The following is a 56,737-nucleotide window of genomic DNA, read 5'->3' on the forward strand; positions in this document are numbered from 1 at the left end:
GCGGTGAGATAGTCGCGCATCGCCGACGGCTCGTCGTACCCGACCCGGCTGTTGTCACCCGAGACCAGCAGGGCGTGGACCTTGCCCGAGCGGTAGAGCCGGACGCCGATGTCGAGCCGGGTGCGGAGCATCGGCGTCGGGGCGGCGCGCGCGGTGAGCCCGGCCCCGAGCACGAGGGCGACGGGCATCGTAGGCACCGAGGACAGCCACGCGTCCGAGGGACCGGCGGTGACACGGCGCCCCGAGCTGTCCAGCCAGGCCCAGGTCATCGGGGCGAGGGCGAGCACGCTCAGCGCGGCCAGGATCTGGAATCCGCGCCGCAGGCCCGCGCGGGACCAGGTCCAGGGGAGGAGGCGACTCAGGAGGGCGTCGGTGTAGGAGCTCAACGAGAGTCCTCTCGGACGAGGCGATCGGCGGTGAAGCAGGAAGACCGGCCGGTGACGGTTGGGATCCCCCTCGTTTGCGAGGGGGAGGATGTCAAGGGGGCACCAAGTGTAGATCCGGACGCCGGGCGGCCGGACGGTGCGGCGAGACCGGCCTCCGCGTGGAGGTCCGGTCGGACGCGGGCGGCTGATCCGGGCCGCCGAGGCGTTCCTGTCGGCTTCCGGGGCGCCGGTGGCCCCTGGAGCGCTCCTTCGCCGCCGTCGCCCGCCGGCCGCATGAGCCCCCCACGTAGGGCGTCCGGGGTGACGACTCCACGTGAGGACGTCCGGCTCGTCGTCTCTCCGTCAGGAGGCGCGGCTCGCGGCCTGCGCGTCGTGGACGATCAGCGCGATCTGGACCCGGTTGTTCAGGCCCAGCTTGGTGAGGATGCGCGAGACGTGGGCCTTGACCGTGGGCACGCTCATGTACAGCTCGGCGCCGATCTCGGCGTTGGACCTGCCCTCGCCGACCGCGACCGCGACCTCCCGCTCACGCGCGCTGAGCAGGTCGAGCCGGGCACGGGCCCGGTCACGGCGGGCTCCCGCGCCGCCGTCGGCGTGACGAGCTGCCGCCGCGCCCGCACGACGGTCCCCCACGCGAAGACCAGCAGGGTCAGCGCGGCCGCCAGCAGGAACGATCCCCAGACGCCGAGGAGCGGATCGGGCCGCAGATGCACGTACGGGAGCGTGGTCAGGAGGGCGAAGCCGACGACCGGCCCCGCGATCCTGAACGGGCGGTGCACGGCCACGGTGAACAGCGCCACGACGCACGCGCCGCCCACCAGCGCGAGCACCGAGGTGAGCAGGGACGTCACCAGGGCCAGGGCGACCGGCCGGCGGCGACGCAGCCAGACGGCCGCGCAGGACAGCGCGCCGAGCACCTGCTCGACGGCGATGTACGCCCCGGCCTCGCCGGCGATGTCCGGCGCCGAGGCCAGGGTCAGACCGCAGGCGACCAGGAACAGGGCTGTGTCCACGACCCAGTCGCGCGTGGTGCGCCGCGTGGGGCGCTCTCCCTCGCCCTCGCCGAGGAGGACCGAGGGCAGCAGCCACCGGTACTCCAACCTCGACGTCATGTGCACCGAGGTTACGGCGTGATCGCGGCTTCGCGACACCGACCAAAGTAGGCATCACCCGCTACCCCTGGCGGACGCGGGCGGCCGTCTCACCGCGTGAGGCTTGCCCCATGAAGACGTTGCTCGAAGTCGTGGGCTGGGTGGCGCTGGTCCAGGGGGTCGGCGGGACCGTCAACACCCTGCTCGGCTGGTGGAGGTGGGCGCACGATCTCCTGATCGTCCACCATGTCGGCGCGCTGGCGGGATATGAGGTGTTCGCGTCGATCACGCTCGCGGTGCTCGGCCTCGCGCTGCTCGGGACGGCCGGCACCCTCAAGAAGGGGCGCTCCTCGTGACGCCCTCCACGCGGCTGCGGCCGCCGCGCAACCAGGCCGATCCGCGCGCTGCTCCGGCTGGCCTCGCGCGCCGTGCCGGGCCTGCTGGAGCCGTTCGTCGAGAGGGCCCGGTGACCGCTCAGGCGGGTGTCTCGCCCGGCGTGGCCGGGGCCAGGGCTCGCTCGCCCGCCTCCTCGCCGGCGGGGCCGTCGGCGGGGAGCGGGTCGCGGGTGCGCATCAGGAAGACCACGCGCAGCGTGCCGATCCACACCAGGGTCGAGCCGAGCACGTGCAGCAGCACGAGCACGGCGGGGATGGCCAGGAAGTACTGCACGTAGCCGATGACGCCCTGCGCCAGCTCGATGCCGAACAGCGCGATCGCGGCCCGGCGGACCCGGGTGGGGGCGTCGGTCAGATGCAGCGCGAACACCAGCGCGAAGGTGAGCCCGACGACGATCCACACGACGTCGGCGTGCAGCCGGGCCACGGTCTCGATGTCGAAACCGAACCGTGAGGCGGCCTCGTCGCCCGAGTGCGGCCCCGTCCCGGTGACGACGACGCCCGCGACGAGCAGCACGGCGACCGCGCCCAGCAGGACGAGACCGAGGGTGCGGATGTGCCGGTGGACCACAGGGCGCGCCGGCCCGTCACCCTCGCCGGCCCGGGCGAACAACGCGTACGCGGCGGCGGTCATGGCGACCGACAGCAGGAAATGGACGCTCACCGTGACCGGGTGGAGCATGGTCCGCACGACCAGGCCGCCCCAGAGCCCCTGGGCGACCACGCCGATCGGCTGGAGCCAGGCGAGCCGCACCAGGACGCGCCGGCCCCTGCCCTCGGGGTCCTCGCGGACTAGCCGGACGGCGGCCAGGACACAGGCGACGCCGACGGCGAGGACGAGGAAGGTCAGCAGCCGGTTGCCGAACTCGATCGCCATGTTGAGCGGGGAGTGCGCGGCGTGCTGGGCCGGGACGAAGCTGTCCGGCGTGCACTTGGGCCACGTCGGGCAGCCCAGCCCCGACTTGGACACCCGGACACCGGCGCCGGTGACGGTGATACCCGCGTTGACGACGATGCTGGCGACCGCCCATCCGCGCATCGAGGCGGTCGTCGGCAGCCAGTACGACCGGTGGAACCCGGCGGCGCGATCACGGATCTGGGCGGAGAGGCTGGTCACGCTCAAATGGTAGGCGGCGGTGGGGGTGGTCCCGCCTTCGCCCCGTTTGGAGGAGCCCGAGGGGTATTGCCAGCCTCCAGTGAAATATGACACATTACTGACCTCCGAGGGAGGTGGGCGGGCGTGCCGGATGTCGTGGTGATCGGTGCCGGAATGGTCGGCGCGGCCTGCGCGTACTACGCCGCCCGGGAGGGACTGAGCGTCACCGTCGTGGACCGCGCGGCCGTCGCCGGCGGCACCACGGGATCGGGGGAGGGCAACGTCCTCGTCTCGGACAAGGAGCCGGGCCCCGAGCTGGACCTCGCCGTCCTGTCCTGCCGCCTCTGGACCGAACTGGCCTCGGAGGCCCGCGAGGCGGGCGGCTTCGAGCACGAGCCCAAGGGCGGCCTGGTGGTCGCGGAGAGCGACGAGGTGCTGCGCGCCCTCACCCAGCTGGCCGGCCGGCAGGGGAAGAGCGGCGTCGTGACCCGTCAGGTGGCCACCGCCGAGCTGGCCGGCTACGAGCCGCACCTCGCCCCCGGGTTCGCGGGCGGGGTCTTCTACCCCCAGGACGCCCAGGTGCAGCCGATGCTCGCCGCCGCGCGGCTGATCCGCCGGTGGCCGCGCGTCGCCCTGCGCACCGGGACCGAGGTCACCGGCCTCCTCATGGAGCGCGGCCGGGTCACCGGGGTGCGCACCCGCGACGGCGACATCCCGGCCGGCGCGGTCGTCAACGCCGGAGGCGTCTGGGGCGACCGGATCGCCGCGTTCGCGGGCGTCGAACTCCCGATCATGCCGCGCCGCGGCTTCATCCTGGTCACCGAGCCGCTCGCCCCGGCGTACGGCGCCTCGCCGGCGGGGCCGCCCGCGCCGCTGGTCCGGCACAAGGTCTACACGGCGGCCTACGTGACGAACGTGGCCAGCGACTCCGAGGGCCTGGAGACCTCCGCCGTCGTGGAGGCCACCCGGGCGGGCACCGTGCTCATCGGCGCGAGCCGCGAGCGCGTCGGCTTCGACCGAACCGTCTCCCTGCCCGTGCTCGCGCGGCTGGCCCGGCAGGCGGTGGACCTGTTCCCGGCGCTCGCGGACGTCCGGGCGATCAGGGCCTACTGCGGGTTCCGGCCGTACTGTCCGGACCACCTGCCCGTCATCGGGGCCGACCCGCGGGTTCCCGGGCTCTACCACGCGTGCGGCCACGAGGGCGCGGGCATAGGGCTCGCCCCGGTGACCGGACTCCTCACCGCGCGGCTCCTCACCGGAGCGGAGCCGGAGATCGATCCCGCGCCCTTCCGCCCGGATCGCTTCGCCGGGACCCCGGGATGACCGGCCGCCGCGACGCGCGCGCGGGCGGCCCGGGTGACCCGACGGCCGAGCGCGGCGGTGGAGGCGGGGCGGAGGCCGTGAGAGGCGGGCACGGGCGCGGACACGGCGCGGGCGGTGCCGTGACACATCTGGACGAGGGAGGCGGCATGACCGGGGCTTCGCCGTACCGGCTGGTGGGGGCGCGACCCGAGCCGGAGTTCGAGGTGCGCGTGGACGGGCGGCCGGTGCCCGTCGTGCCGGGCCAGACCGTGGGCGCGGCGCTGCACGCCGCCGGCGTCCGGACCTGGCGTACGACCCGGTTCGGCGGGCGGCGGCGCGGCCTGTTCTGCGGGATCGGCGTCTGCTTCGACTGCCTGGTCACCGTCAACGGCGTGGAGAACCTGCGGGCCTGCCTGACCGAGGCCCGCCCCGGAGACGAGGTGACGACCTCATGACGGCGGACGCGGCGACGTACGACCTGGTGGTGGTCGGCGCTGGGCCGGCGGGCCTGGCGGCGGCGGGCGTGGCGGCGCGGGCGGGCCTGCGCGTGGCGGTGCTCGACTCGGGGGCGCGCGTCGGCGGCCAGTACTTCCGCGCGCTTCCCGACGGCTTCCGCGCCGCCCGGCCGTGGGCGCTCCATCATGGGTTCTCCCGGTTCGTACGGCTCCGCGACGGACTCGACGGCGCCGACGTCCTGCTGAACCACCGGGTCTGGGCGGCCGGGCCCGCGCCCGGCGGAGGTTTCGCCGTCCACTGCCTGGCGGGCCGGGAGGAGCGGGCCGGGACCGTCACCGGTGCGCGGCTGCTCATCGCGACCGGCGCGCACGACCGCGTCCTGCCGTTCCCCGGCTGGGACCTGCCCGGGGTGATGACGGCGGGCGGCGCGCAGGCGCTACTCAAGGGCAACCTCGTCGTCGCCGGGCGCCGCGTCGTGGTGGCCGGGACCGGTCCGTTCCTGCTTCCCGTCGCCACCTCGCTGGCCGCCGCCGGGGCGAAGGTCGCCGGGGTCTTCGAGGCGGGCGGCAGGTTCGCGCTCGCGCCCCGCGCCCTCACCCGGCCCGGCAAGGCCGCCGAGGCCCTCGCGTACGGCTGGGGCCTGGCCCGGCACCGCGTGCCGTACAAGGGGGGCCGGGCGGTGGTCGCCGCGCACGGCGACGGCGAGCTGACCCACGTGACGGTCGCCAGGGTGGACGCCGAGTGGCGGCCGTACAGGGGCGGTCACGAGACGGTCGAGTGCGACGTCCTCGCCGTCGGCTACGGGTTCACGCCCCAGCTCGACCTCGCGGCGCAGCTCGGCTGCGCGATCGGCGCGGACGCGGCGGGCGGCCCGGCCGTGCGGGTGGACCGGCACATGCGGACCGGCGTCCCCGGCGTGTACGCGGCGGGGGAGACCACGGGCGTGGGCGGCGCCGACTTGGCCGAGCTCGAAGGGCTGATCGCGGGCCGCGCCGTCGTGGCCGACGCACTCGGCGTTCCGGCGGGCACCGGCGTGGGAGCCCGGCCCGAGCCCGGAACGGGTTTCGGACCCGGGATCCGGTCCGAGGCCCGTGTCGGCGCGCGCCTCGAAGCGCGTCGGCGGCGCCTGACCGGGTTCGCGCGGGCGCTGCTGCGCGCCTACCCCGTGAAGGACGGCTGGACCTCCTGGCTGCGTGACGACACCCTGATCTGCCGCTGCGAGGAGGTGCCGTACGGCCGGGTCAAGGAGGCCCGGGACCTGGGCGCCGCCGACGCGCGCTCCATCAAGCTGCTGGCCCGGCCCGGGATGGGCTGGTGCCAGGGACGGATCTGCGGCGAGGCCGTGGCCCGCCTCGCCGGTGAGGAGCCGGGACCGCCCCGGCGGCCGGTCGCCCAGCCCGTACGGCTCGGCGACCTCGCCGCCATGGATGAGAGGACATCTGATGACGACTCGTGAGAAACCGTGGCGCGGAGTGATGGTGGCGACCGCGCTGCCGCTGCGGGACGACCTGGCCGTCGACCACGACGCGTACGCCGAACACTGCCGGTGGCTGGTCGCCGAAGGCTGCGACGGCGTGGTGCCCAACGGCTCCCTGGGGGAGTACCAGACGCTGACGCCCGAGGAGCGGGCGAAGGTCGTGGAGACCGCGGTCGCGGCGGTCGGGGGCGACCGCGTCATGCCGGGGATCGCCGCCTACGGGGCCCTGGAGGCCCGCCGCTGGGCCGAGCAGGCGCGTGACGCGGGGTGCGGGGCCGTGATGCTGCTGCCGCCGAACGCCTACCGGGCCGACGAGCGGGCGGTCCTGGCGCACTACCGCGAGGTGGCCGCGGCCGGGGTGCCCGTCGTGGCCTACAACAACCCCATCGACACCAAGGCGGACCTCACGCCCCGGCTGCTCGCGGCGCTGCACGCCGAGGGGCTCATCGTGGGAGTGAAGGAGTTCACCGGGGACGTGCGGCGGGCGTACGAGATCGCCGAGCTCGCCCCCGGGCTCGACGTGCTCATCGGCTCCGACGACGTGCTGCTGGAGGTGGCCCTCGCCGGGGCGGTCGGCTGGGTCGCGGGCTACCCGAACGCGCTCCCGGCCGCGACCGTCGCGCTCTACCGCGCGGCCGTGGCCGGCGACCTGGAGACGGCGCTCCCGCTCTACCGGTCCCTGCACGCGCTGCTGCGCTGGGACTCCAAGACGGAGTTCGTCCAGGCGATCAAGCTGTCGATGGACGTCGCCGGGCGGTACGGCGGCCCGTGCCGCCCGCCGAGGCAGCCGTTGACGGCCGAGCAGGAGGCCGCCGTACGCGCCGCGACCGAGAAAGCGCTCGCCGAGGGGCTCCGCTAGTGCGGGGGCGCGACCGGGACGACCCCGTCGCTCCACGAAAGGTGACCGGGAGGGCCGCCGCCGCACGGTCGGCGGACGCGCGGGCCGTCGGGGAGGGGTGAGATGAGGACGAAGCGGGTCTTCCACGCGGTGGACTCCCATACCGAGGGCATGCCCACCCGTGTGATCACCGGCGGTGTCGGGGTGATCCCGGGCGCGACCATGGCCGAGCGCCGCGAGCACTTCGTGAAGAACCTCGACCACGTCCGAACGCTGCTGATGTACGAGCCGCGCGGGCACTCGGCGATGAGCGGGGCGATCCTGCAACCGCCCACCAGGGCCGACGCCGACTTCGGCGTGCTCTACATCGAGGTGTCCGGCTGCCTGCCGATGTGCGGCCACGGGACCATCGGCGTCGCCACGGTGCTGGTGGAGACCGGGATGGTCGAGGTGACCGAGCCGGTGACGGTGATCCGGCTGGACACCCCGGCCGGCCTGGTCACGGCCGAGGTGCGGGTCGAGGACGGCGCGGCGACCGCGGTCACCATCACCAACGTGCCGTCGTTCAGCGTCGCGCTCGACTGTACGGTGACGGTCCCGGGGCTCGGGGAGGTCGGCTACGACCTCGCGTACGGCGGCAACTTCTACGCGATCCTCCCCGTCGAGTCGGTCGGGCTGCCGTTCGACCGGTCGCGCAAGCAGGAGATCCTCGACGCCGGCCTCGCCGTGATGGCCGCGATCAACGAGCGGGACGAGCCGGTGCATCCGGAGGATCCCGGGATCCGCGGCTGCCACCACGTCCAGTTCGTCGCCCCGGGGTCGGACGCCCGGCACTCCCGGCACGCGATGGCGATCCACCCCGGCTGGTTCGACCGCTCGCCGTGCGGCACGGGAACGAGCGCGCGGATGGCCCAGTTGCACGCGCGGGGCGAGCTGCCGCTGGACGCGGACTTCGTCAACGAGTCGTTCATCGGCACCCGGTTCGTCGGCCGCCTGGTCGCGGAGACGACGGCCGGGGACCTGCCAGCGGTGGTCCCCACGATCACCGGGCGGGCCTGGGTGACCGGTACCGCCCAGTATTTCCTCGACCCCCGCGACCCCTTCCCGGCCGGCTTCCTGCTGTAGCCGCGCCGGACGGACCGGCCGGTCCGGCGGGGCACGGGACGAGCGACCGCGCCCGTGTCCCGCCGGGGCTCGCGCACGCCTCCGGCGGGTCCGTACAGAGGGCTCCGCCCGGCTCCTCACAGCCCGCTAACGGTCCGGTATCAGACCTTGACCCGATCTTCCGGGACGTGCAATGTCACATTCCACATTCGGAAGAGGAGGCGCGGATGCGCAAGCTCTATGGGACGGCTCTCACGGCCGTCATGGCGTCGGCGGCCCTGCTGACCGCGGGGTGCGGACAGGGGCTGCTCGGCGGCGGCGACGACGCCGGCTCCGGCGAGAAGAAGGACCAGCCGATCATGCTCGGCATGCTGATCCCGCAGTCGGGCAGCGAGGCGGCGATCGGCCCCTACATGAGCAACGCCGCCCAGATGGCCGTGGACGAGATCAACGCCAAGGGCGGCGTGCTCGGCCGCAAGCTGGAGCTGAAGACCGCCGACGACGCCTGCGACCCGCAGACCGCCGCCGCGGGCGCGAACAAGCTGGTGACCGCGGGCGTCGACGTCTCGGTCGGCGGATACTGCTCCGGCGCCACCCTCCCCACTCTGCCGATCTTCGACAAGGCCGGCGTCCCGATGATCATCCCGGTCGCGAACTCGCAGGAGCTCGTCGACCAGAAGCTCAAGAACGTCTTCCTCATCAACGGCACCGGCGGGCAGCAGGCCGCGGCGGCGGCCGCCTGGATGACCAAGGAGGGTGCCGCCAAGGTCGCCCTCATGCACGACAACACCAGCTATTCCAAGGACCTCGCGGTGCGCACCCAGAAGCTGCTCGACGAGCCGGGTGGCCCGGAGACCGCGATCCTGGAGGCGGTCACGCCCAAGGAGAGCGACTACAGCGCCAACATCAACAACGTGCTGGCCAAGAAGCCCGACTACGTCTACTGGACCGGCTACTTCCAGGAGGCCGGCCTGCTCGCCCGGCAGTTCCGCCAGGCGGGCTACAAGGGCAAGATCATGGTCGGCGACGGCTCGGTCTCGCCCAAGCTGATCGAGATCGCCGGCGCCGAGGCGGCCGCCGGTGTGTACGCCACGATGACGCAGACGCCGGAGACGCTCCAGGGCGCCGAGACGTGGATCGCCGACTACAAGAAGAAGTTCGGCTCCGACCCCGGCCCGTACTCCAACCAGTCCTACGACGCGGTGCGGCTCGCCGCCGAGGCGATCACCAAGGCGGGCGGCACGGACGGGCAGAAGATCGTCGCCGCGCTCGAGGCGATCGACGGGTTCCCGATGTTCTCCGGACCGCTCAAGTTCACCCCCGAGCACACCCTGAGCACCGGCGGCTTCCAGATCCTGGTCGTCAAGGACGGCGCGTTCGCCCTCCAGGACGCCCTCCAGTGACGTTCGGGGAATCGTGACATGTCGCAGTTGGTCTGGAACGGACTCTTCGTCGGGTCGTTCTACGCGCTCGTGGCGCTGGGCTACAGCATGGTCTACGGGATCATCAAGCTGCTCAACTTCGCCCACGGCGACCTCTACATGCTCGGCGCGTTCATCGGCTTCGCCGTACTCGGCGCGGCCGGCGGCGTGTCCGCCGCGATGGCGCTGCCCCTCCTGCTGCTCGTGCTCGTCCTCACCATGGGCGTCACCGGCCTCGCCGGGGTCGTGCTCGAACGCGTCGCCTACCGGCGGCTGCGCGGCGCCCCCCGGCTCTCGCTGCTGATCACCGCGGTCGGCGCGTCCTTCGCCCTGGAGTACGGCATGCGCGCCGCCGCGGGAGCGGACCCGCGGGTGTACCCGGTGCGGCTGGGCGGCACCTCCCTGGAGGTGCTCGGCGCCCGGGTCACCCTCCAGCAGCTCGCCCTGGTCGCTGTGGCCGTCCTCCTCATGATCGGCCTCAACCTGCTCGTCACCCGCTCACGCGAGGGGCGCGCCATGCGGGCCGTCGCCCTCGACCCCAGGGCCGCCGCGCTCATGGGCATCGACGTGGACGCCGTCATCTCCCGGACCTTCTTCCTCGGCTCCGCCCTCGCGGGCGCCGCCGGGGTCATGGCCGGGGCGCACTACGGGAAGATCGACTTCATGATGGGCTTCCTGATCGGCCTCAAGGCGTTCACGGCGGCCGTCATCGGCGGCATCGGCAACATCCCCGGCACGATGCTCGGCGGTCTGCTCCTCGGCCTGCTCGAGTCGTTCGGCACCTTCTGGCTCGGCGGCGAGTGGCGGGACGTCTTCGCCTTCGGCGTGCTCATCCTCTTCCTGACCGTGCGGCCGACCGGCCTGCTCGGCGAACGCGTCACGGAGCGGGTGTGACCGGGCCGGGCGAGGGCACGCCGCCCGCCGCCCCCGCCTCCGCCGCGTCCTCCACGGCCGCCCCAACGGCCGATCCGGCGGCCCCGCCCCGCCGCACCGGCCGGCGCGGCGCCGGGCCCCGCTCGATCGCCTCCCGGCTGATGGAGAACCGGTGGGCCGGGCTGGCCGGGCTCGCGGTCGCGCTGCTCGCGCCGTTCGTCGACGCCACGCCGTACGCGTTGTCGGTGATGACCAACGCCGCCATCTTCGTGATGCTCGCGGCCGGGCTCAACATCGTCGTCGGATACTGCGGCCTGCTCGACCTCGGCTACGCCGCCTTCTTCGCGGTCGGCGCGTACACGAGCGGGGTGTTGTCCACCCGGTTCGATCTGCCGCTGGTCGCCACGCTGCCCGCCGTGCTGGTGGTCACCGTGATCGCCGGCCTGGTCATCGGAGCGCCGACGCTGCGGCTGCGCAGCGACTACCTGGCGATCGTCACGCTGGGCTTCGGCGAGATCATCCGGGTGACCGCGAACAACCTCGACGTGACCGGAGGGCCGTCCGGGATCTACGGCATCCCCGGGCTGACCGGGGGCCCGGTCTCCTTCTACTACCTGACCGTGCTCATCGTCGCGCTCGCCGTGGTCGGCGCCGCCCGGCTGGGCCGGTCGCGCCTGGGCCGGGCGTGGCGGTTCGTGCGCGAGGACGAGGACGCCGCCGAGGCCATGGGCGTGCACACGTACAAGGTCAAGATGGCGGCGTACGTCGCCGGGGCGATCTGGGGCGGGCTGGCCGGGGTCCTGTTCGGCGCGCACCTGTCGGCGATCTCCCCGACGAGCTTCACGTTCCTGCAGTCCGCGCTGGTGCTGATGGCCGTCGTGCTCGGCGGCATGGGCTCGATCAGGGGCGTCGTCGTCGGCGCCGTGGTCATCAGCGTGCTGCCCGAGCTGCTGCGCGACCTGGCCGACTACCGCTACCTCGCCTTCGGCGTGCTGCTGATCATCGTGATGCTGGTCCGGCCCCAGGGGCTGTGGCCGGCCAGGTCCAGGGAGGTCGCCAAGTGAACGGCCCGCTGCTCTCCGTCGAGGACCTGCGGCTCGCCTTCGGCGGCGTGCTCGCCATCGACGGGCTGACCTTCGCCGTCGGCGAGGCCGAGATCGTCTCGGTGATCGGCCCGAACGGCGCGGGGAAGACGTCGGCGTTCAACTGCGTGACCGGCTTCTACCGGCCCACCGCGGGAGCCGTACGGCTGCGCGGGCGGGACATCACCGGCCTGCGGCCGTCTGCGGTGGCCGCGCTCGGCGTCGCGCGCACCTTCCAGAACCTGCGGCTGTTCGGCGAGATGTCCGTCCTCGACAACGTCCGCGCGGGCACCCACCTGCGTATCAGGCAGAACGTCCTCGACGCGCTGCTGCACACCCCGCGCTACCGCAGGAGCGAACGCGAGAGCACCGAGCGGGCCCACCACTGGCTCGATTTCACCGGGCTGCGCGGCGACCGGTACGGCCCCGCCCGTGCCCTGCCGTACGGCGAGCAGCGGCGGGTGGAGATCGCCAGGGCGCTCGCCCGCGAACCCGACCTGCTGCTGCTCGACGAGCCCGCCGCCGGGCTCAACCACGGCGAGAAGGCCGAGATGCTCGACCTCATCCGCCGCATCCGCGAGCTGGGCGTCGCGATCGTACTGATCGAGCACGACATGGGGCTGGTGATGGACGTCTCGGAGCGTGTGGTCGTGCTCAACTTCGGGAGGGAGATCGCCGACGGGCCCCCCGACGAGGTGCGGCGCGACCCCGAGGTCGTCGAGGCGTACCTCGGGCGGGACGCCGACGAGGACGAGATCGAGCAGGCCAGGGCGAGCGTGGCGGGAGGGCGCGATGGCGGCGCTTGACATCGACGGGCTGGACGTCCACTACGGCGGCGTCCACGCCCTGCGCGGGCTGTCCCTGACGGTCGGGGAGGGGGAGGTCGTCGCCCTGCTCGGCAACAACGGCGCGGGCAAGACGACCACGTTGTCGGCGGTGTCGGGACTGGTGCGGCCCAGCGGGGGACGCGTCGTGTACGAGGGCCGCGACATCACCGGCGCCAAGCCGAGCGGGATCGTCCGGCTCGGCCTGGTCCACGTCCCCGAGGGGCGGCGCGTGTTCAGCACGCTCAGCGTCCACGACAACCTCCTGCTCGGCGGGTACGCGGTGGGCGACCAGGCGGAGGTCAGGCGGCGGATCGACCGCGTGTACGCCCTGCTGCCCCGCCTGGCCGAGCGCAGCGGGCAGCAGGGCGGCACGCTGTCCGGCGGCGAGCAGCAGATGCTCGCCATCGGCCGGGCGCTGGTCACCGGCCCCCGCCTGCTGCTGCTCGACGAGCCGTCCATGGGCCTCGCCCCGCTCGTGGTCGCCGCCGTCATGGACGTGATCAGGGAGATCAACGCCGAGGGCACGGCGGTGCTGCTGGTCGAGCAGAACGCCAGGGCCGCCCTGAAGATCGCGCACCGCGGATACGTCATCGAGAACGGCGCGTGCGTCCTGTCGGGGACGGCCGCCGACCTGCGGGACGACACCCGGGTCGCCGAGGCGTATCTGGGGGGAGCGTGACCGGCGCCGGCGGCGCGCCCGTGGAGCGCCCCACCGGGGCGCGAGCCGCGGAGGCCCACGAGGTGCGCACGGTCGACTACCACACCGCGGGCGAGCCGTTCCGGATCGTGGTCTCGGGCGTGCCGGAGATCCCCGGCGCGACCGTGCTCGACCGCAGGACGGCCGCCTCCGCTCCCGAGGTGGACGTCGTGCGGCGGCTGCTCTGCCACGAGCCGCGCGGCCACGCCGACATGTACGGCTGCTTCCCGGTCCCGCCCGACGGCCCTCCCGCGCGGTCTCCCGACGAGCCGCCCGGCGAGCGGCGTGGCGGCCTCACGGACGCCGGGCCCGTCGAGCCACCTCCCGGCTGGACCGCGGCCGACCTCGGCGTGCTCTTCTGGCACAAGGACGGCTACTCCACCGCCTGCGGCCACGGCACCATCGCGCTCGGCGCGTACGCCGTGGAGTACGGCCTGGTCGCGGCGGACCCCGACGGCGAGACCACCGTCGAGATCGACGTGCCGTCCGGCCGGGTGCGGGCGCGGGTGCGCTGCGCGGGCGGCCGGGTCGAGGCGGTGACGTTCCGGAACGTGCCCTCGTACGTGATCGCCCGGAACGTGCCCGCCCGGGGCGTCGCGGTGGACGTGGCGTACGGCGGCGCGATCTACGCCTGCGTGCCCGCCGCCGCCTTCGGCCGGTCCACGGCGGCCGGGGACCTGACCGAGCTGATCGCCCTCGGCCGGCAGGTCAAGGCCGCGCTCGCGGACCATCCGTCCGCCCGGCACCCGCGCGACGACCGGCTCTCCGGGATCTACGGCGTGATCTTCTACGACGACCTCGGGTCGGACGGCGACCGGCACCACCAGCGCAACGTCACCGTCTTCGCGGACGGCGAGGTCGACCGCTCGCCCTGCGGATCCGGCACGGCCGCCCGGCTGGCGCTGCTCGCCGACGGCCGCCCCGACCCCCGCGCGGTCACGCTGCGGCACGAGGGCGTCGCGGGCGGCGTGTTCCTGGCGAGCGTGGCCGGCGTGACCGAGGAGGCGGGACGCCCGGCGATCGTCCCGGAGATCGAGGGCACGGCGTTCCGCACCGGAGAGCACCGGTTCCTCCTGGATCCCCGCGACCCCCTCGGTCCCGGGTTCACCCTCCGGTGAGGCCGTCACCGGCGCGCGGCGCGATGGCCGCCACCCCGGCGGAACGGGGCCGGGGACGACCGTGTGGGAGGAAGGGAACGCCCCGGCGAGGCCGGGAAAGACGGGACCGGGAGACGAGACCGAGGAGCACGGGGCAGAAGGAGACGGGCCGCACGAGACGGGACCGACCGGGACGGGGAGCGAGATGAGGAGGACGCGCGGATGAACGGACCGCCCCACCTGGACGGCGACACGGTGTGCGCGCTCGTGCCGCCGGGCCGGGCCGTACAGGTCCTGGAGGACGCCCTGCGCGGCGGCCTCGACCCCGAGCAGGCCTCGCCGCGCCCGGTGGTCGACGTCCCCGCGGGGCAGTTCCTCCTCATGCCCGCGTCCTGGGGCGCGTACGCGGGGGTGAAGGTCGCGACCGTCGCGCCCGGGAACCCCGCGCGCGGGCTGCCCCGGATCCAGGCCCTCTACCTGCTGCTCGACGCCGCCACGCTCAGCCCGGTCGCCACGATGGACGGCACCGCGCTGACCTCGCTGCGCACCCCCGCCGTGTCGGCGCTCGCCGTACGGCATCTCGCGCCGCCGGACGCCCGCGCTCTCGTGGTCTTCGGCAGCGGCCCGCAGGCGTGGGGGCACGTGGCGGCGCTGCGCGGGGTGCGCCCGGTCGAGGAGGTCACCGTGGTGGCCCGCGACCAGGACCGCGCGGCCCGGCTGGCTGAGCGGTGCGCCGCCGTGGGCCTGGCCGCGCGCTCCCATCCGGCGTCCGGCCGGGACTGGCGGCGCGCCGTCGAGGAGGCCGACCTGGTCGCCTGCTGCACCACCGCCCGTACGCCGCTGTTCCCCGGCGGCCTGGTCCGCGACCGCGCCGTGGTCGTCGCCGTCGGGTCGCACGAACCGGACGCCCGCGAGCTGGACGACGGCCTCGTCGCCCGCTCCACGGTCGTCGTGGAGTCCCGGGCGGCGGCCCTGGCGGAGGCCGGCGACCTGGTCGTCCCCCTGCGGGCCGGTAGGATCACGGCTGACCACCTCGCCGGGAACCTCGCCGAACTCGTCGCCGGCCGGGTGGCCCCCGGCCCCGGCCCCCGCGTTTTCAAGAGCGTGGGCATGGCCTGGCAGGACCTGGTGGTGGCCTCCGCGGCGTACGAGGCGTGGACCGCCCGGCGGGGGGATCTCCGGTGAGCACGAAAGAGGGTAGTGACATGGCGCCTACGGCCGCGGACGGGCTCGGCCTGCCGTTGGTGGGCGAGCGGCAGAGCCTGCGCGAGCAGGTGGCGCAGGCGCTGCGGGACGCCCTCGTCGCGGGCGAGATGCGGCCGGGTGTGGTCTACTCCGCGCCGGTGCTCGCCGCGCAGTTCGGCGTCTCCGCGACCCCCGTACGCGAGGCGATGCTCGACCTGGCCAAGGAGGGCCTGGTCGAGGCGGTGCGCAACAAGGGCTTCCGGGTCACCGAGATGACCGACCGCGACCTGGACGAGATCACCGAGATCCGCCAGCTCATCGAGGTCCCGACGGTGGCCAGGCTGGCCGGCAGCCGCCCCGTCGCCGACTTCGAGGAGCTGCGGCCGGTCGCCGAGGAGATCGTCTCGGCCGCGCGGCGCGGCGACCTGATCGCCTACGTCAACGCCGACCTGCGCTTCCACCTGGGGCTGCTGAGCCTCTCCGGCAACACCCACCTCGTCGAGGTGATCCGCGACCTGCGCGGCCGGGCCCGCCTGTACGGCCTGCGCGGCCTGGCCGAGCGCGGCATACTGATCGACTCGGCCGGCGAGCACGTCGGCATCGTGGACGCCCTGGTACGCGGCGACGCCGGGGCGGCCGAGCAGATCATGAGCCACCACATCCAGCACGTACGCGGCATCTGGGCCGACAAGCCCGAGGCCCGGCGCGCCACGCGGGAGTAGCCCCGGCCCCGCACGGGAAGTGAGGCCCGGACGGCTCAGCCGGACCTGGTCGCGCCGATCGACGCGACGACGACGCAGCCGATCGCCGCCCATTCGCGCATCTCCAGGAACTCCCCGAGCACGAAGAGGCCGACCAGCGCGGCGACGGCGGGTTCGAGGCTCATGAGGATGCCGAAGACCCGCTTCGGCATCCGCCGCAGCGCCTCCAGCTCGATCGAGTACGGGATGACCGAGGAGAGCAGCCCGACCCCGGCCCCCAGGAGCAGGATCTCGGGGCGCAGCAGGTCGGCGCCGCCGGAGGCCACCCCGACGGGGGCCACGGCGATCGTGGCGACCACCATGGCGAGGGCGAGGCCGCTCGACCCGGGGAACCGGGCACCGGTGGCGGCCGACAGCAGGATGTACGCCGCCCACATCGCGCCCGCGAGCGCGGCGAACCCGATGCCGACCCAGTTGGCGCCGCCCGCCTGGCCCCACGGGGCGAGCAGGACCACCCCGGCGGCGGCCAGCCCGACCCACACCAGGTCGAGCCGCCGCCGGGACGCGACGACGGCCACGGTGAGCGGCCCGATGAACTCGATCGTGACCGCGATGCCCATCGGAAGCCGGGCCAGCGCCTCGTAGAAGGAGAGGTTCATCAGGCCGAGGCTGAGCCCGAACGCCATGCCCACGGCGAGGTCGCGCCGGGTGAGCCCCCTCAGGCGGGGACGGGCGACGGGCACGAGGATGACCGCGCCGATCGCGATCCGCAGGAACACCACGGCGGACGGCGGCAGCTCGGCGAAGAGGTTCTTGGCCAGACCGGCCCCCACCTGCACGGACAGGACCGCGAGCAGCACCAGCCCCGGCGGGGGGATCGAGTCCGACGCCGCCCGCAACAGCGCGCCCGGGCGCATCCCGCCCCGCCGCCCCCGGAACGGCCCGATCCGGTACGGCTCCGCCGCCCCCCCAACGGGTTCAGCCGTCATCCGGCCGCCACCTCCCCATACATCCGCACATATCCGCCGGCCGCCGCGGGAACGGCGGCCGGACACACGACCCGAGCGTCAGAACCTATCGCCCCGGTCGTCGCCGGCCCGCACCGAGGTGGGCCCCCGGCCCCATGCCCGGTGGCGGGTGCGGATTCCGGGCGGGCCTACTCCCAGCGGAAGGTGCGTCCGGCCACGCCGAGCGTGACCACCGCCCACACGAGCAGCACGAGGACCGGGCCGGCGGGGAACCCGCCGCCGGAGGCGAGCACCGAGCGCATGCCGTTCGTCAGCGCGGTGATCGGCAGCAGCTCCAGGATCGGCTGGATCCCCTCCGGGAACCTGGCGATCGGGAACACGACGCCGCCGAGCCCCAGCAGGACGAGGTAGACGAGGTTGGCCGCGGCCAGCGTGGCCTCCGCCCGGAGCGTCCCCGCGATCAGCAGGCCGAGCCCGCTGAACGCGGCGGTGCCGAGCACGATCAGCAGCGCGATCCACAGCGGGTCGCCGTGCGGGGACCAGCCCATGGCCAGCGCCACCGCGCAGATCACCGCGACCTGGATCACCTCGACGCCGAGGACGGCGGCCGTCTTGGCGAGCATCAGCCCCGGCCGCGACAGCGGGCTGGCCCCCAGGCGCTTGAGCACGCCGTACCGCCGCTCGAAGCCGGTGGCGATGGCCTGGCCGGTGAACGCCGTCGACATGACGGCGAGCGCCAGGACGCCGGGGGCGACGAAGTCGACGCGGGGCCCGGTCACGCTGATCAGCGGAGCCCGTGAGAAGCCGACGAGCAGCAGCACGGGGATGATCAGGGTGAGCAGGAGCTGCTCGCCGTTGCGGAGCATCGCGCGCATCTCCGCGCCCGCCTGCGCCAGCACCATCCGGGGCAGCGGGGCCGCCCCCGGCCGGGGGGCGAAGTCGAGCGTCGAGGTCATCGCGTGGTCCGTTCGGAGTGGGCCGGCCGGGCCGGGACCCGGGTGTGAGGGGTCATCGCAGCTCCCGGCCGGTGAGTTCGAGGAAGACGTCTTCGAGGGTGCGCCGTTCGATGCTGAGGTCCTCGGCGGTGACGCCCTCGCTGGCGCACCACGCGGTGACCGTCGCGAGCAGGCCGGGAGCGACCTGCCCCTCGATGATGTAGTGCCCGGCGGGAGACTCCTTGGCGGCGCTTCCCTGTGGCAGGGCGCTGAGCAGCTCGTCGAGGTTCAGCCCCGGACGGGCGCGGAAGCGGAGCTGGCGCTCGGCTCCGGTCAGCGTCGCGGGGGTGCCCGCGGCGACGACCCGCCCGTGGTCGATGATGATCACCTGGTCGGCGATCTTCTCCGCCTCGTCCATGTAGTGGGTCGTGAGCACGACCGAGACCCCGGCCTCGCGCAGGCCGGTGACCACGTCCCAGCAGGCGTACCTGGCCTGCGGGTCGAGCCCGGCGGTGGGCTCGTCGAGGAAGACCAGCTCGGGCCGCCCGACGATGGCCCCGGCCAGGGACAACCGCTGCTGCTGCCCGCCCGACAGCCGCCGGTACGGCGTGCGCGCGTGCTCGGCGAGGCCGAGCCGGTCGAGGAGCGCGGCGGGGTCGAGCGGGTGCGCGTGGAAGCGGGCCATCAGGCGCAGCCACTCCCCGGCGCGCATCGCGGGCGGCACGCCGCCGGCCTGGAGCATCACGCCGACGCGGGCCTTGAGCGACCGGTCGGACGGGGCGAGGCCCAGCACGCGCACCTCGCCGCCGTCGGCCTGGCGGAAGCCCTCGCAGATCTCGATCGTGGACGTCTTCCCCGCGCCGTTGGGGCCGAGGATCGCCGTGACGCGGCCGCGCGCGCACGACAGCGTCAGCCCGTCGACCGCGGTGGTGCGGCCGTAACGCTTGACGAGGTCGCGCACCTCGACCGCGGGCGCGCCGTCGGCGCCCTCCGCGAGTCGCGTGTTCGCGGCGTCCGGCATCATGGTTCTCCCGCCTGCCGTCCGCACCGTGGCAGATCTCGGGGCACACCGTGGACAGCAGTCCCCACGCTCCCGGCCTCCCCCCAGCCAGATGGGACACACTTCTTGACGAAACGAGTCTAGGGAGGCGGCGGCGTGCCCCGGCCGCCGGAGCCCTCTCCGCGCGAGGCGCGGTCTCCGCCCGCGACCCGGGCGACTGTGTTAGGTAAGGCTACCCTGCGTGACAAATTACATTCCGGACGGCCTCGGCTTCCGTTTGTGGCGCGGGAAGGAATTACGGCACACTGATGTTGTGAAATACGTGCCCGGGAAGACGAACGTCGAGAAGGCCGCCATGGCGCGGCGTTCCGGCACGTCCGAGAGCACGACCGAGAACACGACCGGGAACAGGGTCGAGAGCAGGGCCGAGATCGCCGTCGGCGGCGCGTTGTCCGCCGAGCGCGGCACGCGGGCGCGGGTCGCGCGTCTCATCCTCGAACACGGCCCCGTGACGGCCGCCGACCTGGGCGAGCGGCTGGGACTCACCCCCGCCGCCGTCCGCCGCCACCTGGACACGCTGCTCGCCGACGGGATGATCGAGCCCCGGAAGGCGCGGCCGCGCGGCCAGCGGGGCAGGGGGCGACCGGCGAAGCTGTTCGCGATCACCGACGCGGGCCGCAGCGCCTTCGTCCACGCCTACGACGACCTGGCGGGCAGCGCGCTGCGCTTCCTGGCTGATCGGCTCGGGGGCGAGGCGGTGTCCGACTTCGCGCGGGCGCAGGTCTCCCACCTGGTCGACAGGCTGGAGTCGGTAATGCGCGAGGTCCCCGCCGACCAGCGGATCCGCGTGCTGGCCGAGGCACTGTCCGCCGAGGGCTACGCCGCGTCCGCGACGGAGACCGCCGTCGGGGGAGAGCAGCTCTGCCAGCACCACTGCCCGGTCGCGCACGTCGCCGCGGCGTTCCCGCAGCTCTGCGAGGCCGAGACCGAGGCGTTCGGGCAGCTTCTCGGCACACCGGTGCAACGCCTGGCCACGATCGCCAACGGCGACGGGGTCTGCACCACACACGTGAGTCCTCACGCGCTGGCCGTACGGCACGCGCGCAGTCCTGAAACCACGAGCAAGGAGTCCGGAAGGTGACTGTCACCGACCGCCCGGAGCTGGAAGGCCTCGGGAATTACAAGTTCGGCTGGGCCGACTCGGACGTGGCCGGCGCCGCGGCCCGCCGTGGCCTGTCCGAGGAGGTCGTCCGCAACATCTCCGAGCTCAAGAACGAGCCGGAGTGGATGCTGGACCTGCGCCTCAAGGGCCTGCGGCTGTTCGGGAAGAAGCCCCTGCCGACGTGGGGGTCGGACCTGACCGGCATCGATTTCGAGAACATCAAGTACTTCGTCCGCTCCACCGAGAAGCAGGCCGCCTCTTGGGACGAGCTGCCCGCCGACATCAAGAACACCTACGACAAGCTCGGCATCCCCGAGGCGGAGAAGCAGCGCCTCATCGCCGGTGTCGCCGCTCAGTACGAGTCGGAGGTCGTCTACCACAAGATCCGTGAGGACCTTGAGGAGAAGGGCGTCATCTTCGTCGACACCGACACCGGCCTGCGCGAGCACGAGGAGCTCTTCAAGGAGTACTTCGGCTCGGTGATCCCGGTCGGCGACAACAAGTTCGCCTCGCTGAACACCGCGGTCTGGTCGGGCGGCTCCTTCATCTACGTGCCGCCGAACGTGAACGTCGAGATCCCGCTGCAGGCCTACTTCCGGATCAACACCGAGAACATGGGCCAGTTCGAGCGGACCCTGATCATCGTGGACGAGAACTCCTACGTCCACTACGTCGAGGGCTGCACCGCGCCGATCTACTCGTCCGACTCGCTGCACTCGGCGGTCGTCGAGATCATCGTGAAGAAGAACGCCCGCTGCCGGTACACGACCATCCAGAACTGGTCGAACAACGTCTACAACCTGGTCACCAAGCGCGCCGTGGCGTACGAGGGCGCGACCATGGAGTGGATCGACGGCAACATCGGCTCCAAGGTCACGATGAAGTACCCGGCCGTCTACCTGATGGGCGAGCACGCCAAGGGCGAGACGCTGTCGGTCGCCTTCGCCGGCGAGGGCCAGCACCAGGACGCCGGCGCCAAGATGGTGCACCTCGCGCCCAAGACGTCGAGCACGATCGTGTCCAAGTCCGTCGCCCGCGGCGGCGGCCGCACCTCCTACCGCGGCCTCGTCCAGATCGAGGAGGGCGCGGCCGGGTCGGCGTCCACGGTCAAGTGCGACGCGCTGCTCGTCGACCAGATCAGCCGCTCCGACACCTACCCGTACGTGGACGTCCGCGAGGACGACGTGTCGATGGGGCACGAGGCCACGGTCTCCAAGGTCTCCGAGGACCAGCTCTTCTACCTGATGAGCCGCGGCCTGAACGAGGACGAGGCGATGGCGATGATCGTGCGCGGCTTCGTCGAGCCGATCGCCAGGGAGCTCCCGATGGAGTACGCCCTGGAGCTGAACCGCCTGATCGAGCTGCAGATGGAAGGGGCCGTCGGCTGATGGGTCTGGAAACGATGCCGGTGTCCAAGCTCCACGCGGAGTCGTCGTACGACCCGGCCGACTTCCCGGTGCCGACCGGCCGCGAGGAGGAGTGGCGGTTCACGCCGCTGTCCCGTCTCAAGGGTCTCCACGACGGCACGGCCGCGCCCACGGGCAACGTCGTGATCGACGTGGACGCGGCGCCCGAGGTGACCGTGGAGACGGTCGGCCGCGACGACGCCAGGATCGGCGCCGCCTACGTTCCGTCCGACCGGGTCAGCGCCCAGGCGTACGCGTCGTTCGAGAAGGCGACCGTCATCACGGTGCCCCGGGAGGCCGTCGCCTCCCGGCCGACCGTGGTCAGCCTGCGCGGCCTCGGCGAGGGCGCGGGCCACGGCGCCGCCTTCGGCCACATCGTGGTCAGGGTCGAGCCGATGGCGCAGGCGGTGCTGGTCCTCGACCACACCGGCAGCGCGGTCTATGCCGACAACGTCGAGTTCGCGGTCGGCGAGGGCGCCACCCTCAAGGTGGTCAGCCTGCAGGACTGGTCCGACGGCGCCGTCCACGTCTCCCACCACCACGCCCAGCTCGGCAAGGACGCGACGTTCCGGTCCTTCGTGGTGACGCTCGGCGGCGACCTCGTACGGCTCTCGCCGTCCGTGTCGTACACCGCGCCGGGCGGCGACGCCGACCTGACCGGGCTCTACTTCGTGGACGCCGGGCAGCACCTGGAGCACCGGCTCTGGGTGGACCACGCCGTGCCGAACTGCCGCAGCAACGTGACCTACAAGGGCGCGCTGCAGGGCGACGGGGCGCACGCCGTGTGGATCGGCGACGTGATCATCCGGGCCGAGGCCGAGGGCACCGACACCTACGAGCTCAACCGGAACCTCCTGCTCACCGACGGCGCCCGCGCCGACTCGGTGCCCAACCTGGAGATCCTCACCGGCGAGGTCGCCGGGGCGGGCCACGCCTCCGCCTCCGGCCGTCTCGACGACGAGCACCTCTTCTATCTGCAGGCTCGCGGCATCCCGTACGAGGAGGCCAGGCGCCTTGTGGTGCACGGCTTCTTCGCCCAGCTCCTGGACAAGATCGAGGTCGAGGAGATCCGCGAGCGCGTCCTGTCCGCGGTGGAGGCTGAGCTCGCACGATGAGTTTCGAGAAGGTCTGCAAAGTCAGTGACATCCCCGACGACGGCGCCCTGGGCGTCGAGGTGGGGGACGTCCCGGTCGCGCTCGTGCGCACCGGCGACGAGGTCTTCGCGCTGCACGACGTGTGCTCGCACGCCGAGGTCAAGCTGAGCGAGGGCGAGGTCTACGACCACACCCTGGAGTGCTGGCTGCACGGCTCCTGCTTCGACCTGCGAACGGGCAAGCCCACCGGCCCGCCCGCGACCAAGCCCGTGAACGTCTACCGAGTCAAGATCGACGGCGATGACGTGTACGTCTCGCTCTCGAAGGAGTAATACGTGTCAACCCTTGAGATTCGTGACCTGCACGTCGCCGTCGGCGACAAGGAGATCCTGCGCGGGGTCAACCTGACCGTAAGCGCGGGCGAGACGCACGCGATCATGGGGCCGAACGGCTCCGGCAAGTCGACCCTCGCCTACGCGGTCGCCGGCCACCCGAAGTACACCATCACCTCCGGCAGCGTGCTGCTCGACGGCGAGGACCTGCTCGCGATGTCCGTGGACGAGCGGGCCCGGGCCGGCCTGTTCCTCGCGATGCAGTACCCCGTCGAGGTGCCCGGCGTCAGCGTCTCCAACTTCCTGCGCTCCGCGGTCACCGCGGTGCGCGGCGAGGCCCCGAAGCTGCGCGACTTCGCCAGGGACCTGAAGAACGGCATGGACGCGCTCTCCATCGACCCGGCGTTCGCCCAGCGCAACACCAACGAGGGCTTCTCCGGCGGTGAGAAGAAGCGGCACGAGATCCTCCAGCTCGAACTGCTCAAGCCGAAGATCGCCGTCCTGGACGAGACCGACTCCGGCCTCGACGTCGACGCGCTGCGCGTCGTCTCCGAGGGCATCAACCGGTTCCGCGCCACCGGCGACACCGGTGTGCTGCTGATCACCCACTACACCCGCATCCTCCGCTACGTGAAGCCCGACTTCGTGCACGTCTTCGCCGGCGGCCGGATCGTCGAGGAGGGCGGCCCCGAGCTGGCCGACAAGCTGGAGGACGAGGGTTACGAGTCCTACGTGAAGGCGTCCGCGTAATGAGCGTTCCGAGCTTCGACGTGGAGAGGGTCAGGAAGGACTTCCCGATCCTCTCCCGCGAGCTGCCCGGCGGCCGGCCGCTGGTCTATCTCGACTCGGGCAACTCCTCCCAGAAGCCCGCCCAGGTGATCGACACGATGCGCGACCACCTGGCGCAGCACTACAGCAACGTCGGCCGGGCGCTGCACGCGCTCGGCAGCGAGTCCACCGAGGCGTACGAGGCGGCCCGCGACAAGATCGCCCAGTTCGTGGGCGCGTCCTCGCGGGACGAGATCGTCTTCACCAAGAACGCCTCCGAGGCGATCAACCTGGTCGCCTACGGCTTCGGCAACCCCGTGAACACCGACGACAGGTTCCGGGTCGGCCCCGGCGACGAGATCGTCATCACGGAGATGGAGCACCACTCCAACATCGTGCCGTGGCAGCTCCTCGCCCAGCGCACCGGCGCGACCCTGCGCTGGTTCTCCGTCACCGACGAGGGCCGTCTCTCCCTCGACGACCTCGACGAGCTGGTCAACGAGCGCACCAAGATCGTCTCGATCGTGCACCAGTCGAACGTGCTCGGCACGGTCAACTCGATCTCGCCCATCCTGGCGCGGGCCCGCGAGGTCGGCGCGCTGATGATGATCGACGCGTCGCAGTCGGTGCCCCACCAGCGGGTGGACGTGACCGACCTCGACGTCGACTTCGTCGCGTTCACCGGGCACAAGATGCTCGGCCCGTCCGGGATCGGCGTGTTGTGGGGCCGCCGCGAGCTGCTCGACGCCATGCCGCCGTTCCTCGGCGGCGGCGAGATGATCGAGGCGGTCTGGATGGACCACTCGACGTACGCCCCGGTGCCGCACAAGTTCGAGGCGGGGACGCCGCCGATCGTCGAGGCCGTCGGCCTCGGCGCGGCCGCCGACTACCTCACCTCGATCGGCATGGACGCGATCAAGCAGCACGAGCGGGAGCTCACCGCCTACGCCCTCGACGCGCTGGCGGAACTCCCCGGGCTGCGGATCGTCGGACCCCGCACGGTCATCGCGCGGGGCGGCACCGTCTCGTTCACCCTCGACGGCATCCACCCGCACGACGTCGGCCAGATCCTGGACGACGTGTTCGGCGTGGCCGTACGGGTAGGACACCACTGCGCCCGGCCTCTTCACCTGCGGTTCGGAATTCCCGCGACAACTCGGGCGTCGTTCTACCTGTACAACACGACGGCGGAGATCGACGCCCTGGTTCGCGGCCTCCACCATGTCCAGAAGGTGTTCGGCTGAGCCATGATCGCTGAATCCATGTACCAGGAGCTCATCCTGGAGCACTACAAGCATCCGCAGGGCCGCGGGCTGCGCGAGCCGTACGACGCCGAGGTGCACCACGTGAACCCGACCTGCGGGGACGAGGTCACGCTGCGGGTGAAGCTCGACGACGGCAAGGTCCTGGACGTCTCCTACGACGGCCAGGGCTGCTCGATCAGCCAGGCGGCGGCCTCCGTCCTGCACGAGCTCGCCACCGGCTCCACCGTCGAGGAGACCCTCTCCGTCGTGGACGAGTTCACCAGACTGATGCAGGGCAGGGGCCAGATCGAGGCCGACGAGGACGTGCTCGGCGACGCCGTCGCCTTCGCGGGCGTGGCCAAGTTCCCCGCCCGGGTCAAGTGCGCGCTGCTGTCCTGGATGGCGTTCAAGGACGCCGTCCTGCGGAGCCAGGCGTGACCGCTCGAACGAACGTAAGGAGGATGGCGTGAGCAAGCCGACCGAGACCCCCACGGCGACGTTCGACGGAGAGACCTCCCTCGACGACGTCCTGGAGGCGCTCAAGGACGTCGTGGACCCCGAGCTGGGGATCAACGTGGTCGACCTCGGCCTGGTCTACGGGGTCAACCTCGACCCCGCCGGCGAGGGCGAGCGGCCCATCGCCACGATCGACATGACGCTGACCAGCGCGGCCTGCCCGCTGACCGATGTCATCGAGGACCAGGCCAACTCGGCCCTCGCCGACCTCGCGTCCAGCGTCGTGATCAACTGGGTGTGGCTCCCGCCGTGGGGCCCGGACAAGATCACCGACGAGGGCCGCGACCAGCTCCGCATGCTGGGCTTCAACGTCTGAGTCTCCCCACCGGACCTCGTCGTCCGGACGGACCTCTCGGGCCGCCCCCGGCTTCCGCGCCGGGGACGGCCCGTTCCCGTGCCGAGCCCCGAGGGCACACACGGCGCCCCGTCCCCGATCCACGCCGACGTGCCGAGCGGGGCGGCCGCGCCGGGTCGCCGCCACCGTCCGTGTCGCCTCCGGGCCCGGCTCCGGCGCACCGACGGGAGCCCGTGCGGCCGGGCCCGGGGGCGATCGACGTGATGTTGGTCGCTCCGGGAATGGTGTAAGGTTGCATCTCGTTATGCCCGAAGCGACTTGAATGACGGTGTCCGTGACAAGGCCGCTCGTATCCATGCGGGTGCCGTGCACGTCTGCGGGAACACCGAGGTCGCCGGATTGACCGCAGTGCCGCATCGCGCGTCGCGCGCACAGCGCGGCACCGCCGCTTGACGCAGGGGCCTGCCCGCCGGACGGCCCGGCGGCGCCGGACTTCCTGACCCCCAGGGGCGCGAGACTCCCTGGACGCCCCACGCACCACCCCTGCGTCCGATTGATGTACGGCAAGGGCCGTACCCGTCCTGGCTCGTCCTTTCGCAGAAGTGACGTGCCCATCCGTGTTCCGACACGCTGTCCTCTACGAAAGGCACGAACCCCGTGACCATGCTCGACGCCGGCCACATCGCTTCCACGCCTGACGCCGACGCGCGCACTCCGGCCGCCGATCCCGCGCCGGACGCCCAGACGCCCTCCACGGAACTCACCGTGGACGCGCCGCAGGAGTCGGGAGCACCCGTTCCTTCCGGCGACTTCGCCGAGCTCGGCCTGCCCAGGCCGCTCGTGTCCGCCCTGGCCCGCGAGGGCATCACCGCGCCGTTCCCGATCCAGCGGGCCGCCATCCCGGACATTCTCGCGGGCCGCGACGTCCTCGGCCGGGGCCAGACCGGCTCCGGCAAGACGCTCGCCTTCGGCCTGCCCACCATGGCGCGCATCGCGGGCGAGCGCGCGCTGCCCAAGCGTCCGCTCGCCGTCATCCTTGTCCCCACGCGTGAGCTGGCCCTCCAGGTCGCCGACGCCCTGGAGCCCCTCGGCCGGGGGCTGTCCCTGCGGACCAAGACCGTCGTCGGCGGCATGTCCATGGGACGGCAGATCGAGGCGCTCCGCCGGGGCGTCGAGGTCGTCGTCGCCACCCCGGGACGGCTGACCGACCTCATGGAGCAGGGCGAGTGCTCGCTGGAGGACGTTCAGGTCACCGTGCTCGACGAGGCCGACCACATGTGCGACCTCGGCTTCTTCCCCGTGGTGAGCGCGATCCTGGAGGCCACCCCCTCCGACGGCCAGCGGCTGCTCTTCTCCGCCACCCTCGACGGTGACGTGGACAAGCTCGTCCAGCGCTTCCTCACCGACCCCGTGACGCACTCGCTCGCTCCGGAGACCTCGCCGGTCGAGACCATGGAGCACCACCTCTTCCAGGTCCACCGCGACGACAAGGTGGACGTGACCGCCGAGATCGCCAACCGCGAGGGCCGTACGATCCTGTTCGTCCGCACCCAGCACGGTGTGGACCGTGTGGTCAAGCAGCTCGCCCGCGTCGGGGTACGCGCCGGCGGCCTGCACGGCGGCAAGCGGCAGAACCAGCGCACCCGCATCCTCGGGGAGTTCCGCGAGGGCACCGTGAGCGTGCTCGTCTGCACGGACGTCGCCGCCCGCGGCATCCACGTCGACGACGTCAGCCTCGTGCTCCACGTCGACCCCCCGATGGACCACAAGAGCTACCTGCACCGGGGCGGCCGTACGGCCCGCGCGGGGGAGAGCGGCAGCGTCGTGACCCTCGTCATGCCGAACGAGCGCCGCTCCACCGACGCGATGACCCGCCGCGCCGGCATCACCCCGTCGAAGCACCGGGTGCGCCCGGGCGACGCGGTGCTCGCCGAGGTCGCCGGCGCGCGGCAGCCCAGCGGCGAGGCGATCCCCGTGTGGGAGCCCGACGTCCGCAAGCCGCTGCGCCAGCGCCGCGAGGGGCCGGGCGGAGAGGGCCGCTCCCGCCGCTTCGGCGACCGCCGCGAGCGCCGGTTCGACCGTGACGGCCGTCCGGGCCGGGACGGCGGGCGCCCCTTCGAGGCGCGGGGGAACGGTGAGGGCGGCACCTGGCAGGGCAACGCCGAGCGCGCCGGTGCCGAGGGCCGCGGAGACCGTCCGTACCGGGAGGACCGCCCGTTCCGCGGGGACCGCGGCGACCGTCCGTTCCGTGGGGACCGTGAGGGCGGGTCGTTCCGCGGTGAGCGCCGGGGCTCCTACCAGGGGGACCGCGCGTCGCAGCAGGACCGTCCGTTCCGCGGGGACCGCGACGGCGGTTCCTACCGCGGCGACCGTCCGTTCCGCGGGGACCGTGAGGGCGGATCGTTCCGGGAGGGGCGCGGTGAGCGCTCGTTCCGTGAGGACCGTCCGTTCCGCGGCGACCGTGAGGGCGGGTCGTTCCGGGATGAGCGCCGGGGCTCCTACCAGGGGGACCGCGCGTCGCAGCAGGACCGTCCGTTCCGCGGGGACCGCGACGGCGGCTCCTCCCGCGGCGAGCGGGACGGCCGCCCCTTCCGGGGCGACCGCGACGGCGACCGCCGCTACCAGGGCGACCGGTCGCGCGGCTCCTTCGGCGAGGGCCGGGGCTCGTACGGCGGCCACCGCGGCCAGAACGGGGAGGGCCGCTCCGAGCAGCGCGGCGGACACCGGGACGGTGAGCGCGCCGGGCACCGGGACGGCTACCGCGGCGAGCGCCGCCCGGACAGCCGCGGTGACTTCCGCGCGCCGCGCGGCGGGGGCTTCCGGCAGGGCGGCCGCCCCGGGGGCCGCGCCGGCGGTCCGTCGGGCAAGCGTTACGGCCGGTGACGTCGGAGCCGAGTCCCGCTCTCCTGCCGCACCGTGAGGTAGGCCACGCCGCTCGACGGCGTGGTCCGGCGGACGGCCGCTGAGCCGTCACCCATCCATCTGACAGGCGCCGGTGTCCCGCGCGGGGACACCGGCGCCTGCCGTTTCCCGCGACCGGTTCCCGTGACCCGGTGTCTCCACGCGCCGGGTGCTCCCCGGCCGGTCTCCCACAACCCGGTGTCGCCATGCGCCCGGTGCTCCCCGGCCGGTCTCCCACGACCCGGTGTCTCCACGCGCCGGGTGCTCCCCGGCCCGTCTCCCGCGACCCGTGTCCCCTGGGGCGGTGAGGGACCGGTTTCGCGGGCCGGCGGAGCGGCCTCACCGGGCGAGCCGGTCCTCCGGTACGGTTCCACCTCACCGGGATCGCGCCGAGCGCCTCCCGGCGCCGTCCCCCTCCGGCGGGATCCCCCTCCCGCGCGCCTGCCGTTAGGAGCAGTCCCCCGTGTTCGTCGACCTGCCGCTCGACCAGCTCCGCGCCTACCTGCCCGCACGGGACGAGCCCGCCGACTTCGACGAGTTCTGGGCGCGGACCCTGCGCGAGGCGCGCGCGTACGACCTGGCGGCCGTCTTCGCGCCCCACGACGCCCATCTCGCCCGGGTCGACGTGTACGACGTGACGTTCGCCGGGTTCGGCGGGCACCCGATCAAGGGGTGGCTGCTCACGCCCGCGTCCCCGGACGCGCCGCTGCCCTGCGTCGTCGAGTTCGTCGGCTACAACGGCGGGCGGGGACTGCCGCACGACTGGCTGCTGTGGCCGTCCGCCGGATACGCGGCCTTCGTGATGGACACCCGGGGCCAGGGCGGCGGATGGCGGCAGGGGGACACGCCGGACCCCGCCCCCGGCACCGGCCCCGAGACCGCCGGGAAGTTGACGCGGGGCGTGCTCGACCGGGAGGACTACTACTACCGGCGCCTGTACACCGATGTCGTGCGCGCCGTCGAGGCCGCCGCGACGCATCCGGCCGTGGACGCGGAGCGGATCGCGGTCGCGGGCGGCAGCCAGGGCGGCGGCATGGCGCTGGCCGCCGCCGCGCTCGCCCCCGGCGTCCGCTACGCCTTCGTCGACGTGCCGTTCATGTGCCACATCCGCTACGCCGCGCAGATCACCGAGGCCCTGCCGTACGGCGAGCTGGGCCGGTTCTGCGCGGTCAACCGGGACCGGGTCGAGGACGTCTTCGCCACCCTCGCCTACTTCGACGGGACGAACTTCGCGGCCAGGGCGTCGGTGCCCGCGCGGTTCTCCGTCGGGCTGCGCGACGAGATCACCCCGGCCTCGACCGTGTTCGCAGCCTACAATCACTACGCCGGTCCCAAGGAGATCTCGGTGTGGCCGTTCAACGGGCACGAGGGCGGCCAGTCGTCCCAGTCCCTGGAACACCTGAAGACCGCCCGGAAGATCTTCGGCTGACCCGGCACGCGGCCACCCGCCCGTGCGGACGCCGGCGCCCGGCGGTCGGCGCGTACGGAGGGGGAGTGGCGGGACGCGCCCGGTCACGCGGACCGACTACGCTGGTTCCGCATCGCCCGACGACCCTGAAAGAGATCATGAAGACCTTCGAAGAGCTGTACGCCGAGCTGTCGGAGAAGGCGCGCACCCGGCCCCCGGGCTCGGGCACCGTGGCCGCGCTGGACGCCGGGGTCCATGCCATCGGGAAGAAGGTCGTCGAGGAGGCCGCGGAGAGCTGGATGGCGGCCGAGCACGAGTCCACCGAGCGGGCGGCGGAGGAGATCTCCCAGCTCCTCTACCACGTGCAGGTCCTCATGCTGGCGCGCGGCATCGGGCTCGACGAGGTCTACAAGCATCTCTAGGCCGCCACCCGGCGGCCGAAACGCGTCCAATGACCTCGTCATCCGCGTCCCGAAGGGTTTCCGTCACACCATGCTGCGTCTCGCCGTACCGAACAAGGGCGCGCTCGCCGAAGCCGCGCAGACCATCCTGAAAGAAGCCGGGTACCGCCCGCGCACCGACAGCAAGGAGCTCGTGGTCGTCGACCCCGAGAACTCCTGCGAACTGTTCTTCCTGCGTCCCCGCGACATCGCCGTCTACGTGGGCGAGGGGACGCTCGACGCGGGCATCACCGGCCGCGACATGCTGTTCGACTCCGGCGCCCCGGCCGAGGAGGTCGTGCCGCTGGGCTTCGGCCGGTCCACGTTCCGCTTCGCCGCGCCCGCCGGGCGGTACGGCAGCGTCACCGACCTGGCCGGCCTGCGGATCGCCACCTCCTACGCCGGTCTCCTCAGCAAGTACCTCGCCGAGGAGGGCATCGACGCCCGGGTCATCAAGCTCGACGGCGCCGTGGAGACGGCGATACGGCTCGGCGTCGCGGACGCCGTCGCCGACGTCGTGGAGACCGGCACCACGCTGCGCAACGTCGGGCTGGACGTGTTCGGGGAGCCCATCGCCCACTCCGAGGCCGTGGTCATCAAGCGGACCGGCGCCGCGGAGACCAACGGCTTCCAGCAGCTCATCCGGCGGCTGCAGGGCGTCCTCGTCGCCCGCGACTACGTGATGATGGACTACGACATCCGCGTGGAGCGGATCGACGAGGCCATCGCGATCACGCCGGGCGTCGAGGGGCCGACCGTTTCCCCGCTGCACCGCGAGGGCTGGGTGGCCGTCCGGGCGATGGTGCCGCGCAAGGGCCACCAGCAGATCATGGACCAGCTCTGGGAGATCGGCGCGAAGGCCATCCTGATCACCGCGATCTACGCCTGCCGCCTCTGACGCCCACCGGGTGATCTTTCGGAGCCCACTGCGGCGGTGCGGGTGGCAGTCTGGGAGGGGACGGCCACCCGCGGGCCGTTCCCCCGCGGTCTCCCCTGAGAAATCGGTGACTCCATGGCGAGAACGGACATCCACCACCCTCTCTTCGCGCGGCTCTATCCCCGCATAAGCCAGACCCAGGAACGTCACGGCATGACCGCCCACCGCCGGACCCTGCTGGAGGGGCTTTCCGGCCGGGTCGTCGAGGTGGGGGCGGGCAACGGGCTGAACTTCGCCCACTACCCGCCCGCCGTCACCCGTGTGATCGCGATCGAGCCCGAACGCACGCTGCGCGAGCTGGCCGTACGCGCCGCCGCGAAGGCCCCCGTCCCCGTCGAGGTGCTGGACGGCGTGGCCGAGGCGCTCCCCGTCGCCGACGAAAGCGTCGACGCGGTGGTGGTCTCGCTCGTGCTGTGCTCGTTCTCGGATCCGGACGCGGCGCTGCGGGAGGCGCGGCGGGTGCTCGTCCCCGGAGGGCGGCTGTGCTTCCTGGAGCACGTACGCGCCGACACCCCCGGCATGGTCCGCTTCCAACGGCTGCTGGACGCCACCGTTTGGCCGCGCCTGGCGGGCGGCTGCCACACCGCCCGCGACAGCGCGGCGGCGATCGAGCGGGCCGGGTTCGCCGTCGAACGGATGCGACGTTTCCACTTCGCCGGGATCCGCGGCCCCGCCACGTATTTCATCCTCGGCGCCGCCCGCCGCCCGTGACCGGCCCCGGCGGAGCCGTCGCGAGGTGGGGCGGGGTCGCCGGACGAACGCCCCGCCGCGTCCCCGGGCGTCGGGGCCGGGACGCGCCGCGCGGGCCGGAGCCGGGTCAGTGGCGGCGGCCGGACAGCAGGCCGGACCGGCTCAGATAGTCGATCAGCGGCCCGCTGGAGGCCAGCCGGCCCTTCCGCTGCGCCTTGCTCAGCGTCCTGCCGAGGTCGCGCAGCTTCTTCTGCGCCTTCCCGTTGTCGCCGTCCGCGAGCTTCTCCCGGATCTCCTCGATCTCCTCGCGCACCTTCTCGGCCGTGTCGGAGTCGATGCCGCGCTGCCGCTCCTGAGCGGTCACCGCGCTCTCCAGCCCGGCCAGCCACGCCTGCGGCCCGGTCGCCGTCCTGGACACGGCCGGTGACGGAGCCGCCGACGGCGTGACGGACGGGACGGCGGTCGGCGTGGGCGTCGCGGACCGGCTCTGCCGGGCGGGCGCGGGTGTCGTGGCCGCCGCCGTGGCGGAGGCGTCCGGCGGAGGCGGCGAGGACGGGGAGGCCAGCCACACCACGGCCAGGACGGGAAGGACCGCCGCCGCCGCGATCATCACCCCCTTGCGCCGCGACATCCCGCCGCGCTTCCCCCGTACTGGCGCGCTCATGGTGGGCCCGCCCGGGGGCCACAAGCCCGAGGCGGCGGAGGTCCCCGCCATAGGGGAGGTGAACCCGTCCGGGCCGCCATGGGTCGGGCCCGCGTACCCCGGGACGGCGGGGCCGCCGGCGGCGTGGCCGGACGGAGGCCACCCGGGAGCCTGTCCGCCCCCGCCGAGGACGGCGGTGCCGCCCATGTCGAGCAACGCCGTGTCGCCCGCCCGCGCGGGGGGAGGAGGCGGGGCGGCCATCGTCCGGGCGATCACCTCGCCGGCGGTCGGCCGGGCGCGCGGCTCCTTCTCCAGCAGCGCCAGCACCAGCGCCTCCAGGTCGGCCGGGAGATCGGGCCGGTAGCGGCGCGGCGGCGGGGGCGGCTGCTGGACGTGCTGGAAGACCAGCTCGGCCGACGACCCGGCGAACGGCGGGTGACCGCACAGCAACTCGTAGCACACGCAGCCCAGCGCGTACATGTCGCTGGCCGCGTCACCGGGGCGTCCCATGATCTGCTCAGGCGACAGGTACGCCGCGGTTCCGACGATCATGCCGACCGCGGTCAGCCGTCCCGCCGCCTCGTCCGCCAGCCGGGCGATCCCGAAGTCGACCACCTTGACCTGGCCGCCGTCGGTCAGGTGCAGGTTGGCGGGCTTGATGTCGCGGTGCACGACCCCGGCCCGGTGCGCGGCGTCCAGGCCGACGGCCACCTGCCCGACGAGGTGGCGGACCTCGTCCACCCCCAGCGGCCCCCGCGCCGCCAGCTCCTCGGCCAGGCTGCGGCCCGAGAGCAGCTCCATCACGAGGTACGGCCGCCCGGTGTGCTCGCCCACGTCGTACACGCTGACCACGTTGGGGTGGACCACGCGCGCGGCGGTGCGGGCCTCCTGGGCGAACCGGGCCCGCATGGACGGGTCGGACGCCTCGGCCGCGAAGAGCTTGACCGCCACCGGCCAGTCGCGGACCAGGTCATGGCCGCGCCACACCTCGGCCATGCCGCCCCGGCCGATCGGCGTGTCCAGCCGGTAGCGGTCGCCGAGCACGGAGGAGACCCCCACCCAGCCGTTCACCGCGACCAGCTCCCTACACATAGCCGTCAAAGGATGACGAACACCATAACGGAGCGATCAATGGTTCCGGTCCGATCTCCTCCCGGCCTCACGCCCCGGCCGGAGGGCGCGACGTGCCCGCCGCGGCCCCCTCCCCGGCGGCGTGGTCAGCGGGAGGGAGCGGCGCCGGCGACGTGGCGGATCAGGTCGCCGACGCGGACGATGCCCATGCAACGGCCCACCTCGTCGACCACCACCAGATCGTCGTAGACCCGGGACGCGTCCCGGCCCGCGAGCTGCATCGCGGCGATCGCGGGCGTCGTCCTGGGCACCGTCCGCGCCGCGTCCGCGATGCGACTGGCCGGCTTCTTCGCGTGCAGGGCGTGGCCGTACGCGCCGGCCATGAAGAGCAGGAAGCGGCTCCGGTCGGCGCTCCCCACCGGCCGCTGGTACTCGTCCACGAGGACGACGCTGGTGATCGACGGCTCGGAGCCGAACGCCGCGACCACGTCCTCGGCGGTCGCCTCGGAGGACAGCGTCACACCGGGGAGCAGGAGTTCCTGGACCCGCGGCCCGAGCAGCACCGCCGCGGGAGTGGCGTCCGGTACGGGCAGCGGGACGCGCACCCGGACCCGGCCACCGGACGGCTTCCAGTCGATCGGCGCGAGCAGCGGACCCTGCGCCAGCCGGATGCCCCATCCGCGCGTCGCCGCGAGCTGGGCCTCCTCCCGCAACGCGGGGGCGAGCACGTGCGCGCCGAGGGCGCGCGCCACCCCGACGAGCGACTCGGCGAGCGCGCTCCCGCGCGGGTCGCGCGGCACCCGCGCCACCAGGTCGCGGCCCAGCACGACCACGTACGGCGAGGCGTCGGCGAGCAGGTCGAGGGGCAGCGGCGCGCTGCCGAGCCCGCCGAAGGCGATGAGATATCCGGCGGCCCGAAGGCCGTCGATCCCGGCGAGGAGGGCGCGGCGGCCGGTCTCGGGGATCTCCCCCTCGACCACCAGGATCAGCTCGCGCGGCCTGCGGCCGGAGGCGCGCACCGCCTCGTGCAGCGGGGCGAGGCCGCCGGAGCCGCCGATCACCGCGCGGGCGGGGACCGGCAGCATGAGCGGGAGGAGGGCCGCCGCCCGGGACGCGGCGAGCAGGCCCCGCACGGTGTCGGAGACGTCGGAGGGCACGCGCCCGGAGACCTCGCCCGCCGCCACCTCGACCGCGACGACCCCGCCGGTGTCGAGGTCCACGACCGGCAGGAAGACCGGTGCGGCCCCCTGACCAGCCCCCTGACCATGAACACCGGGGTTCGCCCCCGTGGAACCGTACGGGGGACCGGAAGCACCTGGCCCTGACGTGCCGGTCGACCTGACCAGGTGGCCGGAAGCACCCGGGCCCGCGCCGGCCGATCCGGCCAGGTGACCGGGAGCCTCGAAGCCTGCCGCAGCGGAGCCGGGCGCGTGGCCGGGAGCCTCGAAGCCTGCCGCAGCGGAGCCGGGAGCACCCGGGCCCGCGACGGCGGAGGTGTAGGGGCGGTCTGAGGACGCCGGGGCCGCCGGGGCCGATGGGGAAGCCCCCGACGGGTGGCCCGGACCACGGAGGCCCGGGGCCGGGTACCCGAGCGTGTGACCCGGAGCGCTCGGATCCGCAGCGGAGGAGCCGGACACGGCGTCCGGGGCGGCCTGGGCGGGCGCCGCGTAGGGAAGGGGGACCGACACGGGTTGAATTGTGCTGCCCCTCTACCGGTGACCGGAGGGGCGGGAAGTGAAGTTCACCCACATTTCCCCTCCCGTTCTGTCGGGATATATCACCGCAGGTCTGGCACGTCATCGGGAGGCTCCGGCGGCCCTTCCAGCCCCGGCGTCACCGTCGCGCCCGCCTCGTCTCGCGTGCTCGTTCCCTGGGATCACCCGCCGCGCTCGTCTCGCGTGCTCGTTCCCGGCAGCGCGTCAGTGGCAAGCTCCGGCGGCCCTTCCGGCTCCGGAATCACCCGCCACGCCCGCCCCATCTGATGCAGGGCCGCGCTCGGTCCCCGGCGCGTCCCGGCAATGCGCGGCGCGGGATAACCTCGGGTCCCATGACGGCACGACCGGCCGCGGGCGGAGGCAGATGGGTGACGGTCGCCCCCGAGCGCGTCGAGCGCTGGGCCGACGGCTTCACGGCCCGGCACGGCGCCGCGGAGGCGACGGCGACCCCCGATCTCGTACGGCTGACCGCGGCGGACGGCGCGGTGGCGGAGTTCCACGTGCCCTTCCCACCCCTGACCGAGGAAGAAGCAGCGGACGCCGCCGGACGGGCGCCCGGCCGCGGGGCGGGCGACGACCCGGTGGCGGCGCTCGCCGCGCACGCGCGGCGAGACCGGCTGGTCGGCGTCCTTCTCGTACGGCTCGGCGGCCACGCGGCGGGCGTGTTCGACGGGGAGCGGCTCGTGGCGTCCAAGGTCGGCTCCCGGCAGGTCCACGGCCGCAGCGCGGCGGGAGGGTGGTCGCAGCAGCGGTTCGCGCGGCGCAGGGAGAAGCAGTCCGCCGAGGCGCTGGAGGCCGCGGCCGACGTTGCCGTCCGCGTGCTGCTGCCGTACGCGGGGGAGCTGGAGGCGGTCGTGCTCGGCGGGGACCGGCGCGCGGTCGAGGGCGCGCTTCGCGACCGGCGGCTGGCGCCGCTGCGCGCTCTGGAACGCCCGCCGTTCCTCATGGTGCCCGACCCCCGGCTGGCCGTGCTGAAGGAGACCCCGGCGACGTTCCGAGCGGTCCGCGTCCGCGTCGTCGACCACCCCGGCACGCCGGAGGGTGCCGATCCCGTCGAGGGGCCGGCGCCGGGCCTCGATCGGGGCTGAACCGGTACACGCGCGGCGGCGACGGCGGAAGCGCCGCGATCCCGGCGTCTCGATCTCGCGCACACCCTGACACCCGTCTCGTCAACACAAGGCGCGTCTCGGCGAAGACCGTGACACCCGGCTCGTGAACACGAGGCGCCCCTCCCGGGAATCCTGGGATGTGATCTCACGGACCCGGGACGAACGCTGGACAGGCCGTACACTGGGCGGTATGCGCGCTCCCGATTGATCGATTCCCCGAGCTCGCGCGGACCCGCTCTCTTCTCCGTTCCGGTGTCCGTGCGACCACGCGCCGGTCCTGACCCCACCACACGGGATTCCCCTTAATCATGATCATTGCTACTGATGTCGAGCTGCGCGCCGGGTCCCGGCTGCTCATCGAGGGCGCCTCGTTCCGGGTGAACCCGGGCGACAAGATCGGCCTGGTCGGCCGCAACGGCGCGGGCAAGACCACCCTGACGAAGGTGCTCGCGGGCGAGGGCATCCCCGCCTCCGGCTCGGTCACCGCCGCCGGCAGCATCGGCTATCTGCCGCAGGACCCGCGCTCGGGCGACCTGAGCACCCTCGCCCGCGACCGGATCCTCTCCGCGCGCGGGCTGGACGAGGTGCTGCGCGAGCTGCGCGCCGCCGAGCAGGGCATGGCCGCCGACGACCCGCGCGTCCGCGACCGCGCCGTGCGCGCGTACGGCCGTCTGGAGGACCGCCTGCACGTCCTGGGCGGCTACGCGGCCGAGTCGGAGGCCGCCTCGATCGCCTCCAGCCTCGGCCTGCCCGACAGGGTGCTCACCCAGCCGCTGGAGACCCTGTCCGGAGGGCAGCGCCGCCGGGTCGAGCTGGCCCGGATCCTCTTCAGCGGAGCGGAGACTCTCCTGCTTGACGAGCCGACAAACCACCTCGATGCAGACTCGATCGGGTGGCTTCGTGATTTTTTACGATCCCACCAGGGCGGCTTGGTGATCATCAGCCATGACGTCAACCTACTTGAAGCGACGGTAAACCGGGTTCTGCACCTCGACGCCAACCGCTGCGTGATCGACACCTACAACGTCGGCTGGAAGGCGTACCTCGCCCAGCGGGAGACCGACGAGAAGCGCCGCAAGCGCGAGCGGGCCAACGCCGAGAAGCAGGCGTCGGTGCTGCTGGCCCAGGCCGACCGGATGCGGGCCAAGGCCACCAAGGCCAAGGCCGCGCAGGACATGGAGCGCCGCGCCCGCCGGATGCTGGCCGGCGTGGAGGGCGAGCGGCGCAGCGACCGGGTCGCCAAGCTGCGCTTCCCCGAGCCCGCCCCCTGCGGCAAGACCCCGCTGACCGCCGCCGGGCTGTCCAAGTCGTACGGCTCGCTGGAGGTGTTCACGGACGTGGACGCCGCCGTGGACCGGGGCTCGCGGGTGGTCATCCTCGGCCTCAACGGCGCGGGGAAGACCACGCTGCTGCGCCTGCTCGGCGGCATCGAGGAGCCCGACACCGGCGAGATCCGGCCCGGGCACGGCCTCAAGCTGGGCTACTACGCGCAGGAGCACGAGACCCTCGACTCCGGCCGCACCGTCCTGGAGAACATGCGCTCGGCCGGTCCCGACCTGGCCGACGTGGAGCTGCGCAAGGTGCTCGGCTCGTTCCTCTTCAGCGGCGACGACGTGGACAAGCCGGCCGGCGTCCTGTCCGGCGGGGAGAAGACGCGGCTCGCCCTGGCGACGCTGGTGTTGTCGAGCGCCAACGTACTGCTGCTCGACGAGCCCACCAACAACCTCGACCCCGCTTCGCGTGAGCAGGTCCTGTCGGCGCTGCGTTCGTACGCCGGGGCGATCGTGCTCGTCACACACGACGAAGGGGCCGTCGACGCACTTCAGCCCGACCGAGTGATCCTTTTGCCGGACGGGGTAGAGGACGCCTGGAGCGACGAATTTTCCGATCTTGTGGCCCTCGCCTGATCTTAATTTGAGCGGGTAGGGATCTTTTCCGGCTGAGTAGGTAGCCGATCCCGCCGAAATGACTGATCATGGCCTGAGTAACGCTGCGGAAGTCTGGCACTACAGGAGGTACTCGTGGCCGAGACTCTGAAGAAGGGCACCCGGGTGACCGGGGCCGACCGTGAAAAGCTGGCCAGCGATCTCAAGAAGCGGTACGCCGCGGGTGAGAGCATCCGCGCGCTGGCCGCTTCGACCGGCCGGTCCTACGGGTTCATCCACCGCATCCTGAGCGAGTCCGGCGTGGCTCTGCGCGGGCGCGGCGGGGCGACCCGAGGGAAGTCCAAGCGCTAGATCCGCCTCGCGGGCGCGCGACCGCAGCCGCACGTTCCCAGACGCCGTGCGGTCCCGCCAGGAGCCATCAGAACGATATTCGGTAGGCTCGGGCGGGACCGCGGAAACGACGGACGCAGGAGCTGTGGATGACGGACGCGACACTTGGGGGGAGCACGGAGACGATCTCGGCGAGCGAGCTCGCGGAGATCGGACTGCGCTGTGAGGTGGACGGCGAGATCGCGACCATCACCCTGGACCGGCCGGAACGGCGAAACGCCCAGACGTTCGCCACCTGGTCGGCACTGGCCCGGATCGGGGACACCCTCCCCGGCCAGGTACGGGTGGTCGTGGTCCGTGGTGAGGGGCCGTCCTTCTCAGCGGGCATCGACCTGCGCATGTTCACGCCCGAGGGGGTGCCCGGGCAGGGATCGTTCGGCACGGTCGCCACGCTCGACGACACGGCCTTCGAGCAGGCGGTCGCCGAGGCCCAGCGCGGTTTCCTGTGGCTCCGCCGGCCCGACATCGTCTCCATCGCCGCCGTCCAGGGCCACGCGATCGGAGCCGGATTCCAACTGGCGCTCTCCTGCGACCTGCGGATCGTCGCCGAGGACGTCAAGTTCTGCATGAAGGAGCCGGCGCTCGGGCTCGTTCCCGATCTCACCGGCACCAAGCCGCTGGTCGACATCGTCGGGGTGTCCCGGGCCGTCGAGATCTGCCTGACCGCCCGCACCGTGGGCGCCGAGGAGGCGTTCCGGCTCGGCCTGGCGGAGCTGGTGGTTCCGGGTGAGGAGCTGCCGGCGGCCGTACGGGACCTCGCGGCGGCGCTGCTCGGCACGAACAGGGACGCCGCGACCGCGACCAAGCGCCTGCTCCAGGCCGCCCCCGGGCGGACCCTGGAGGAACAGGCCGCGGCCGAACGCTCCGAGCAGGCGGCGCGCATCCGTGCCATGTTCGCCGCGAGCTGACGCCGGAATGGGCGGTATCCTCCCCGGTGCTTCACAAGCGGGAGGATGAGCGTGGCGATGATGGGCGGGGGCTACGGCCCCCAGGTGATGCGGTCGCTCCGGCGTGACAGCTCGGTGACCAAGGAACGGCTGGCGCCGGGCACAGTGCGGCGCATCGCGGGGTATGCCCGGCCCTTCAAGGGCCAGATCGTCGGCTTCCTCGCGCTGGTGGTGGTCGGCGCCCTGATCGTGGTCGCCAACCCCCTCCTGATGAGGTCCGTCATCAACGACGGCATCATCCCCAAGCGTGTCGACGTCGTGGTCTGGCTGGCGGTCGCCATCGCGGCGCTCGCCGTGGTCGACGCCGGCATCGGCCTGGTCCAGCGGTGGTTCTCCGCCCGCATCGGCGAAGGGCTGATCTACAACCTCCGCACCGAGGTCTTCGACCACGTCCAGCGCATGCCCGTGGCGTTCTTCATGCGGGCGCAGACCGGCGCGCTGGTGTCCCGGCTGAACAGCGACGTCATCGGCGCGCAGCGGGCCCTCACGAGCACGCTGTCGTCCGTGGTCTCCAACGTCGTCAGCCTGGTCGTCGTGCTCGGCGCGATGCTCGTGCTGTCCTGGCAGATCACCCTGGTCGCCCTGGTCCTGCTGCCGATCTTCATCCTCCCGGCGAAGTGGGTCGGGCGGCGCATGTCGGCGCTCACCCGCGAGCAGATGCAGCTCGACGCCGAGATGAGCTCGATGATGACCGAGCGGTTCAACGTCGCCGGCGCCATGGTCGCCAAGCTGTACGGCAGGCCGGAGGACGAGGCGGTCCACTTCGCCGGGCGGGCCGGGCGGGTGCGCGACGTCGGCGTCATCGTGGCGATGTACGGCGCGGTCTTCCGGATCGCGCTCGGCCTGGTCGCCGCGCTCGCCACCGCGCTCGTCTACGGCATGGGCGGCGCGCTGGCCGTGAACGGCGTCTTCGAGCTGGGCACGCTGGTCGCGCTCGCCGCCCTGCTGATGCGCCTGTACGGCCCGCTCACCAGCCTGTCGAACGTGCACGTCGACGTGATGACCGCGCTGGTCAGCTTCGACCGGGTGTTCGAGGTGCTCGACCTGAAGCCCATGGTCGCGCAGGCGCCGGACGCCCGCCCCATCCCCGGCGGTCCGGTGACGATCGAGTTCGACGACGTGCACTTCCGCTATCCCGCGGCGTCCGAGGTGTCGCTGGCCTCGCTCGAGTCCGTCGCCCGGCCGGACACCGGCCCCTCGCAGCCGGTGCTCAACGGGGTGTCGTTCACCGCGCGGCCCGGCGAGCTGGTCGCGCTGGTCGGCCACTCCGGCGCGGGCAAGACCACCCTCACCTCACTGGTGTCCCGCCTCTACGACGTGAACGAGGGCGCCGTCCGCCTCAACGGGCTCGACGTCAGGGACGCCACCATGGACAGCATCAGGGACACGGTCGGCGTCGTCATGCAGGACTCGCACCTGTTCCACGACACGATCGGCAACAACCTGCGCTACGCCCGGCCGGAGGCGACCGACGAGGAGATCTGGGAGGCGCTGCGGGCCGCGCAGATCGGCGACCTCGTGAGCGCCCTTCCCGAGGGGCTGGACACGGTGGTCGGCGACCGCGGGTACCGGCTGTCCGGCGGCGAGAAGCAGCGGGTGGCGCTGGCCCGGCTGCTGCTGAAGGCCCCCGACGTGGTCGTGCTCGACGAGGCCACCGCCCACCTCGACTCCGAGTCCGAGGCGGCCGTGCAGAAGGCGCTCAAGATCGCGCTGGCCGGGCGCACCTCCCTGGTGATCGCGCACCGGCTCTCCACGATCAGGGAGGCCGACACGATCCTGGTGATCCAGGACGGCCAGGTCGTGGAGCGGGGCGGCCACGACGAGCTGCTCGCCCGCGACGGCGCCTACGCCGAGCTCTACCGGACCCAGTTCACAGGTAGCCCAGACGCGTGAGCTCCTCGCGCGCCACCTTCTCCACCAGTGCGAGGTCGGTGGCCGACAGCCGCGCCCGCCACGACCCCGCCTGCGGGGGCGCCGTGCCGTACAGCGCGACCGACGACAGCGAGGCCCCGAGGAACGCCGACACCGCCTCGACGGCCTCGGCCGGGTCGGCGACCACGTCCTCGTAGCGGAGCGTCAGCAACTGCTCGCGGGGCAGCTCCCTGCGCAGCGCCGCGCTGAGCCGTACGGCGGAGCGCCAGCGCAGGGCGCACTTGCCCGCGGCGGGCATCGCCAGCCAGCGGTCCCGGTGGTCGGCGGACCGCACCCCGAGGAAGGGGCTGGGGAACTCCGCGTCCTCGCTGAGCATGTGGGGGCGGAACCACGCCATGCAGGCGGGGTCGGCCAGCATGTCGGCGACCACGTCCCTGCCGTCCCTGATGACCTGGACGAACCGGGCGTCGGGGAACGCCTGCAGCAGCACCGGCGCGCTGTAGAGCAGGTCGGGGCCGGCGTCGCCGTACGTGTCCGGGGCGGCGGCCTCCCGCACGCAGGGGCCCTCGCCGACCGCGCCGCCCGCCTCCCGGCAGGCGGCGGGGCATCCGGCGCAGGCGTCCGGTCCGATCCGCCACGCCTCGGCCAGGGCGTCCCTGATCACGCTCGGCGCGCCGCCGCTGCGGGCGATCGACGGCCGCCGCGCGAACGCGTAGACGACGCGGGTCACGGCGGGCCGGCCCATCGTCACATGGAAGCCGGCGGAACGTTTCAACGCGCGGGCCAGGAGCTCCGCGCCGGAATGCGGAGCGCCGAGCACGAACACCGGACGGCGGACCTTGACGCCGTTGACAACCAGGATGTGTGTCGGAGGTCGCATAGGTACGGCTAGTCTGACAGCCTTTGCGAGGTGAACGAACGCAGCGACACCGGGTTGTGCCGTGGCTGAATTTCCGCGCCGGCTCCGTCCCGGCGACACCGTCGCGATCGTCGCCCCTTCGGGGCCGGTCGACCCGGCGCTGCTGGAGCGCGGCGCGGACGTCCTCAAGGGGCTCGGCCTCGACGTGGTCGTCGGCTCGCGCGCGCTCGGCAGGCGCGGCTTCCTCGCCGGACCCGACTCCGCCCGCGTCGTCGACCTCCAGGCCGCCTGGTGCGATCCGGAGGTGTCCGCGGTGATCTGCGCCAGGGGCGGCTACGGCGCCACCCGGCTGCTCGAACCGCTCGACTGGGACGCGTTGCGCGCGGCCGGGCCCAAGATCCTGCTCGGGTCGAGCGACGTCACCGCGCTCCACGTCGCGTTCGCCCGCGCGCTGGGCGTGGCGACGCTCTTCGGCCCCATGCCCGCCTGCTCCCTCCTCGGCGGACCCGACGGCCCCGAGCCGGAGACCCTGGCCCGCCTGCGGGCGGCCCTGTTCGAGGGCGAGCCGGCCGCCCCGGTCCACGGCGACCGGGTCCTCCTGCCCGGCCGGGCCGAGGGGCCGTTCGGCGGCGGCAACCTCAGCCTGCTCGCCGCCCTCTGCGGCACGCCGTACGGCTTCCGCGCGGACGGGCACATCGTGGTCCTGGAGGACGTGGGCGAGGCGCCGTACCGGATCGACCGGATGCTCACGCAGCTTCTCCAGGCCGGGAGCCTCGACGGCGCGGCCGGGTTCGCGCTCGGCTCCTGGGAGGGCTGCGGCGACCCGGACGAGGTGCTGGACGTGCTGGCCGAGCGGCTCGCGCCGCTCGCCGTGCCGATCGTCGCCGGTCTCCCGATCGGCCACGGCTCACCACAGTTCAGTGTGTGGATGGAGGCGGATGGGGTTATCGATACAGAATCGTGCTCTGTGACGGGCCTCTTCCGCGATCCGGACGAGGCACCCTGAAACCCGCCCGGAAAATTCCTGGCGCGGCGGAGGGATGGTGCTTTGGGACTCTTGCGGCGACTGCGCGGCCGGAAGCGGCCTGACCTTCCCGCACCGAGATCCGTCGAGGACGTCGACCTCGACTCCCTGCTCGCCCTGGTCGCCGAGACCATGGGCTTCACCTGCTCGTTCGCCCCGGACGGGGCGTCCCTGACGATGGGCTCCCCGCCGCCCGGCGACGGCCGGCCGGCCCAGGTCCGGGTGGTCAACCTGGTCGGCCTGCGGCGCGAGGCCGTCCGCCGGTCGCGCGAGGACTGGCCGATGCTGGTCTCCGAGCACCTCGCCCACGCCGTGTCCGGCGAGCCGTTCGACGCGTGCAACCTGGCGCCGATCCGGCCGCTGCTGCGCACCCGGGTGCGCGCCGCCGACGACCCGGCGATCCCCGACCCGTCCAGGATCATCGGCCGCCACCTCAGCGCCGACCTGATCGAGGTGCTCACGATCGGGGCCCGGCCGGTCCGCCCCGAGGAGGCGTTCTGCTGGCCCATCCCCCCGGCCGAGGCGCTCGACGTCGCCGTGGCGAACGCCCTGGCCGACGAGCGGCCCGCGGTGTCGCGGATCGACCTCGGCGGGGTGCGGGCGGGGCTGCTGGCCGCCCCCAGCGCGGCCGCGCACCTGCGCAGCCTGGAGCGGTACGTCCCGGTGCCCGACGACGGCATGCTGGTCGCGCTGCCCCACCCCGGGGTGGTCGCCCTCCACCCGGTCGACGGCATCGGCGTGGTGCGCGCGATCGAGCGGCTGCGGATCTTCGCCCAGCGGGAGTACGACGAGCGGCGCGACGGGCTCAGCCCGCACGTCTACTGGTGGCACATCGACGCCGGCCACGGGTGGCGGCTCACCCGCATCCAGGCCGACGTGGTCGCCCAGGACGGCCAGACCCGCCTCGTCATCGCGCCGCCGCCGGAGTTCGCCCGGCTCCTCGCCAGGATCGCCGGCCGGACCAGGCCCTGATCACGGCGCCGTGAGCGCCGGGCGGGGAGGACGGGCCGTCAGCGGCTGAGCGCCTGCCCGGTGTGGATCAGCGGCACGTGGCTGAACGCCTGCGGGAAGTTGCCCGCCAGCCGGCCGCGGCGCGGGTCGTACTCCTCGGCGAGCAGGCCGACGTCGTTGCGCAGGGACAGCAGCCGCTCGAACAGCTCGACCGCCTCCTCCCTGCGGCCCACCATCGCCCTGGCCTCGGCCAGCCAGAAACTGCAGGCGAGGAACGCGCCCTCGGCGCCCGGCAGGCCGTCCACCGCGTTGTCATCCGCGACCGGATAGCGCAGCACGAAGCCGTCCGTCATCAGCTCGCGCTCGACCGCCTCGATCGTGGAGCGCACCCGCGGGTCCTGGGCCGGCAGGAAGCCGACGATCGGGATCATCAGCAGCGCCGCGTCCAGCTCGCGGGAGCCGTACGACTGGGTGAACGTGCCGCGCTCGGCGTCGTAGCCCTTGTGACAGACCTCCGCGTGGATGCGGTCGCGCAGAGCCGCCCAGCGCTCGACCGGGCCGGTGCGCTCCAGCTCGCGGACCAGCCGGACGGCCCGGTCGGCGGCCACCCACGCCATGACCTTGGAGTGGACGAAGTGCCTGCGGGGGCCGCGGACCTCCCACAGGCCCTCGTCCGGCTGCTCCCAGCCGGTCTCCAGGAAGTCCATCAGCTTGCGCACCAGCGACCAGGCGTGGCTGTTGGGCGGCAGCCCCTCGCGGCGCGCGACGTACAGCGTGTTGACGACCTCGCCGTAGACGTCGAGCTGGAGCTGGGTCGCCGCGCCGTTGCCGACGCGGACGGGGCGGGACTCCTCGTAACCCGGGAGCCAGTCGAGCGTCAGCTCGGGCAGCCGCCGCTCGCCGGCCACGCCGTACATGATCTGGATGTCCTCGGGGCGGCCGGCGACGGCGCGCAGCAGCCACTCGCGCCAGGCGCGCGCCTCGTCGAGATAGCCGGAGCCGACGAAGGCGTCGAGCGTCATGGTGGCGTCCCGCAGCCAGCAGAAGCGGTAGTCCCAGTTGCGCACGCCGCCGAAGTCCTCCGGCAGCGACGTGGTGGGGGCGGCGACGATCCCGCCGGTCGGCGAGTATGTCAGCGCCTTCAGAGTGATCAGCGAGCGGACCACCGCCTCCCGCCAGCGCCCCGTGTAGTCGCAGGCGGCGACCCACTCCTTCCAGAGCTGCTCGGTCTCGGCGAGCTGGTCGAACGGGTCGATGCGCTCGGGGGCGGGCCGATGGGAGGGGTGCCAGGTGAACACGAACGGCACCCGGTCGCCGGCCGAGACGGTGAACGACCCGGTGTGGCGGTAGTCCCCGCCCCTCAGCGGCACGGGGGAGTGCAGCCACACCGCGTCGGGGCCGCCCACGGCCAGGATGTGGCCGTCCACGCGGCGCACCCACGGCACGATGCGGCCGTAGTCGAACCGCACGCGGATCTCGGTGGCCATCTCGACGGTTCCCGACAGCCCCTCGACGATCCGGACCAGGTCGGGGTTGGCCTGCCGGGGCGGCATGAAGTCCGTCACCTTGACCGCGCCGGTCGGCGTCTCCCAGACGGTCTCCAGGATCAGCGTCTCGTCCCGGTAGGACCGCCGGGTTGCCATGCTCTCCGGCCCGTCCCCGCCGGATCCGGCGGCGAACGCGGCCGCCGGGGCGATCCTCCAGCAGCCGTTGGAGGCGTCGCCGAGCAGGGCGGCGAAGCAGGCGGGGGAGTCGAACCGGGGGAGGCAGAGCCAGTCGATCGAGCCGTTCCGCCCGACGAGGGCGGCGGACTGCATGTCTCCGATGAGGGCGTAGTCCTCGATCCGCATGCGGATCACGCTAATACGTTCGGGCGGGTACGGCGCGCAGAGCTCTCATGAAGAACTGGGTCGTCGGCCCGATCGCGAGGGCGAAGACGATCGTCCCGACGCCGACGGTGCCGCCGAGGAGCCAGCCCACGGCGAGCACGGTCAGCTCCACCAGGGTCCTGGCCGCGCGGATCGACAGGCCGAGGCGGTTCAGCCCCACCATCAGCCCGTCACGCGGCCCGGCGCCGAACCCCGCGCCGATGTAGAGGCCGGACGCGGCGGCGATGCACACGATGCCGCCGAGCAGGAACGCCCACTCCACGAGCCAGAAGGACGCCGGGGGGACCAGCGCCATGGTGACGTCGGCGCAGGTCCCGACCACCAGGACGTTGCTGATCGTGCCGAGACCGGGACGCTGGCGCAACGGGATCCACAGCAGCAGCACGAGGGCGCCCACGAGGTTGATGCACAGGCCGATCGACCAGCCGGTGCGGAAGGACATCCCCTGGTGGAAGACCTCCCAGGGGTCGAGACCGAGCCCGGAGTGGACCAGCAGGCCGATGCCGGCGCCGTAGCCGGCCAGCCCGACGTACAGCCGCAGGAGCCGGGCGGGCAGGGAGCCGGCGCGGGGCAGTGAGAGTTCGCTCATAGTGGTTCCATGGTCCGGGCCATTGGCTTGCATATAAAGGTCCAATCCGGAAAATTGGACTTATGGACCGATATCTTAGTGCGCGGCAACTGGCCCGGCTCGTGGAGGTGCCGCCCGAGACGAGGCCCTACTACAGGGCCCTCGCCGAGGCCGTGCGGTCGCTCATCCTCGACGGCCGCCTCGCCGTACGCGTGCGGCTGCCGGCGGAGCGGCACCTCGCCGAGGAGCTGGGCGTCAGCCGCACCACGGTCACCACGGCCTACGACCGGCTGCGGGAGCAGGGCTACCTGCGGAGTCGCCAGGGGGCCGGAAGCTGGACCGCGCTGCCCGACGCCACCGCGCTCGGCGTCGAGGGCCCGTGGGTCGTCACCGACGACGAAGGACGGCTCCCGCTGCACTGCGCCGCCCCGCCCGCCACGCCGTACCTGGGGGACGCCGTCGCGGCGGCGGCCGAGGCCTACCCCCGGTACGCGCTGGGCATGGGGTACGACCCCGTCGGCGTCGCGCCGCTGCGCGAGGCGGTCGCCCGCAGGTACCGCGAGCGCGGCGTCGCCACCCGGCCCGACCAGATCATGATCACCGCCGGGGCCCAGCACGCCATCCACCTCGTCATGTCGCTGCTGGTCGGTGCGGGAGACCCGGTGCTGGTGGAGTCGCCCACCTTCTCGCACGCGATCGACGTCGCGCGGCAGCGCGGGGCACGCCTGGTCCCGGTCGGCATCCAGGAGGACGGCTGGCACATGGACCTGCTCGCGGGCGCGATCCGGCAGTCCGCCGCCCGCCTCGCGTACGTCATCCCGGACTTCCAGAACCCCACCGGCCACCTGATGGGGGACGAGGACCGGGCCGTGCTCGTGGCCGCCGCCCGCCGCCACGACACCGTCCTGCTGGCCGACGAGACCTGGGCCGAGCTGGCGCTCGACGACGTCGGCGCCCGCAGGCCGCTGGCCTCCTTCGACACCGACGGCCGGGTGATCAGCGTCGGCTCGGCGTCCAAGCTTTGGTGGGGCGGCCTGCGCGTGGGCTGGATCCGCGCCACCGCCGCGCTGATCAGGAGGCTCGCCCTGTACCGGGCGTCCGTGGACATCTCCGGCGCGATCGTCGAGCAGCTCGCGGTGGCCCACCTGTTCGAGCGGCTGGAGGAGACCCGCGCCGACCGGTGCCGCTCGCTGCGCGCCTCGCGGGCCGCGCTCGTCGCGGCCCTGCGCGACGAGCTGCCCGCGTGGTCCTTCACCCCGCCCCCGGGAGGCGGCTCTCTCTGGATCAGGCTGGACGCGCCCGTCGCGACCCCGCTCGCCGACGCGGCGGCGGCCAGGGGCGTGCGGATCGCGCCCGGCCCGTGGTTCGGCGTGGACGGGACGCTCGAACGCTACGTCAGGATCCCGTTCACCCAGCCGCCCCACGTCCTCACCGACGCCGTCCACCGCATCGCCGCCGGGACCGGTTCGTACGGCTACCGCCCGGCCGAGCCCCTCACGCCGACCCTCTGACGCCGCGCGCCAGGGGCGCGCGCCAGCCGTACCGCATGGCGAGGATGCGGAACACGAAGGCGAGCACGGCGGCGGACAGGGTGGCGACGAACCCGCGCACGCCCGCCGCGTACAGCACGGCCATCGCCGTGGAGCCGAGCATCGCGGGCAGGGCGTAGAGCTGGCGGTCGTAGAGCAGGGTCGGCATCTCGCCGGACAGGACGTCGCGGATGACGCCTCCGCCCACGGCGGTGCAGACGCCGAGGAGCACGGCGTGCAGGGGGGACAGGCCGTAGTGCAGCGCCTTGGCGGTCCCGACCGCGCAGAACAGGCCGAGGCCCGCCGCGTCGAAGACCAGCACGCCCGGCATGGCGCGCTCCACCTGCGGGTGCCAGAAGAACGCGATGACGGTGGCCGCGATCGGCACCAGCAGGTATCCGGTGTCGCGGAACGCGGCCGGCTGCACTCCGATGAACAGGTCGCGCATGACGCCGCCGCCCACCGCGGTGAAGAACGCGAGCACCGCCATGCCGACCATGTCGAGCCGTTTGCGTACGCCCTCCAGCGCTCCGGACAGGGCGAAGACGAAGATTCCGGCGAGGTCGAGCACGGGGGTCACGGCTGCTCAGTCTCCCATAAGGCGTGACAACCTCCGCGTGAAGACCAGCATGACGACGCCCGCGGCCACGGCGGCGAGGGCGAGGATCAGGTAGTACATCGGCAGCGGCACCACGGCGGTCAGCCGGTACGCCTGCCCACCGACGGAGTCGCCCAGGGCGACGGCGAGGAACCAGACGCCCATCATCTGGTTGACGAACGCCTGCGGCGCGAGCTTGTTGGTGACCGACAGGCCGACCGGGCTGAGGAACAGCTCGCCGAGCGTCTGCACGAGGTAGACCGAGATCAGCCACATGATCGACACCTTGGCCGGGCCGGACGCCGCGTTCGCCGCCAGGGCCATCACCACGAAGCTGAGGCCGATCAGCACGAGCGCGACCGCGAACTTGAGCGGCGTGCCGACCCGGTCGCCCGCCTTGATCCAGATCTCGGCGAACACCGGCGCCAGGATGATGATCGCGATGGAGTTGACGTTGGACACCCAGCCGGGCGGCACGTCGAAGCCGAGGACGTTCAGGTCCGTCCGCTGCTGGGCGAAGAGCGTCAGCGCCCCGCCCGCCTGGTCGTAGATCATCCAGAAGACCGCGGCCGCGACGAACAGCCACACGTACGCGGTCAGCCGGGTGCGCTCCTCCGGCGTGATCTCGTGCGAGCCGGTGAAGAGGAAGGCGAAGTACGCCGCCGGGACCGCGGCGGACAGAACCGTCAGCACGATCGTGAACCGGTCCAGGGTGAGGCCCCCGGTGGCCGCCCACAACCCCAGCGCGGCGGCCGCCGCCAGCCCCGACGGCACCGCGACCCGGAGGAACCGGGCGCGCTCCTCCGGGGTCAGCCGGTGCTCCGGAAGCTCGCCCGCGCCCTTCAGATGCCGCTTGCCCAGCACGTACTGCGCGAGCCCGAAGGCCATGCCGACCGCCGCCGCGCCGAACGCGAGATGCCAGCGGTCGCCCCGCTGGAGCCACGGCACCACCTGGATCCCGGCGAACGCCCCGACGTTGACGCCCATGTAGAACACCGAGTAGCCCGAGTCGCGCCGAGCGTCGTCCTCGTTCCGGTAGAGGTCGCCGACCATGGCGGAGATGTTCGGCTTCATCAGGCCGCTGCCCAGCGCGATCAGGGTGAGGCCCAGCCACACGAACCCCCCGCCCATCGGGACGGCCATGCTCACGTGCCCCCCCATGATCACGATCCCGCCGTACAGCACCGCCCGGCGCGGGCCGAGGACGCGGTCGGAGATCCAGCCGCCGGCGAGCGCGAGCAGGTAGACCGACGCGATGTACACGCCGTAGACGCCGATCGCGGTCACGCCGGGCAACCCCATCCCGCCGCGGCCCGGGGGAGCGGTGAGGAACAGGACGAGGATCGCCCGCATGCCGTAATAGCTGAACCGCTCCCACATCTCGGTGCCGAACAGCGTCGCCAGGCCGCGCGGATGCCCGAAGAACGTCCGCTCGCGCGCCCGCCCCCGGGCCCCGATGTCCTGTTCACGCACGTCCCGGACCACCCCCGAACCGCCCCCCGGCGGGTATTACCGATGACTGCCCCGTGTCCGTGGGGGCAAGCGCGGTTCCGCCCGGGAAGTGGGTCTTGTCGCGGTCCGCCCGATGTGGTGCGATGCAGGCCACTCGGCCGAGACTCCACGTACTTGGAGGCGCCATGCCTGGGGTCCTTGAGGAGCGCGCCGCGATCGAACGCGAGATCGCGGGCCTGACGATCTGCGAACAGCTCAGGCGGGTCGCCGCCGAGCATCCCGACGCCCCCGCCTACTCCGACCCGACGGAGGACGGCTGGAGCACCCTGACCTACGGCGAGGCGCGGCGGCGGGTGCTGGAGATCGCGGCGGCGTACGCCGCGCTCGGCGTCGCCCCCGGCGACGCCGTCGCCCTGATGACGGTCAACCGCGGCGAGCACGTCCTCGCCGACCTCGGAGCGCTCCACGCGGGCGCCGTGCCCTGCTCGATCTACAGCACCTTCGCCCCCGGCCAGGTGGCGTTCATCGCCCGCGACGCCCGGGCCGTGGTGGCCGTCGTCGGCGCCGCCGAGCTGGCCCGGTGGGAGCCGATCCTCGACGGGCTGCCCCTGCTGCGGAAGGTCGTCGTGCTCGACGGCCCGGCTCCCGGCGGCGACCGCTTCCTGGCCTGGGAGGACTTCCTGGCCCTCGGCGCCGCGCGGCTGGCCGCCGAGCCCGAGGCGGTCGAGGCGCGCTGGCGGGCCGTCACCCCCGGCGACCTGGCGACCGTCCTGTACACCTCCGGCACCACCGGCGACCCGAAGGGCGTCCCCCTCACCCACGCCAACGTGGCCTACGAGGTCGCGGCGACCGACAGGATGACGGGCCTGCCCACCATGGGCACGCAGATCTCCTACCTGACCTACGCCCACATCGCCGAGCGTGTGCTCAGCCTCTACCTGCCGCTCTTCAAGGTCTCCCACACCCACTTCTGCACCGACCTGGCGAACCTGGCCGGCACGCTCGCCCGGGTCAGGCCGGTGATGTTCTTCGGCGTGCCGCGCGTCTGGGAGAAGATGGCCGCCCGGCTCCAGGCGCTGCTCGCCACCCAGCCCGAGGAGCGGCGGGAGCAGGTCGCCGCCGCCATGGCCGCCGGGCTCGCCTACGTCGAGGCCGGTCAGTACGGCTCCGCCGTCACGCCGGAGATCCAGGCCGCCTACGACCGGGCCGACGCCGCGCTGCTCGCACCGATCCGGTCGCTGATCGGCCTCGACCGGGCCGCCTGGCTCGCCACCGCCGCCGCGCCCATGCCGGCCGAGGTGCAGCGCTTCTTCGCCGGCCTCGGCATGAAGGTCCTCGACGTGTACGGCATGACCGAGACGACCGGCGCGTTCACCGCCAACAGCCCGGCGGCGTACAAGCTGGGCACGGTCGGCAGGGCCGAGCCGGGCGTCGAGGTGCGGCTCGCCGCGGACGGCGAGATCCTGACCCGGAGCCCGCTCAACACCGGCGGCTACCTCAACCGGGCGGACGAGGCGCTCTTCGACGGGGACGGCTGGCTGCGCACCGGGGACGTCGGCTCCGTCGACGAGGACGGCTTCGTCCGGATCGTGGACCGCAAGAAAGAGCTGATCATCACCGCGGGCGGCGAGAACATCTCCCCGGCCAACATCGAGAACGCGCTCAAGGAGCACCCCCTGATCGGCCAGGCCCTCGCGTACGGCGACCGCAGGCCGTACCCGGTGGCGCTGCTCACCCTGGACGCCGAGGTGGCCCCCGGCTGGGCGCGGGCCCGGGGCATCGAGTTCACCGGCCTCGCCGACCTGGCCGAGCACCCCGACGTGCTGAAGGCGGTCGAGGCCGCGGTCGACGCGGCGAACGCCGGGCTCGCCCGGGTGCAGCAGGTGAAGAGGTGGCGGCTGCTGCCCGTCGAGTGGACGCCTGAGACCGAGGAGCTCACCCCCAGCCTCAAGCTCAAGCGGAGGGTCGTCCACGCCCGCTACGCCGACCTGATCGACGCGATGTACGAGGAGTGAGCCCGGCGGCGCGGCGAGCCGCACCCGCGCGACGTTTTGCCATCCGGGGTGGTTTTCCACCCCGGGGGCATTACCCGGGCCTGCCTACGGTCTTCGGCCATGAGCAGACGTCTAATCGCCAGGGCGGCCGTCGCGGCCGCCGTTCCGCTGGCCGCTCTCGGGGCGGCGCAGACGCCGGCGTTGGCCGACGACGAGCTGGCCATCCGATCCGTCACCGTGCAGCCGGGCGACCCGGTCGTCGGGCCGTCGGGATCAGTGAAGCTGGTGATCGACGTGGTGGCGCGCGGGGCGCGCGGCGACCACGGGGTCACCGTCAAGGTCGATCCGGGGCCGCCTCCGGCCGCCTCCAGCGGGCAGACCGGAGGCGCCGCGCAGGCGGTCGTCCGTCCCGCCGCGTCCCCCGGGCGCGCGCCCGCGATCAACGGGAACTCCGGCTCCGTCTCCGTCTCGGGCACCCAGTCCACCCAGGGCGACCGGGCCACGGGACGGTTCACCGGGTGGGAGAAGTGGCGGTTCCAGCCGGAGACGGCGCTGTCCCGCTGGCATCCGAGCGGCCAGTGGACCGTGGTCGCCACCGCCAAGGGCGCGAACGGCGCCACGGTCAGCAGCTACACGACCTTCTACCTCAGGCGGGCGACGCGGCTCGAGGGCGTCAGCGTGAACCGCGACGCCGACGGCGCGCGCGTCACCGGGACCCTCCTGCGGGTGGACCCGAACGGCCAGGTCGACTACCGGCCCTTCGCCGGGCGGGACGTCAGGCTCCGCTTCCGCGAGGAGGGGTCGTCCGACTGGAAGGACATGGGCACCGCCACCACCGACAAGGACGGCTGGTTCGAGGGCCGGGCGCCGGTCAAGACCGCCGGCACCTGGCAGGTCGAGTTCCCGGGAAGCGCGCACTACGCGTCGGACACCGGCGTCGTCTCGGGCTGATACCACCCTTTCCTGAGGGCTGGTTGCGAATTCGTGATGTTTTAACTGTGAATGGGAGGCAACTTTCCTCTCCCTTTGCGCGTCTTTGACGTAGGCGCGCCCCAATCCCGGGGGCGCGTTCGCAACGGGGAGAGGAAAGAACCCTCATGGTGAAACGCACCACCGCCGCGCTGGCGGCGGCCGTCCTGGGCGTCACGGCGCTCGCGACGGTCACGCCGGCCTTCGCGGATGTACCGGACACCTCCAGCAGCCCGGAGGTCACCCAGACGCCCGAGCCCTCCTCCTATCGCGCGGACTCCCAGATCGTGTCGGTCGACGTCACCCCCGGCACGGTCGTCGTCCGCCGGCACGGCTCTGTCCGCGTGACCGCGACGGTCCGGACCAAGGACGTCAAGGACGTCAAGATCGACGTCATCGAGCCCCGCGGCGGCCACGGCCACGGCGGCGGCCACGGTCACTGGGCGGCGAAGAAGGACGACAACCCGGGCGACCGGCACCACGGGCCCAAGTGGGACACGAAGTCGGCGTCCTGGGACTTCGACTGGAGCCACAAGACGGGCACCTGGACGGTGCACGTCGAGGCGCTCGGCTACGACGGCAAGGTCAGGACCGCCGACCGCACCTTCTCGGTGAAGCACGACGACTGGCGCCGCCCGCCGGCGCCGAGGGGGCCCAAGGCCACCCGCATCAGCGGCTTCGACGCCACGCCCGAGCCGGTGAGGAAGGGCCGCACGCTCAACCTCCAGGGCCGCCTCGACGTCGCGCAGTGCTACAGCGACTGGTACTACGACTGGGACGGCTACAACGGCCGCTGGGGCCGGGGTGACGACTGCCGCGAGAGCCGGGGCTACTGGCACGACTGGCACTGGCTCGGCGGCGAGGACATCGACGTGTACTTCCAGCCGCGGGGTTCCCGGGCCTGGAAGTTCGTCCAGACCGTCGAGACCGACGGCTCCGGCCGCTTCTCCACCCGGGTCCGGGCCTTCCAGTCCGGCACCTGGGCCGTGCGCTTCGACGGCGACCGCCGTCTGAAGGGCTCGGAGGCGTCCGACTACGTCAAGGTCGTCGGCTACGGCTGGGGCCACCGCTGACCGATGCGTGAGCCGGGGCGCTGACCCGGGGGTCCGTCCGGATCCCCGGCCACGCCCCGGCCGTTCGCCGGAACACGGCACGACGTCGCGCGCGACGGCACGTACGCCGCCGCGCGTGACGCTCCGCCCGGCTCCCTTCGTGAGGGAGCCGGGCGTCCGTCTTTCCCGGGGACCCGGCCGTGCCGGTCACGCGGGGCCGGTCACGCGGGGCCGGTCAGGCGGGGCCGGGCGGGGGCTCCGGGCACGAGGGTGGAGGCGCGGCCCGGCACGCGGCGGCCAGGGCCGCCTCCTCGCACCTGATCCGCACCACCATCAGAGCCGCGTTGAGCACGGTGAACCCGGCCGCGGTCAGCCACGCGGAGTGGACCAGCGGCAGCGCCGCGCCCTCCACCGCCACGGCCACGTAGTTCGGGTGGCGCAGCCAGGCCGCCCGGTACGGCCCGCGGCGCACCGGCGGCATCCCCGGCACCACGATCACCCGGGTGTTCCACCGCGGGCCGAGCGAGACGACGCACCACCAGCGCAGCCCCTGGGCGGCGAGGACCAGCGCGAGCATCGGCAGGCCGAGCGCCGGGACGAACGGCCGCCCGGCCAGGCGCACCTCGACCAGGCAGGAGACGAGAAGGCCGGTGTGCAGCGCCACCAGGGCCGGATAGTGCGCCCGCCCGCTGACCACGCCGCCCCTGGCCAGGCTCCACCGGGTGTTGCGCCGGGCCACGACGAGCTCGGCGACGCGTTCCGCCGCGACCGCGAGGACGAGCAGGGTGTACCAGCTCACGACGCCGCTACCAGCGCAGCAGGACGAGCTCGGAGCAGAAGCCGGGCCCCATGGCGAGGAGGACGCCCGGCGAGCCGGGGGGAGGCGGGTGCGGCGACGACAACGTGTCCCGCAACACGAACAGCACGGAGGCGGAGGACAGGTTCCCCGCCTCGGCCAGCGAGCGCCAGGTCACGTCCAGCGCGCCGTCCGGCAGGCGGAGGGCGGCGGCGACGGCCTGGAGCACCTTCGGCCCGCCGGGATGGCAGACCCAGGCGGTCACGTCCTCGATCGACAACCCCTGGTCGGACAGGAAGCCCCGCATGTCGTCGGCCAGGTGGGTGCGCACCAGCTCGGGGATGCGCACGTCCAGCACCACCTGGAAGCCGCTGTCGCGGACGTCCCACCCCATCACCCGCTCGGAGGCCGGGTACAGGCGGCTGCGCGTGGCCACGACGGCGGGGCCGGAGCCGGGCCGCTCGTCGCCGCACGCGACGACGGCGGCCGCGCCGTCCCCGAAGAGGCCGCTCGCGATCAGGTTCGCGATCGAGGAGTCGTCGCGCTGGAGGGTCAGGGAACAGAGCTCCACCGTGAGCAGCACGGCCACGTCGCGGGGCGCGCCGCGCAGGTAGTCGTGCAGCCGTGAGATCCCGGCCGCGCCGGCCACGCACCCGAGGCCGAAGACCGGGACCCGCTTGACGTCGGGGCGCAGCCCGAGCCGTCCGGCCATCCTGGCGTCCAGCGACGGCGCGGCCACGCCGGTGGTCGAGGCGACGATGATCATGTCCACGTCGCTCCCGTCCAGGCCGGCCGCCTCGAGGGCGGCGGCCACCGCCTCCGCGCCCAGATCGGCCGCCGCGTCGACGTAGACCTCGTTCGCCGCGCCGAACCCGTCGAGCTTGGCGTACTCCTCGATGGGCAGCGCGAGGTGGCGGTGCCGGACGCGGGTGCTCGTGTGCAGCCGGTCGAGGAGGGGGCGGGCGTCCTCGGGGATCGGGCACAGCTCCGCCAGCCGGTCCGTGATCTCCTCCTGGGCGTACCGGTTCGGGGGAAGGACGCATTGAACGGCGGCGATTCGCGTCATGGGAACCCCCTTACGGAGGGAAGAATAACGCTATTCATCCCTTTTTGCCCGGATCTGGCGGCGTCACTCCTGTCGCCGTCCGCCGCGTGGGGCGGGAGGGGCGGAGCCGGTCCCGCGTGGAGAGCGGGACGGACGGCGCCGCGGGCGTGTGGCACAGTATGGCCGTGACGAACCTGTACATAAGGAACGCGAACGCCGGAGATCTCGACGCCGTCGCCGCGATCGCCCGCGCG

Annotated in this window: 53 protein-coding genes and 2 pseudogenes (2 of these 55 only partly in view); 39 read left to right on the forward strand and 16 right to left on the reverse strand. The window is 73.2% G+C overall.

The features are described 5' to 3' along the window. The 3 genes and pseudogenes from AWQ70_RS22450 to AWQ70_RS42610 all read right to left on the reverse strand — a co-directional run. A protein-coding gene (locus AWQ70_RS22450) for a SanA/YdcF family protein (protein WP_067179237.1) crosses the window boundary here: on the reverse strand, window positions 1-386 show its 5' portion. It extends 337 nt beyond the left edge of the window; 386 of the gene's 723 nt are visible here — the first part of the coding sequence; its start codon is at window positions 384-386; the stop codon falls past the left edge of the window. Between the two features lie 342 nt (window positions 387-728). Beyond that, window positions 729-965, reverse strand: a pseudogene (locus tag AWQ70_RS22455) (response regulator transcription factor); the annotation flags it as partial. An 80-nt stretch (window positions 966-1,045) separates the two neighbouring features. Further along, a pseudogene (locus AWQ70_RS42610) lies at window positions 1,046-1,498 on the reverse strand (sensor histidine kinase); the annotation flags it as partial. A 110-nt stretch (window positions 1,499-1,608) separates the two neighbouring features. Between AWQ70_RS42610 and AWQ70_RS22465 the strand changes: the two are divergent. Then, a complete protein-coding gene (locus tag AWQ70_RS22465) occupies window positions 1,609-1,833 on the forward strand; it encodes a hypothetical protein (protein WP_067179239.1) in 225 nt (74 codons plus the stop codon). 118 nt (window positions 1,834-1,951) lie between these two features. On the opposite strand, the gene AWQ70_RS22470 is transcribed toward AWQ70_RS22465, so the two are convergent. Beyond that, window positions 1,952-2,989, reverse strand: coding sequence for a COX15/CtaA family protein (locus tag AWQ70_RS22470; protein WP_067179240.1), 1,038 nt, complete (start codon window positions 2,987-2,989; stop codon window positions 1,952-1,954). Window positions 2,990-3,112: 123 nt separating this feature from the next. Here AWQ70_RS22470 and AWQ70_RS22475 point away from each other — a divergent pair, with 123 nt between their 5' ends. From AWQ70_RS22475 to AWQ70_RS22535, 13 genes are all read left to right on the forward strand, one after another. Continuing rightward, on the forward strand, window positions 3,113-4,291 hold the full coding sequence (locus tag AWQ70_RS22475; RefSeq protein WP_084517625.1) for an NAD(P)/FAD-dependent oxidoreductase: 1,179 nt from the start codon (window positions 3,113-3,115) through the stop codon (window positions 4,289-4,291). A 146-nt stretch (window positions 4,292-4,437) separates the two neighbouring features. Then, complete coding sequence (locus tag AWQ70_RS22480) at window positions 4,438-4,725, forward strand: (2Fe-2S)-binding protein (RefSeq protein WP_067179390.1); 288 nt, start codon at window positions 4,438-4,440, stop codon at window positions 4,723-4,725. Beyond that, complete coding sequence (locus AWQ70_RS22485) at window positions 4,722-6,182, forward strand: FAD-dependent oxidoreductase (RefSeq protein ID WP_067179241.1); 1,461 nt, start codon at window positions 4,722-4,724, stop codon at window positions 6,180-6,182. The genes AWQ70_RS22480 and AWQ70_RS22485 overlap by 4 nt, the downstream gene beginning before the upstream one ends. Next, window positions 6,169-7,062 carry a dihydrodipicolinate synthase family protein gene (locus AWQ70_RS22490; protein ID WP_218004615.1) on the forward strand — a complete coding sequence of 298 codons (894 nt, stop codon included), beginning with the start codon at window positions 6,169-6,171 and terminating at the stop codon, window positions 7,060-7,062. The genes AWQ70_RS22485 and AWQ70_RS22490 overlap by 14 nt, the downstream gene beginning before the upstream one ends. A gap of 102 nt (window positions 7,063-7,164) precedes the next feature. Then, a complete protein-coding gene (locus tag AWQ70_RS22495; RefSeq protein WP_067179242.1) occupies window positions 7,165-8,166 on the forward strand; it encodes a proline racemase family protein in 1,002 nt (333 codons plus the stop codon). Between the two features lie 206 nt (window positions 8,167-8,372). Beyond that, entirely contained in the window at window positions 8,373-9,548 is a 1,176-nt protein-coding gene (locus AWQ70_RS22500; RefSeq protein WP_067179243.1) for a branched-chain amino acid ABC transporter substrate-binding protein, read from the forward strand. Window positions 9,549-9,566: 18 nt separating this feature from the next. Further along, window positions 9,567-10,460, forward strand: coding sequence for a branched-chain amino acid ABC transporter permease (locus AWQ70_RS22505; RefSeq protein ID WP_067179244.1), 894 nt, complete (start codon window positions 9,567-9,569; stop codon window positions 10,458-10,460). Then, window positions 10,457-11,503, forward strand: coding sequence for a branched-chain amino acid ABC transporter permease (locus AWQ70_RS22510; protein WP_245647100.1), 1,047 nt, complete (start codon window positions 10,457-10,459; stop codon window positions 11,501-11,503). Before AWQ70_RS22505 ends, AWQ70_RS22510 begins: the two co-directional genes overlap by 4 nt. Continuing rightward, entirely contained in the window at window positions 11,500-12,327 is an 828-nt protein-coding gene (locus AWQ70_RS22515; RefSeq protein WP_067179247.1) for an ABC transporter ATP-binding protein, read from the forward strand. Before AWQ70_RS22510 ends, AWQ70_RS22515 begins: the two co-directional genes overlap by 4 nt. After that, on the forward strand, window positions 12,314-13,027 hold the full coding sequence (locus AWQ70_RS22520) for an ABC transporter ATP-binding protein (protein ID WP_067179249.1): 714 nt from the start codon (window positions 12,314-12,316) through the stop codon (window positions 13,025-13,027). The genes AWQ70_RS22515 and AWQ70_RS22520 overlap by 14 nt, the downstream gene beginning before the upstream one ends. Then, window positions 13,024-14,163, forward strand: a complete 1,140-nt coding sequence (locus AWQ70_RS22525) for a proline racemase family protein (protein ID WP_245647101.1) — start codon at window positions 13,024-13,026, stop codon at window positions 14,161-14,163. The genes AWQ70_RS22520 and AWQ70_RS22525 overlap by 4 nt, the downstream gene beginning before the upstream one ends. Before the next feature lie 201 nt (window positions 14,164-14,364). Then, entirely contained in the window at window positions 14,365-15,327 is a 963-nt protein-coding gene (locus AWQ70_RS22530) for an ornithine cyclodeaminase family protein (protein WP_067179252.1), read from the forward strand. Between the two features lie 20 nt (window positions 15,328-15,347). Continuing rightward, on the forward strand, window positions 15,348-16,049 hold the full coding sequence (locus tag AWQ70_RS22535; RefSeq protein ID WP_067179255.1) for a GntR family transcriptional regulator: 702 nt from the start codon (window positions 15,348-15,350) through the stop codon (window positions 16,047-16,049). A gap of 35 nt (window positions 16,050-16,084) precedes the next feature. Here the strand turns inward: AWQ70_RS22535 and AWQ70_RS22540 are convergent, their stop codons facing one another. The 3 genes from AWQ70_RS22540 to AWQ70_RS22550 form a co-directional block, all read right to left on the reverse strand. Then, the gene (locus AWQ70_RS22540; protein WP_067179257.1) at window positions 16,085-17,017 is read right to left on the reverse strand and encodes an EamA family transporter; all 933 of its coding nucleotides are present in this window, start codon (window positions 17,015-17,017) and stop codon (window positions 16,085-16,087) included. Between the two features lie 167 nt (window positions 17,018-17,184). Continuing rightward, window positions 17,185-17,952 (reverse strand): ABC transporter permease, encoded by a 768-nt coding sequence (locus tag AWQ70_RS22545; RefSeq protein ID WP_067179260.1) that lies wholly within the window; start codon window positions 17,950-17,952, stop codon window positions 17,185-17,187. A gap of 52 nt (window positions 17,953-18,004) precedes the next feature. Further along, entirely contained in the window at window positions 18,005-18,955 is a 951-nt protein-coding gene (locus AWQ70_RS22550; protein WP_245647102.1) for an ABC transporter ATP-binding protein, read from the reverse strand. Between the two features lie 289 nt (window positions 18,956-19,244). Here AWQ70_RS22550 and AWQ70_RS22555 point away from each other — a divergent pair, with 289 nt between their 5' ends. From AWQ70_RS22555 to AWQ70_RS22615, 13 genes are all read left to right on the forward strand, one after another. Next, the gene (locus AWQ70_RS22555) at window positions 19,245-20,072 is read left to right on the forward strand and encodes a helix-turn-helix transcriptional regulator (RefSeq protein WP_245647103.1); all 828 of its coding nucleotides are present in this window, start codon (window positions 19,245-19,247) and stop codon (window positions 20,070-20,072) included. Next, the gene (sufB, locus tag AWQ70_RS22560) at window positions 20,069-21,481 is read left to right on the forward strand and encodes a Fe-S cluster assembly protein SufB (RefSeq protein ID WP_067179262.1); all 1,413 of its coding nucleotides are present in this window, start codon (window positions 20,069-20,071) and stop codon (window positions 21,479-21,481) included. The genes AWQ70_RS22555 and sufB overlap by 4 nt, the downstream gene beginning before the upstream one ends. Further along, entirely contained in the window at window positions 21,481-22,614 is a 1,134-nt protein-coding gene (gene sufD / locus AWQ70_RS22565; RefSeq protein ID WP_067179265.1) for a Fe-S cluster assembly protein SufD, read from the forward strand. Before sufB ends, sufD begins: the two co-directional genes overlap by 1 nt. After that, entirely contained in the window at window positions 22,611-22,925 is a 315-nt protein-coding gene (locus tag AWQ70_RS22570; RefSeq protein ID WP_067179268.1) for a Rieske (2Fe-2S) protein, read from the forward strand. Before sufD ends, AWQ70_RS22570 begins: the two co-directional genes overlap by 4 nt. A 3-nt stretch (window positions 22,926-22,928) precedes the next feature. Then, on the forward strand, window positions 22,929-23,675 hold the full coding sequence (gene sufC / locus AWQ70_RS22575) for a Fe-S cluster assembly ATPase SufC (RefSeq protein WP_067179270.1): 747 nt from the start codon (window positions 22,929-22,931) through the stop codon (window positions 23,673-23,675). Continuing rightward, window positions 23,675-24,937, forward strand: coding sequence for a cysteine desulfurase (locus tag AWQ70_RS22580; RefSeq protein WP_067179272.1), 1,263 nt, complete (start codon window positions 23,675-23,677; stop codon window positions 24,935-24,937). The genes sufC and AWQ70_RS22580 overlap by 1 nt, the downstream gene beginning before the upstream one ends. A 3-nt stretch (window positions 24,938-24,940) precedes the next feature. Continuing rightward, window positions 24,941-25,375 (forward strand): Fe-S cluster assembly sulfur transfer protein SufU, encoded by a 435-nt coding sequence (gene sufU, locus AWQ70_RS22585; RefSeq protein WP_067179275.1) that lies wholly within the window; start codon window positions 24,941-24,943, stop codon window positions 25,373-25,375. Between the two features lie 28 nt (window positions 25,376-25,403). Further along, on the forward strand, window positions 25,404-25,769 hold the full coding sequence (locus tag AWQ70_RS22590; RefSeq protein ID WP_067179277.1) for a metal-sulfur cluster assembly factor: 366 nt from the start codon (window positions 25,404-25,406) through the stop codon (window positions 25,767-25,769). A 642-nt stretch (window positions 25,770-26,411) separates the two neighbouring features. Continuing rightward, window positions 26,412-28,631: a DEAD/DEAH box helicase gene (locus AWQ70_RS22595; RefSeq protein ID WP_084517658.1), complete on the forward strand. Its 2,220-nt coding sequence runs from the start codon at window positions 26,412-26,414 to the stop codon at window positions 28,629-28,631. Window positions 28,632-29,112: 481 nt separating this feature from the next. Further along, the gene (locus tag AWQ70_RS22600; RefSeq protein ID WP_067179283.1) at window positions 29,113-30,078 is read left to right on the forward strand and encodes an acetylxylan esterase; all 966 of its coding nucleotides are present in this window, start codon (window positions 29,113-29,115) and stop codon (window positions 30,076-30,078) included. 137 nt (window positions 30,079-30,215) lie between these two features. After that, on the forward strand, window positions 30,216-30,479 hold the full coding sequence (locus AWQ70_RS22605) for a phosphoribosyl-ATP diphosphatase (RefSeq protein ID WP_067141912.1): 264 nt from the start codon (window positions 30,216-30,218) through the stop codon (window positions 30,477-30,479). Window positions 30,480-30,549: 70 nt separating this feature from the next. Continuing rightward, the gene (gene hisG / locus AWQ70_RS22610; protein ID WP_067179286.1) at window positions 30,550-31,395 is read left to right on the forward strand and encodes an ATP phosphoribosyltransferase; all 846 of its coding nucleotides are present in this window, start codon (window positions 30,550-30,552) and stop codon (window positions 31,393-31,395) included. A 114-nt stretch (window positions 31,396-31,509) separates the two neighbouring features. Further along, window positions 31,510-32,145, forward strand: a complete 636-nt coding sequence (locus tag AWQ70_RS22615) for a class I SAM-dependent methyltransferase (protein WP_067179289.1) — start codon at window positions 31,510-31,512, stop codon at window positions 32,143-32,145. A gap of 106 nt (window positions 32,146-32,251) precedes the next feature. On the opposite strand, the gene AWQ70_RS22620 is transcribed toward AWQ70_RS22615, so the two are convergent. Both AWQ70_RS22620 and AWQ70_RS22625 read right to left on the reverse strand, forming a co-directional pair. Continuing rightward, entirely contained in the window at window positions 32,252-33,859 is a 1,608-nt protein-coding gene (locus AWQ70_RS22620; RefSeq protein WP_084517627.1) for a serine/threonine-protein kinase, read from the reverse strand. Between the two features lie 125 nt (window positions 33,860-33,984). Next, on the reverse strand, window positions 33,985-35,058 hold the full coding sequence (locus AWQ70_RS22625) for an EAL domain-containing protein (RefSeq protein ID WP_067179294.1): 1,074 nt from the start codon (window positions 35,056-35,058) through the stop codon (window positions 33,985-33,987). An 827-nt stretch (window positions 35,059-35,885) separates the two neighbouring features. Here AWQ70_RS22625 and AWQ70_RS22630 point away from each other — a divergent pair. The 5 genes from AWQ70_RS22630 (at window position 35,886) to AWQ70_RS22650 (ending at window position 41,778) form a co-directional block, all read left to right on the forward strand. Then, a complete protein-coding gene (locus AWQ70_RS22630) occupies window positions 35,886-36,641 on the forward strand; it encodes an acVLRF1 family peptidyl-tRNA hydrolase (protein ID WP_169808720.1) in 756 nt (251 codons plus the stop codon). A gap of 329 nt (window positions 36,642-36,970) precedes the next feature. After that, window positions 36,971-38,569 carry an ABC-F family ATP-binding cassette domain-containing protein gene (locus tag AWQ70_RS22635; protein WP_067179299.1) on the forward strand — a complete coding sequence of 533 codons (1,599 nt, stop codon included), beginning with the start codon at window positions 36,971-36,973 and terminating at the stop codon, window positions 38,567-38,569. Between the two features lie 114 nt (window positions 38,570-38,683). Continuing rightward, entirely contained in the window at window positions 38,684-38,899 is a 216-nt protein-coding gene (locus AWQ70_RS22640) for a helix-turn-helix domain-containing protein (protein ID WP_061255603.1), read from the forward strand. Between the two features lie 128 nt (window positions 38,900-39,027). Continuing rightward, window positions 39,028-39,846: an enoyl-CoA hydratase/isomerase family protein gene (locus tag AWQ70_RS22645; RefSeq protein ID WP_067179301.1), complete on the forward strand. Its 819-nt coding sequence runs from the start codon at window positions 39,028-39,030 to the stop codon at window positions 39,844-39,846. A gap of 51 nt (window positions 39,847-39,897) precedes the next feature. After that, window positions 39,898-41,778: an ABC transporter ATP-binding protein gene (locus AWQ70_RS22650; protein ID WP_084517629.1), complete on the forward strand. Its 1,881-nt coding sequence runs from the start codon at window positions 39,898-39,900 to the stop codon at window positions 41,776-41,778. Here AWQ70_RS22650 and AWQ70_RS22655 read toward each other — a convergent pair. Beyond that, window positions 41,756-42,637: a sulfotransferase family protein gene (locus AWQ70_RS22655; RefSeq protein WP_067179304.1), complete on the reverse strand. Its 882-nt coding sequence runs from the start codon at window positions 42,635-42,637 to the stop codon at window positions 41,756-41,758. The two genes, AWQ70_RS22650 and AWQ70_RS22655, sit on opposite strands and share 23 nt — an antisense overlap. 61 nt (window positions 42,638-42,698) lie before the next feature. Here AWQ70_RS22655 and AWQ70_RS22660 point away from each other — a divergent pair, with 61 nt between their 5' ends. Then, window positions 42,699-43,622 carry a S66 peptidase family protein gene (locus tag AWQ70_RS22660; RefSeq protein ID WP_067179306.1) on the forward strand — a complete coding sequence of 308 codons (924 nt, stop codon included), beginning with the start codon at window positions 42,699-42,701 and terminating at the stop codon, window positions 43,620-43,622. 42 nt (window positions 43,623-43,664) lie between these two features. Further along, window positions 43,665-44,612, forward strand: a complete 948-nt coding sequence (locus AWQ70_RS22665; RefSeq protein WP_245647104.1) for a hypothetical protein — start codon at window positions 43,665-43,667, stop codon at window positions 44,610-44,612. 38 nt (window positions 44,613-44,650) lie between these two features. On the opposite strand, the gene AWQ70_RS22670 is transcribed toward AWQ70_RS22665, so the two are convergent. After that, window positions 44,651-46,441 carry a glycoside hydrolase family 15 protein gene (locus tag AWQ70_RS22670; RefSeq protein WP_067179403.1) on the reverse strand — a complete coding sequence of 597 codons (1,791 nt, stop codon included), beginning with the start codon at window positions 46,439-46,441 and terminating at the stop codon, window positions 44,651-44,653. 10 nt (window positions 46,442-46,451) lie between these two features. Next, the gene (yczE, locus tag AWQ70_RS22675) at window positions 46,452-47,069 is read right to left on the reverse strand and encodes a membrane protein YczE (protein WP_067179308.1); all 618 of its coding nucleotides are present in this window, start codon (window positions 47,067-47,069) and stop codon (window positions 46,452-46,454) included. 62 nt (window positions 47,070-47,131) lie between these two features. Here yczE and yczR point away from each other — a divergent pair, with 62 nt between their 5' ends. Continuing rightward, the gene (yczR, locus tag AWQ70_RS22680; protein ID WP_067179310.1) at window positions 47,132-48,559 is read left to right on the forward strand and encodes a MocR-like transcription factor YczR; all 1,428 of its coding nucleotides are present in this window, start codon (window positions 47,132-47,134) and stop codon (window positions 48,557-48,559) included. Here the strand turns inward: yczR and AWQ70_RS22685 are convergent. Both AWQ70_RS22685 and AWQ70_RS22690 read right to left on the reverse strand, forming a co-directional pair. Further along, the gene (locus tag AWQ70_RS22685) at window positions 48,543-49,157 is read right to left on the reverse strand and encodes a trimeric intracellular cation channel family protein (protein WP_067179312.1); all 615 of its coding nucleotides are present in this window, start codon (window positions 49,155-49,157) and stop codon (window positions 48,543-48,545) included. The two genes, yczR and AWQ70_RS22685, sit on opposite strands and share 17 nt — an antisense overlap. Window positions 49,158-49,163: 6 nt before the next feature. Further along, window positions 49,164-50,648, reverse strand: coding sequence for a peptide MFS transporter (locus AWQ70_RS22690; protein WP_245647105.1), 1,485 nt, complete (start codon window positions 50,646-50,648; stop codon window positions 49,164-49,166). A gap of 164 nt (window positions 50,649-50,812) precedes the next feature. Here AWQ70_RS22690 and AWQ70_RS22695 point away from each other — a divergent pair, with 164 nt between their 5' ends. The 3 genes from AWQ70_RS22695 (at window position 50,813) to AWQ70_RS22705 (ending at window position 54,663) form a co-directional block, all read left to right on the forward strand. After that, complete coding sequence (locus tag AWQ70_RS22695) at window positions 50,813-52,642, forward strand: AMP-dependent synthetase/ligase (protein WP_067179314.1); 1,830 nt, start codon at window positions 50,813-50,815, stop codon at window positions 52,640-52,642. 99 nt (window positions 52,643-52,741) lie between these two features. Further along, entirely contained in the window at window positions 52,742-53,572 is an 831-nt protein-coding gene (locus AWQ70_RS22700; RefSeq protein WP_157530249.1) for a hypothetical protein, read from the forward strand. 146 nt (window positions 53,573-53,718) lie between these two features. Beyond that, a complete protein-coding gene (locus tag AWQ70_RS22705; protein WP_067179317.1) occupies window positions 53,719-54,663 on the forward strand; it encodes a hypothetical protein in 945 nt (314 codons plus the stop codon). Between the two features lie 214 nt (window positions 54,664-54,877). On the opposite strand, the gene AWQ70_RS22710 is transcribed toward AWQ70_RS22705, so the two are convergent. Together AWQ70_RS22710 and AWQ70_RS22715 are read right to left on the reverse strand one after the other, a co-directional pair. Beyond that, window positions 54,878-55,441, reverse strand: a complete 564-nt coding sequence (locus tag AWQ70_RS22710; protein ID WP_067179319.1) for an isoprenylcysteine carboxyl methyltransferase family protein — start codon at window positions 55,439-55,441, stop codon at window positions 54,878-54,880. 7 nt (window positions 55,442-55,448) lie between these two features. Then, window positions 55,449-56,504 (reverse strand): type III polyketide synthase, encoded by a 1,056-nt coding sequence (locus AWQ70_RS22715; protein WP_067179321.1) that lies wholly within the window; start codon window positions 56,502-56,504, stop codon window positions 55,449-55,451. A gap of 164 nt (window positions 56,505-56,668) precedes the next feature. Between AWQ70_RS22715 and AWQ70_RS22720 the strand changes: the two genes are divergently transcribed. Continuing rightward, window positions 56,669-56,737 carry the 5' end (the start) of a GNAT family N-acetyltransferase gene (locus tag AWQ70_RS22720; RefSeq protein WP_169808721.1) on the forward strand. The gene runs 789 nt beyond the window's last position, so only the first 69 of its 858 coding nucleotides appear in the window; the start codon lies at window positions 56,669-56,671; the stop codon falls past the right edge of the window.

Origin of the sequence: Microtetraspora niveoalba, from assembly GCF_001570405.1 — a bacterium.
GTDB lineage: Bacteria > Actinomycetota > Actinomycetes > Streptosporangiales > Streptosporangiaceae > Microtetraspora > Microtetraspora niveoalba.

Bases quoted from the DNA above. Each gene is read 5' to 3' on its own strand.
- AWQ70_RS22570 (WP_067179268.1), top strand. From the start codon at position 22,611: ATGAGTTTCGAGAAGGTCTGCAAAGTCAGTGACATCCCCGACGACGGC.
- AWQ70_RS22485 (WP_067179241.1), top strand. From the start codon at position 4,722: ATGACGGCGGACGCGGCGACGTACGACCTGGTGGTGGTCGGCGCTGGG.
- yczR (WP_067179310.1), top strand. From the start codon at position 47,132: ATGGACCGATATCTTAGTGCGCGGCAACTGGCCCGGCTCGTGGAGGTG.
- AWQ70_RS22630 (WP_169808720.1), top strand. From the start codon at position 35,886: ATGACGGCACGACCGGCCGCGGGCGGAGGCAGATGGGTGACGGTCGCC.
- hisG (WP_067179286.1), top strand. From the start codon at position 30,550: ATGCTGCGTCTCGCCGTACCGAACAAGGGCGCGCTCGCCGAAGCCGCG.
- AWQ70_RS22540 (WP_067179257.1), bottom strand. From the start codon at position 17,017: ATGACGGCTGAACCCGTTGGGGGGGCGGCGGAGCCGTACCGGATCGGG.
- AWQ70_RS22615 (WP_067179289.1), top strand. From the start codon at position 31,510: ATGGCGAGAACGGACATCCACCACCCTCTCTTCGCGCGGCTCTATCCC.
- AWQ70_RS22635 (WP_067179299.1), top strand. From the start codon at position 36,971: ATGATCATTGCTACTGATGTCGAGCTGCGCGCCGGGTCCCGGCTGCTC.
- AWQ70_RS22495 (WP_067179242.1), top strand. From the start codon at position 7,165: ATGAGGACGAAGCGGGTCTTCCACGCGGTGGACTCCCATACCGAGGGC.
- AWQ70_RS22480 (WP_067179390.1), top strand. From the start codon at position 4,438: ATGACCGGGGCTTCGCCGTACCGGCTGGTGGGGGCGCGACCCGAGCCG.
- AWQ70_RS22550 (WP_245647102.1), bottom strand. From the start codon at position 18,955: ATGATGCCGGACGCCGCGAACACGCGACTCGCGGAGGGCGCCGACGGC.
- AWQ70_RS22535 (WP_067179255.1), top strand. From the start codon at position 15,348: ATGGCGCCTACGGCCGCGGACGGGCTCGGCCTGCCGTTGGTGGGCGAG.
- AWQ70_RS22705 (WP_067179317.1), top strand. From the start codon at position 53,719: ATGGTGAAACGCACCACCGCCGCGCTGGCGGCGGCCGTCCTGGGCGTC.
- AWQ70_RS22595 (WP_084517658.1), top strand. From the start codon at position 26,412: ATGCTCGACGCCGGCCACATCGCTTCCACGCCTGACGCCGACGCGCGC.
- sufU (WP_067179275.1), top strand. From the start codon at position 24,941: ATGATCGCTGAATCCATGTACCAGGAGCTCATCCTGGAGCACTACAAG.
- AWQ70_RS22605 (WP_067141912.1), top strand. From the start codon at position 30,216: ATGAAGACCTTCGAAGAGCTGTACGCCGAGCTGTCGGAGAAGGCGCGC.
- AWQ70_RS22490 (WP_218004615.1), top strand. From the start codon at position 6,169: ATGACGACTCGTGAGAAACCGTGGCGCGGAGTGATGGTGGCGACCGCG.
- AWQ70_RS22465 (WP_067179239.1), top strand. From the start codon at position 1,609: ATGAAGACGTTGCTCGAAGTCGTGGGCTGGGTGGCGCTGGTCCAGGGG.
- AWQ70_RS22505 (WP_067179244.1), top strand. From the start codon at position 9,567: ATGTCGCAGTTGGTCTGGAACGGACTCTTCGTCGGGTCGTTCTACGCG.
- AWQ70_RS22545 (WP_067179260.1), bottom strand. From the start codon at position 17,952: ATGACCTCGACGCTCGACTTCGCCCCCCGGCCGGGGGCGGCCCCGCTG.
- AWQ70_RS22645 (WP_067179301.1), top strand. From the start codon at position 39,028: ATGACGGACGCGACACTTGGGGGGAGCACGGAGACGATCTCGGCGAGC.
- AWQ70_RS22500 (WP_067179243.1), top strand. From the start codon at position 8,373: ATGCGCAAGCTCTATGGGACGGCTCTCACGGCCGTCATGGCGTCGGCG.
- AWQ70_RS22670 (WP_067179403.1), bottom strand. From the start codon at position 46,441: ATGCGGATCGAGGACTACGCCCTCATCGGAGACATGCAGTCCGCCGCC.
- AWQ70_RS22520 (WP_067179249.1), top strand. From the start codon at position 12,314: ATGGCGGCGCTTGACATCGACGGGCTGGACGTCCACTACGGCGGCGTC.
- AWQ70_RS22700 (WP_157530249.1), top strand. From the start codon at position 52,742: ATGAGCAGACGTCTAATCGCCAGGGCGGCCGTCGCGGCCGCCGTTCCG.
- AWQ70_RS22530 (WP_067179252.1), top strand. From the start codon at position 14,365: ATGAACGGACCGCCCCACCTGGACGGCGACACGGTGTGCGCGCTCGTG.
- yczE (WP_067179308.1), bottom strand. From the start codon at position 47,069: ATGAGCGAACTCTCACTGCCCCGCGCCGGCTCCCTGCCCGCCCGGCTC.
- sufD (WP_067179265.1), top strand. From the start codon at position 21,481: ATGGGTCTGGAAACGATGCCGGTGTCCAAGCTCCACGCGGAGTCGTCG.
- AWQ70_RS22695 (WP_067179314.1), top strand. From the start codon at position 50,813: ATGCCTGGGGTCCTTGAGGAGCGCGCCGCGATCGAACGCGAGATCGCG.
- AWQ70_RS22580 (WP_067179272.1), top strand. From the start codon at position 23,675: ATGAGCGTTCCGAGCTTCGACGTGGAGAGGGTCAGGAAGGACTTCCCG.
- AWQ70_RS22620 (WP_084517627.1), bottom strand. From the start codon at position 33,859: ATGTGTAGGGAGCTGGTCGCGGTGAACGGCTGGGTGGGGGTCTCCTCC.
- AWQ70_RS22715 (WP_067179321.1), bottom strand. From the start codon at position 56,504: ATGACGCGAATCGCCGCCGTTCAATGCGTCCTTCCCCCGAACCGGTAC.
- AWQ70_RS22655 (WP_067179304.1), bottom strand. From the start codon at position 42,637: ATGCGACCTCCGACACACATCCTGGTTGTCAACGGCGTCAAGGTCCGC.